Source organism: Streptomyces sp. NPDC054834, from assembly GCF_053611185.1.
The window spans coordinates 1-56066 of record NZ_JBSGZV010000032.1; the positions used below are offsets into that span (position 1 = coordinate 1).

A 56066-nucleotide genomic window follows, 5' to 3' on the forward strand; every position below is an offset into this window, starting at 1 on the left:
CCCCCACGGGTGGCGGCCCTCAGCGTTACCGATCTCAGCCGACCACGATCACCACGACGCCGCCGGTGTTGAAGCCGTTGCGGAAGCCGAAGCCGTTGTTGAAGCCGTTGTTGAAGCCGTTGTTGAAGCCGCAGTTGTTGAAGAAGCGGTTGCTGCGGTCGAAACAGCCGAAGTTGGTGGGTGCCTTGGTCGCCTTCGACGGGGCGGCCGCCGAGGCCGTACCCGCCGTCCCGATCGTGGCGCCGCCGGCCATCAGAACGCTGATCGCGGAGACCGCGAAGAGACGCCTCGCGCGTTGTGCTTTCATGAGTGAACCTCCTTCCATCCCCTCGTGCGGTCTTCTGGGCACGAGACGGATGGCCGCGGCCGCCGGGCTATGAGTCGGCGCGGTCGTAGGTGGTGCCGCCAGGTACAGAAGCAGGGCTGAATGCAGCCCCCGAAGCGGCTCTCACCTGAAAATCCTAGCCGTGCATCGGCCACCCGGCATCCCGTGCAACCATCCGCGCCTCCCAGGCTTCCTACTGTCGGGGAGCATCCCTCCCGGCGCCGATGGCCGCGAGACGGACGCGGATCGGACGAGAGACGGACGAGAGAGGTTGCACGGGGATGACCGAACAGGACGACTGGGAGCGGGAGTTCGACCACAGATGGGCGAGCTCGGCCGAGCACAAGGAGCCGTCCGCCCGGGCCCGGATGCTGGCCGCCCGGTGGAAGGAGAATCCGCCGGACCCGGCACCGTTCCGCGCGGACCCGGACCGCGTGGCGCCGCGCCGGTCGTCGTGGATATCGACGGCCGTGGTGCTGGGCTGCGTGGCCGGGGTGATCGTTCTGCTCGGTTACGCGCAGATGCGGGCCTACCGGTGACGCACTGACCGTCGGTGACGCTCAGGGACGCCCGCTCACAGGGACCTTTTGCTGCTCCTAGGACCGTTCGGAACCTCTTCATGGGAATCCGCGGGTGCACACTGGACAGCGGGACGAGTGCCTGACTGCGGGGTGATGCAAGATGCAGAGCCGCTTCCGGAGCGACCGGCGGTTGACCGCGCGCATGGGGCTCACACTGTTCCTGCTGGGGCTGCTTTACGTGGGGTTCGTCGCCGCGCTGATCGTGTTGCTGAAGTCCTGGGTGCTGGTCGCGGTGGTCGCGGCGGCGCTGCTCGGGGCCCAGTACTGGTTCTCCGACCGGATCGCGTTGTTCGCGATGCACGGGCGGGTCGTGGAGCGGGACGAGTATCCCGAGCTGCACGCGGTGATCGACCGGCTGTGCGCCATCGCGGACATGCCGAAGCCGGTCGTCGCCGTCTCCCGCATGGACATGCCGAACGCGTTCGCGACCGGGCGGAACGCCGACAACGCCGTGGTCTGCGTGACCACCGGGCTGCTCAGACGGCTGGAGCCGGCGGAGCTGGAGGGCGTGCTCGCACACGAGCTGTCGCACGTGGCGCACAAGGACGTCGCGGTGATCACGATCGCCTCGTTCCTCGGTGTGATCGCGGGCCTGATCGTGCGGTTCGCGTTCTACTCCGGCCTGTTCGGCGGAGGCCGCAGGGACCAGAACACCGCCGCGGTGCTCGCCCTCGTGATGGCGGTCTCGGCGGCCGTGTACGCCATCAGCTTCCTGCTCATCCGGGCGCTGTCCCGCTACCGGGAGCTGGCCGCGGACCGCGCGGCGGCGCTGCTGACCGGCCGTCCGTCGGCGCTGGCCTCCGCGCTCACCAAGGTCACCGGCGACATCGCCCGGATCCCGACGGACGACCTGCGCACGGCCCAGGCCTTCAACGCCTTCTACTTCACCCCCGCGCTGGGCTCCGAGCCCGGGCTGTCCCGGCTCTTCTCCACCCACCCGAGCCTGGAGCAGCGGCTGGAGCAGCTGGCCCGGATCTCCGGCGAGCTGGGTGAGGCGGCGCGGCCGGGCAGGGCGGGATGAGCATGGGGCTCCTGGACATCCTCCTCGGCCGCACGAAGCCGGTCGCCCCCGACCTCGACCAGCTGTTCGCGCTGCCCTCGGCGGCCGTGACCCTGGAGGCCGCGGCCGGGTTCACACCGACCGGGGGCGGCGCGGTGTGCTTCGCGACGGTCGAGGGCGCGGCCTTCGAGCAGACGCACCGGGAGGTCCAGGCGCTCCTCGACGCGGACACGGACCGCACCGGCCCACCGGTGCAACTGCGCCAGGACGACTACGGCTACTCCTGGCTGGTCTCCGAGCGCACCCCCGACCAGCTGCCCCAGCTGGTCAACGACCTGCACGCGGTGAACAGCTCCATGGAGGTCAACGGCTTCGGCCCCCAGCTGCTGTGCTCCCTGGCGGGCTTCCAGGACGACGCCGGGCGCCGGCTGGCGCTGGTGTACCTCTACAAGCGGGGCACCTTCTACCCCTTCGCCCCGCTGGCCGGCACGACCCAGCGGCGCGACAACGCCCTCGAGCTGCGGATCAAGGCGGCCCTCGCGAACGACCTGCGCATCGAGCAGGACCTGAGCCGCTGGTTCCCGGTCTGGGGAGCCCCCGCCCTGTGACCGGGGGCTCCCGCCGGGCCTGTCAGCTCTTCTTCGCGCGCTCCTGGCGCCGGGCCTCGAAGGGGCGCTCGCGGCGGTAGCGGCGCTCCCACTTGGCCTGGCGGTCACGGCGCTCGCGGTACGCCCGGTACGTCGCGGGCGCACCCGCTCCCCCGGCCGACGGGGCGGCACCGCCCGAGGACGACGCCGACGACGCGCTCACGCCGTACCGCACGTACAGGAAGAGCAGGGCGGCCGCGGCGAGCCACCAGGTGTGGTTTCCGAATCCCAGGACGACCAGGACGACCGCCCCGGACATGACGATGGTGCCCATCTCGGGCCTCCGTTTCCGTGGGTTCGCATTCAGCGTAGGGAGGCGATCACTGGGCGTGCATCCCGTTTTTCCGTGAGTGAATGGGCGCCATGACCGATCCCACCTCCTTCACGCCTTTCACGTACGCGTACGACGCTGAACGACTCGCCGGTGTCCACGGCGGCGGGCCCGGCCGGGCCGCCGTCGTCCTGCTGCACGGCGCCGGCAAGGCAAGCGAGGAGCGGTTGCGGCCGCTGCTCGGGGAGTTCGTCGCCCGGGGCTGCCGCGGGCTCGCCTTCGACTTCTCGGGCCACGGCAACAGCACCGGCTCGTTACGGGAGTTGAGTCTGCGGCGGCGCTTCGAGCAGGCGGTCGCGGTGATCGACGCGCAGGTGCCGGCGGCCGAGCCGCTGGTGCTGGTCGGGTTCAGCATGAGCGGCCAGACGGTGGCGGACCTCGCCCGGCAATACGGGGACCGGGTGGCCGCCCTGGGGCTGTGCGCGCCTGCGGTGTACGCCCCGGAGGCGTGGGACGTGCCCTTCGGCGACGGGGACGGGCGGTTCAGCGGGATCATCCGCACGCCCGGCGGCTGGCGCCGGTCGGCCGCCCTGGAGACGCTGCGGGCCTATGAGGGCCGGGCGGTGCTCGCGGTGCCCGGCACGGACGCGGTCATCCCGCCGGAGGTGACGGAGGCCGTCCAGGACGCGCTGTCCGCGCACGCCCAGTTCACCACGTTCGACCTCCCGGACGCCGAGCACCGGTTGGGCCTGTGGTTCCGCGACCACGCGGACGACCGGCGGGACTTCGTGGACGCCCTGCTGACCGGTCTCGGCGACCGGGGCTGGACGGCCACCCTGGGCTGGACGGCCAAGCAACTGCCCGAGGGCCGTACGGTCACCGGCTCCCGCTTCCTGCGGGGCGGCTGGAGCGCCCAGATGCGCGGCCTCACCCTCGACGACGGCACCGGGCTGGTCCTGCGCACGTTCGTGAAGCCCTTCTTCCGCCGCCACGCGCCCGGTCTGCTGGCGCGGGAGGCCGACGTGCTGACGCTGCTCGCCGGGGAGGACGGGATCCCGGCGCCCGCCCTGGTGGCGGTGGACGCCACCGCCGAACTCTGCGACCACCCTTCCCTGTTGATGACCAGGCTGCCCGGCGGGGTCAGGGCCGACGAGCCGGGCGCGGCGGAGCTGGAGCGCCGCCTGGACCTGCTCGCCGCACAACTGGTCCGGATCCACCGGGTGGTTCCCGCTGAGCGGCCGCGCCCGTACCAGGCGTGGACCTCTCCGGAATGGGTGCGCACACCAGGGGGCGCCCTGTGGGACCGGGCCGTGGACGTCATCCGGCGCGACCCGCCACCGTACGACGGCTGCTTCCTGCACCGGGACTTCCACCCCGGGAACGTGCTGTTCACCGGCGCGGGCGAGGAGCTGCGGGTGTCGGGCGTGGTGGACTGGGTGGAGACCTCCTGGGGTCCCGCCGACCTCGACGTCGCCCACTGCTCGACCGCCCTGGCGCTGCTGCACGGCCCGGAGCACGGGCTGGGCTTCCGGGACCGCTACGAGGCGCACGGCGGCCGCCGGCAGGCAGCGGGGCGGGACCATCTGTACTGGCGTCTGCTCGACGCCCTGGCCTACTCCCCCGACGCGGCGAAACTGGCCGGTCCGTGGCGCGAGCTGGGCCGGACCGATCTGACGCCCGCGGTGCTCGCCGGACGCCTGGAGGCGTACGTCCGCGGCCTGCTGGAGCGCTACGGCTGAGCGTGAGCGCCGCCGTTCACCTTCCCGGCGCGGCCCTGACCAGGCCCGCCGCGACGGCCGCGGTCAGGACCGCGTGGTCGGCGACGGTCCGGTCGGCATAGCCCAGGAAGGCGAACGGCGAGTCGGCCATGCGCCCGTACCGGACCGGCAGCGGGCTTGGGCGGAGCGGGAGACGTGCTTGCGGGCGGCCCTGCCGCGCTGGGCGCGGTCGGCGGGGGTGGTCATGGGGTGATCCGCCTCCCTCCGCTCGCGTCTCGCGTCACCTTCTGATCGAAGTGAAGGCGGGCGGCCTGGTGACCGCATGCCCCGGTACGGCGAACGGCTGACGGGCGGGACCCGGCCCCGGTTGTCGGTGGGCTCGGCGAAGATGAACGCGGGCACTGATGGCTGACGGGTGGAGGTCGGAGATGAGCGGCGGGCGGCGACGCCATGTTGAGGCGGCGGAACGGCGGGCCCGGCTGGCCCTGCGCCACCGGCTGGCGGGTACGGAGCGGGCGGGGGGTCCGGAGGAGGTCACCGCCTCGCTGGTGGCGCTGCACGGCACGGACCCGGCGACGGTGTTCGTGGCGGTGGGCGCGCGGCTGGCCGAGCCGGCGAAGACCGTGCCCGAGACCGAGCGGGCGCTGTACGAGGACCGCACGCTGGTACGGATGCACGGCATGCGGCACACGGTGTTCGTGTTCCCGACGGACCTGACGGCCGTGGTGCACGCGTCGACGGCCCTGGACGTGGCCGCACGCGCCCGGGCCACGCTGGTCAAGGACATGGCGAAGGGCGGCGGGCCGGACGCCGCGTGGCTGGCGGAGGTGGAGGGGTCGACCCTGGCCGCGCTGTCCCGGCGCGGCCAGGCCACGGCGACGGAACTGGCCCAGGAGGAACCCAGGTTGCGGGAGCAGTTCGTCTACGCGGCCGGCAGGAGCTACGAGGCGATGCACACGGTCTCCGGCCGCCTCCTGCGTCTCCTGGGCGTGGAGGGCAAGGTGGTCCGCGGCCGGCCGCTCGGCTCCTGGACCTCGAGCCAGTTCCGCTGGGCGGTGGCACCCGAACACCCCGAACTGGACCCCGCCGAGGCCCGCACCGCCCTGCTCCGCCGCTGGCTCACCGCGTGCGGTCCGGCGACCGAGGCCGACCTGAAGTGGTGGACGGGCTGGCGGGTGACGGACGTGCGGGCGGCGCTGCGGGCGATCGGGGCGGAGGAGGTCTCCCTGGACGAGGGGGTCGGGTACGTCGTCCCCGGCGACTCCGATCCCGTCACCGGGCCGGATTCTCCCTGGGCGGCCCTCCTCCCCGGGCTGGACCCGACGGCGATGGGCTGGCAGCAGCGTGACTGGTACCTCGCGCCGGAGTTTCGGCCACCGCTGTTCGACGGCAGCGGGAACGTGGGGCCGACGGTGTGGTGGGACGGGCGGGTCGTGGGGGGCTGGGCTCAGCGGGCGTCCGGTGAGATCGTCTGGCGGTTCCTGGACGAGGGGGTGCGCCGTGCGGCGGAGCCCGCGGTGGCGGCGGAGGCGGAACGGCTGCGGGGGTGGTTGGGCGATGCCAGGGTGACCCCGCGTTTCCGGACGCCGTTGGAACGGGAGCTGTCGGCTTGACGGTTGCCCGGGGCGGTGGCTCGGCGCGACTGCCCGCAGCCAAGGCGGCTACGGGCGGTCGCGCCGACCGGTCAGCGCGAGTACCGCATCAGCGCCCGCACCATGTGGCACGTGGTGTCCGACGGCGGGTGGATTCCGATGCGCTCCGCCGTGCTCCGGATCGTCTCGTTGCGGGCCTGGTTCGGCACGTAGACGCCGGAGTCGAGCAGGGCGATGGCGAGGCGCATGGCCTTGAGGCGGCGGTTGTGGGTGACGTACCACTCGCGGGGACGTCCGGGCGGCAGCGGGCGCTTCATGACGGACGGGGCGGCAGCGGGCACAGGCATCCTCCTGTCGCGGTAAGGGCGTTGCGCGGGGACCCGGCAACACCCTCGAACACTGCTTCTATTCTACGACCCGCCACTGACAAAAGCCCCTGGCCACAAGGGCCTTCGCCGGGTCTCTGGCGTACCGTTGACCCCATGGAAATCTGGATCAACCCGGCCTGCTCCAAGTGCCGCAGCGCCATCAGCCTGCTCGACGCCGAGGGTGCCGAGTACACCGTCCGCCGCTACCTGGAGGACGTGCCGAGCGAGGACGAGATCAGGGGCGTACTGGAGCGGCTCGGGCTGGAACCGTGGGACATCACCCGGACCCAGGAGGCCGACGCCAAGGAGCTCGGGCTCAAGGAGTGGCCGCGGGACGACTCCGCGCGCGACCGCTGGATCACCGCCCTCGCCGAGCACCCCAAGCTCATCCAGCGTCCGATCATCACGGCGGACGACGGCACGGCGGTGGTGGCCCGCACGGACGAGGCCGTACAGGACGCCCTGACCAGGAAGTGAACTTCACTGTGACACACGCCACTTGAGAAGACTCGTGTAACCGCTGAGTAACTCCGTTCGGTATCTCGTACATAGCGGCGTACGCTCCCCTACCTCTTCAGGAGGCGCGAATGTCCCGCAGGAGAAGGCTCGGCAAGAAGAAGACGATCGCGCTGCTGGTCAGTGCCGCGGCGGTGGCGGGAGGCGGCGCCTTCGCCCTGGCATCCACCTCGAACGCCGCGCAGAGTCCGCAGAAGGCGAACACCCTGTCGTCGGCCGCGGATTCGACCGTCTGCCAGGGGCTGGCCACGGCCCTCGGCAACAACCAGAAGTTCATCGACGGTCAGAACGCCAATCCGGACGCGCAGTCGCAGGCCAGGATCGCCAACCGCCAGGCGGTCATCGAACAGATCAAGGTGCAGCAGAAGGCGTCCGGGTGCGTCGTTGGGGAGTCGGCTCAGGGCTCCCAGGCGACGCAGTCGGCGCAGGCCGGCCAGCAGGCCGGTCAGGCGGCCGGTCAGGCGGCCGGTCAGCAGACCGCGCAGCCCTCGCAGAGCGCCACCGCGGGAAACACCGGCGACGGCGCTGCCGCGGCCTCCGGCCAGCAGGTCTGCAAGGGCTCCACCGTGACGCTCTCCGGCGAGGGCGGTGCCCCGGCGGCCTCCAGTAACCAGTTCCCGGCGGGGACCACGCTGAAGGTCACCAACCTGGACAACAACAAGTCCACGACGGTGAAGGTCACCTCGGTCTCCGGCAGCTGTGTGCTGCTGAACAACGCGGCCTTCGAACAGGTCCGCGAGTCCGGCAAGTTCCTCATCCGCCGTGCGGTGATCGAGAAGGTGGGGTGACGCTCAGGCCGACAGGAACCGGGTGAGGTGACCGGCCAGACCGGCGGGTGCCGCCTGCGGCAACGCGTGGTGCGAGACCTCCGGGAGCACGACCGTCTCGACGCGCGGCAGCAGCGCGCCGGCCCGGTCCGCCACCTCGTATGTGATGGGGGTCCCCCCGCTCGAGCGAAGCCGAGAGTGGGGGAGGGTCCTGCTGCTCCCGCCCAGGAGCAGCAGGACCGGCATGTCCAGGCCCCGCAGCGCGTGCGGCATCGGACGCGGCCCGGTCACCGGCTTCACGGCGGGGAAACCGGCGGCCGCCTCCTGGAGGCGCAGCCAGTCGGCGTCCAGGGCCGCTCCCCCGGTCTCCCAGTCCAGGAAGGCGCGGACCCGGCGGGGCGAGGGCCGCAGCAGCATCGGCAGCGCGTGGATCAGGTACGCCGCCTTGAACCCGGCGAAGCACTGGGTCGGGTCCAGGAGGAACAGGCGGCGCACCCGGCCGGGCGCGCGCAGCGCGTAGTGCAGCGCGATCCAGGCGCCGTGGGAGTGCCCGCCGAGGTCCGTCTCCGCCACCCCGAGTCCGTCGAGCAGGGCGTCCAGCCACCCCGCCAGGTCGGCGACCGTACGGGGGTGACGGCCGGCGGCCGGTGCGCTGCGGCCGGGGGCTCCGATCAGGTCGACGGCGAGGACGCGCCGGGTGCGGGCCAGTTCGGCGGCCTGGCCGTACCAGGAGGCGGAGGTCGCCCCGCCGCCGCCCGGCAGAAGCAGCAGCGGAGGCGCGTCGCGCGGGCCGCAGGCGTTGACGTGGGTATCGCCGAAGGGTGTTCCGACGGTCAGCGTCTCCCGCTCCGCCGGCCACTTCGCCAGGACCTCGTCGTACGCGACCCGGAAGGCGTCACTGTCGTATCCGGCCATGCAGACCCCCTATCATCTCGCTCAGCGAGATACTCGCTGAGCGAGGCGAGATGATAGCCGGACCCCGGAGGGACACCGCATGCCGGCCGTGGAACCAGGCCCCGAGATGGAGATCGTCCACCTGCTGCACGCGGTGGCGGTCGAACTCGGGCTGCACAGCGCGCGGTTCGCGAACCGCAACGGCATGCACCCCACCGACGTACGCGCGCTGATCGCCCTGATGGACGCCCGCCGGGCCGGGGAGGAGATGACCGCCGGGCGACTGGGCGCCGCGCTGGGACTCAACTCGGCGGGAACCACGGCGCTGCTGGACCGGCTGGAGCGGGCGGGGCACGTGCGGCGGGTGCGCGGCGAGCGGGACCGGCGGAAGGTCACCGTCGAGGTGGACGAGCGCGCGGTCGAGCTGGGGTGGGCTTTCTTCGGGCCGCTGATCGAGCGGTCGGTGGAACTGCTGCGCGGCTACGACGAGCACCGGCTGGCCGCGATCCGGGACTTCCTCGGCGGGGTGCGGGAGGCGGCCACCGAGGGTGAATGACCGGGGGCGAATGACACCCCTTACCCCGCCGGGCCCCTCCTCACAACGTGAGCCTGGGCACAGAACCACCAGGTAACACGGGGTTCACACTCGAGCAATGATCGGGAAATCGCCTGTTGACAGTCTGCCGGGCGACAACGGCGGCGCCCCAGTGCCGCAGCGCCGCAGCACCCGCAAGTGCGCCTAGACACACCCCGAAGGATGTGGCCCCGTGAGCTTCAAGGCTGAGTACATCTGGATCGACGGCACCGAGCCGACGGCCAAGCTGCGTTCCAAGACGAAGATCCTCGGGGACTCCGAAAAGTCGGCCAAGACCGAGGAACTGCCGATCTGGGGCTTCGACGGGTCCTCCACCAACCAGGCCGAGGGACACGCCTCCGACTGTGTGCTCAAGCCGGTCTTCTCCTGCCCGGACCCGATCCGCGGCGGTGACGACATCCTCGTCCTGTGCGAGGTCCAGAACATCGACTTCACCCCGCACGCGTCCAACACGCGCGCCGCGCTGGCAGAGGTCGCCGAGCGGTTCGCCGCGCAGGAGCCGATCTTCGGCATCGAGCAGGAGTACACCTTCTTCGACGGCTCCCGCCCGCTGGGCTTCCCCGAGGGTGGCTTCCCCGCCCCGCAGGGCGGCTACTACTGCGGTGTCGGTTCCGACGAGATCTTCGGCCGCGAGATCGTCGAGGCCCACCTGGACAACTGCCTCACGGCGGGCCTGGGCATCTCCGGCATCAACGCCGAGGTCATGCCGGGCCAGTGGGAGTTCCAGGTCGGCCCGCTGTCCCCGCTCGAGGTCGCCGACCAGCTGTGGGTGGCCCGCTGGCTGCTCTACCGCACCGCCGAGGACTTCGGCATCTCCGCCACCCTCGACCCCAAGCCGGTCAAGGGCGACTGGAACGGCGCCGGCGCGCACACCAACTTCTCCACCAAGGCGATGCGCGAGGGTTACGACGCGATCATCACCGCGTGCGAGTCGCTCGGCGAGGGCTCCAAGCCGCTGGACCACGTCAAGAACTACGGCGCCGGCATCGACGACCGCCTCACCGGTCTGCACGAGACCGCCCCGTGGGACAAGTACTCCTACGGCGTCTCCGACCGCGGCGCCTCGGTCCGCATCCCGTGGCAGGTCGAGAAGGACGGCAAGGGCTACATCGAGGACCGTCGTCCCAACGCCAACGTCGACCCGTACGTGGTGACCCGCCTCATCGTCGACACCTGCTGCGCCGCGCTGGAGAAGGCCGGCCAGGCCTGATCCGCCCTGCGTTCCCCCCAGGGGCGCCCGCCGTGACGGCGGGCGCCCCTGCTGCTTGCCGTCCGGGCATGTCGTCGGAGCTTGCCGTCGGAGCTAGTCGTCCGAGGAGTGAGAGAAGGCTCCTGTGACGAGCCCGTGTCTGCTTCAATAAGGACATGGCCAGCTTCCAGAAGTACACCGCGACAGGTCGCCATGACCTCGAGCCCTTCTGGCCTTCCCGTCAGCACCACGACTTCGACCGGGTGTGTTGCCGCGCGATGAACGCGCGGGCCCTCTAAAGCCGTCACCCGGCCTTCGGCCAGCGCGACACGACGTACGTCCTCCCCGACGACCTCCTCGCGCGAAAGAGCTGATCTCTCATGGCGACCACTCGTTCTCTCTCCACCACCGCCGCCGCCCCCTCCGCCCACGGTTCCCGGCACCGGCTGCGTGCCGTCGACCGGGACGAGGTGGTCGACGTCGCGGACTTCCTGCCGCCGGGCGCCACCTGGCTGCCCGCCCCGCAGCACACCCTGCCCACCCTGCCGGGCAGGCCGCCGATGATCGGCTACCTGGTGCTGGTCCCGGCCGACCAGCAGCCGCCGTTCCTGCCCGTCGCGGTGCCCGACCAGCCCGACAGCACCTCCGGCAGCGCCGCCGGCACCGGTGGCGACCAGCTCGTGCGGATCGACACCGTACGGCGCACCGCCAGCGTGGACGGACGCGAACTCGACCTCACCTACCTGGAGTTCGAGTTGCTCGCGCACCTCGTGGCGCACCCGCACCGGGTGCACACCCGCGACCAGCTGGTCACCACGGTCTGGGGCTACGGCCACGTGGGCGACGGCCGCACGGTCGACGTGCACGTCGCCCGGCTGCGCCGCAAGCTCGGCGCCGCACACCGCGGGACCATCCAGACGGTGCGCCGGGTCGGCTACAAGTACGCCCCGCCGACCGGCCGTTGAGCCGTTCCGTCCTCTGCTGAGGGCAGATTCCCGTTCCGTCCCGCGCCCTGAGCGGGCACGATCACCGGCATGAGACTTCTGGTGCTGGGTGGTACGGAATTCGCGGGACGGGCCGTGGCGGAGGCGGCGCTCGGACGCGGCTGGGAGGTGACCGTCTTCAACCGGGGGCGGCACGCGCCTCCCACGGGGGTGCGGTCGCTGCACGGCGACCGCACCCACCCGGAGGGGCTCGCCGCCCTGGCCGGGGACGAGGAATGGGACGCGGTGGTCGACACCTGGTCGGCCGCTCCCCGGGCCGTGCGGGACACGGCGCGGCTGCTGCGGGGCCGCGCCGGGCGGTATGTGTACGTGTCGAGCATCTCGGCCTACGCCTGGCCCCGGGCCGCCGGCTTCACCGAGGACGCGCCCCTCGTCGAGGGCGCCTCGGCCGACGCGGAACAGACCGAGTACCCGCAGGACAAGCGGGGTGGCGAGCTGGCCGCCGTGGCGGCGTTCGGCGCCGACCGGTCGCTGCTGGTGCGGGTGGGGCTGATCCTCGGCCCGTACGAGAACGTCGGCCGGCTGCCCTGGTGGCTGACCCGCGTCGCCCGTGGCGGCCCGGTCCTGGCCCCGGGGCCGCGTGACCTGGCGCTCCAGTACGTCGACGTGCGCGATCTCGCCGAGTGGATCCTGGGCTCGGTGGAGCGCGGGTCGAGCGGGCCGTACAACGTGGTGAGCCCGCAGGGGCACGCCACCATGGGCACCCTGCTCGAGTCCTGCGTGCGAGCCACCGGAGCCTCGGCCGAGCTGCGCTGGACCGCCCCGGAGATCATCCTCGACGCCGGGATCGAACCCTGGACCCAGCTGCCGGTGTGGGTGCCGCCGGACGGCGAGCTGTACGCGGGGGTGCACCGCAGCGACGTCTCGCGGGCGCTGGCCACGGGGCTGGTGTGCCGGCCCGTGGGCGAGACCGTGGCGGACACCTGGGCATGGCTGCGGGAGATCGGCGGCACGGCGCCCATGCGGCCCGACCGGACATTCAAGGGGCTGGATCCGGAGGTGGAGGCCAAGGTGCTCGCCGCGACCGGGGACACGGCGGCCGGGGGTGTACCTGACACCACCCCCTGACACGGGGCTTCGGCCCAGTGCCCGCCGCGCACCCGGTCGGACAGACTGACGCCATGACGAAGAACACGCACAGCGGCGGCGACTTCCGTACCAGGGCACGGGAGGTCGTGCTCGCCGCCGTACGGGGGCTGGTGCTTGCCGTGGTGATGCTGCCGATCTCGGTTCTCTGCTTCACCCTGACCCTGGTCTCCGTCGCGCTGATCCCGATCGGCGTCGGCGTCTTCACCACCCCGTGGATCCTGGGCGGTGTCCGGGACGTGGCGGACACCCGGCGGCGGCTGGCGGCCGAGTGGTGCGGGGTGCGGATACCGTCGGCGTACCGGCCGATACCCGAGGGTGCCAATCCGTGGACGCGTACCTACGCGCTGCTGCGCGACCCGGCCGTCTGGCGCGATGTGCGGTGGCTCCAGGTGGACATGACGGCGGGGTTCCTCACGGCGCTGTTGCCGGCGGTCCTGCTCTTCTACCCCGTCGAGGGGTTCGCGGTGGCGGCCGGGCTGTGGCGGGTGCTCGCGGACGGCCAGACCTACTGGTACGGCTTCGTGCCGGTCACCGACCAGCCGTCCGCGCTCGGCGCGGGTGCCACGGCCGCGGTCCTCCTGGTCGGCGCCTACCACCTCGCCCCGCGCCTGCTGACCGCCCACTTCAAGCTCACCCGCGCAGTGCTGGGGGCCGGACAGGGCGAACTGGCCGAACGGGTCAAGGTGTTGACCGAGACCCGGAAGGACGCCGTGGACACCTCGGCCGCCGAACTGCGCCGCATCGAGCGGGATCTGCATGACGGGGCGCAGGCCCGGCTGGTCGCCGTGGGCATGGACCTCGGCACCATCGAGATGCTCATGGACAAGGACCCGGCGAAGGCCAAGCAGCTCGTCGCGCAGGCCCGGCAGGCGTCCGCGGAGGCCCTGGGTGAGCTCCGCGACCTGGTCCGCGGCATCCACCCGCCGGTGCTGGCCGAACGCGGACTCGGCGACGCGGTACGGGCGTTGGCGCTGCGGCTGCCCATCTCCACCGAGGTGGAGGTGGAGATGGCCGGCCGTGTGGACGCGCCGGTCGAGTCGGCCGCGTACTTCGCGGTGAGCGAGGCGCTCACCAACGCGGTCAAGCACTCCGGCGCCGACCGGATCTGGGTCGACGTCCACCACGCCGAGGGCATGCTGCGGATCACGGTGACCGACAACGGCAAGGGCGGCGCGGTGGTCGGGGCCGGTTCCGGGCTCTCCGGGATCGAGCGGCGGCTGGGTACATTCGACGGCGTCCTGGCCGTCAGCTCTCCCGCGGGCGGTCCCACCATGGTCACCATGGAGATTCCGTGCGTGTTGTCCTAGCCGAAGACCTGTTCCTGCTGCGTGACGGGCTGGTCCGGCTGCTGGAGGCCTACGACTTCGAGATCGCGGCCGCCGTGGAGTCCGGGCCCGAACTGACCCGGGCTTTCGCCGAGTTGCAGCCGGACGTCGCCGTGGTCGACGTCCGGCTGCCGCCCACCCACACCGACGAGGGCCTCCAGTGCGCCCTGCGGGCCCGGCAGGACAGGCCGGGACTGCCGGTGCTGGTCCTCTCCCAGCACGTGGAGCAGCTGTACGCGCGCGAGCTGCTGGCCGACGGCAGCGGCGGGGTCGGCTATCTGCTCAAGGACCGCGTGTTCGACGCGGAGCAGTTCGTGGACGCCGTACGACGGGTGGCCGCGGGCGGTACGGCGATGGACCCGCAGGTGATCCAGCAACTGCTGTCCCGGCGGTCGGCCACCGAGGGGCAGCCGCTGGGCCGGCTGACGCCGCGCGAGCGGGAGGTGCTGGAGCTGATGGCGCAGGGCCGGTCGAACACGGCGATCGCCGCCCAGCTGGTGGTGACGGAACGGGCCATCGCCAAGCACACCGCCAACATCTTCAGCAAACTGGGACTTGAGGTGTCGGACGACGACAATCGGCGCGTCCTGGCGGTGCTCGCGTATCTGGACCGGGATCGTTGACCCGAATTCAGTTTTCTGCAACTTCTGCTGCTCAGGGGCAGGTTGGGGGCAGATCGCGCAGAGAACCTCTGATGAATTTGTGAGACGGCTGAACACGCCTGAGGCGGGGTCCGTATGGAAAGGCGCCGCTTCACTCCTGTCGGGCGCCTCGATGCTGCCCCGCAAGGAAGTCAGAGGAGTTCCATGGGACGCAACACACGCAAACGCCGTACGCCATTGGCCACGAAGGCCATAGCCGCATCGGCGGCCCTAGCGCTCGGTGGGGGCGGGCTGATCTGGGCGAATTTCTACGCTTCGGCGCATGAGTCCAACAACTCGGCGCAGAACCAGACCAAGTCCGCCGCCGCGCAGGTGGCGACGATCGCCTGCCCGGACGTGGGGCAGAAGCTGACGAACGTACCGGCAAACGCCCAGAAGGGCGTGGCAGCGGAGCTGGCGAACCTCGACAAGCAGGTCACCGAGGCCTACGCCAGGCTCGCCTCCACCCGCCAGGCGCAGACCAACGACGCGAGCTTCGTCCAGAACGCGATCGTCGGCCCTCTCAAGGAGAAGCGGGCCGCGACGATCGACCGGATCCGGATCGATGTCCAGCGCGTCGGTGGCAAGTTCGACAGCTCACTGGCCCAGCTCGCCGCCTGCACGACGATGACCGCCAACCAGACCACCGCCGGTGGCCAGCAGAACAACGGCGGCCAGCAGCAGAACGGCGGCCAGCAGCAGAACAACGGTGGCCAGCAGCAGAACGGCGGCCAGCAGAACAATGGCGGCCAGCAGCAGAACGGCGGTCAGCAGCAGGGCAACAACGGCCAGGCCGGCAACGGCCCGACGGCTGCCGACTTCGTGGACATCACGAAGGTCGCGGCGAACGTCCAGGGCAAGCCGCAGAACGGCGGCAACGCCTCCAAGGGCACCTTCACCACCAAGTGCGGTGTGAACGCCAACAAGAACCACAACACCGACAACGTGATCGTGGCGCCCGGCGTGGCCAACGGCGCGCACCACCTGCACGACTACGTCGGCAACCAGAAGGTCAACGCCTTCTCCAGCAACCAGACGTTCCTTCAGGGCGGCACCAGCTGCCAGAACAAGAACGACCTGTCGTCGTACTACTGGCCGGTCGTGCGTCTCCAGAACGGTACGCAGGACTTCGACCAGAACGCGGACGGCGGTGGCAAGGAAGGCAACGTCGGCAAGATCCTGACCCCCGTCCAGGCGGAGATCAAGTACGTCGGCAACCCGCAGAGCAAGGTCGTCGCGATGCCGCAGTTCCTGCGCATCATCACCGGTGACGCCAAGACCACCACCAACGGTCTGGCGAACGCCAACGCGCACTGGAGCTGCACCGGCTTCGAGAACAAGGTCCAGCTGACGGAGCAGTACCCGATCTGCCCGCAGGGCAGCAACGTGGTCCGCACGTTCGCCTTCCAGAGCTGCTGGGACGGCAAGAACATCGACAGCGCCAACCACCGCACGCACGTGGCGTTCGCCGATCCCGCGAGCGGTGTCTGCGGCAACGGCTTCAAGGCCATCCCGCAGCTGACGATGCGCCTGGTCTACAAGATCAACCCGCCGACCGTGCAGAACGGCGTGGTGAAGAACGCCTACGCGGTGGACGGCTTCCCGGACCAGCTGCACAAGGCGGCCACCGACCACGACGACTTCATCAGCGTCACGAACGGCAACCTGGCGAACAAGATCGCCAACTGCATCAACAGCGGTCAGAAGTGCCAGTGACCCACTGAGGTGGGACAGTGAAGAAGGCCGGTGGCGGGTCCCTCCCGCCACCGGCCTTCGCCGTGTGTGCACCGTCAGCCGCTGTGAGCGGCGTGAGAGCTGTGGTTCGTCCCTATCTCCACGTCGCCGCCGAGCTTCTTGCGCAGCGTCTTGACCACCCCGTTGTCACCGACGGCGACCCACTTGCGGCCCACGAGGTAGTAACCGCCGTAGTCCTTGGCGTCGTTGATCCACTCGCGCTGGCCGCGGTCGGTGGCGAAGGTGGCCAGGATGAACTTGCCGTCGCCGTTCTTGCAGATGGCCTGGCGGAGTTCGTCGGCGTCCGTCTGGATGTTCGGCGAGCACTTCACCTCGGCGGCCAGGCTCTCCAGGCTGCCGGTGGCCGTGGGCGGCACCGACTCGGTGGTGTCGCCGGAGCCGCAGCCCGCGAGCGCCAGTACGGCGACGGCACCCGTCAGGGCGAGCATCGGTCGCGTCAAGCTCATCTGTTCCTCCGGTCGCGGTCGGGCAATAGCATGCCGCAGAGAGCCCCGTGCGGAGCCCTGCCCTTCGATACGGCGTTCGCCGGTGATGTGCTCAAATCGGATGTCACCCCAGGCACAGCTGTGCGAAGGTGAGCCGGTGAACCAAGATTGGGAAGACCGCGTGGCCGCCGCCTGGGCCACCTTCGACGACTACCCCGAGGCACGCGCGGCCGACTTCAGGGCCGTGATCGACGCCCTCGTCGCCGAACTGCCCGAGGGCAGCCCGCTGGGTCCCTTCGAGCAGGCCTGCGCCTGGGACTCCACCGGCCACTCGGACAAGGCGGCACCGCTGTACCGGGAGGCGCTCGCCCTCGGCCTCAGCGAGGTCAGCGGTTACAAGGGTCGCCGGGCCAAGATCCAGCTGTCCAGCTCCCTGCGGAACATCGGCCAGGCGGAGGAGGGCGTCAAGCTGCTCACACCCGAACTGGACGCGCCCTCGGACGAGTTGGACGACGCGGTACGGGCCTGCCTCGCCCTGTGCCTGTCCAGCCTCGGCCGGGACCGCGAGGGCCTGTCCCTCGTCCTCGGCGCCCTCGCCCCCCATCTGCCCCGCTACCAGCGGTCGATGGCGAACTACGCGCGGGCCCTGGTGGAGCCGGAGGACTGAGTCAGCCGATCCGGAGGATTCTGTCACCCGGATCGGAGGACCGAATCACCCGGTTCGGAGGGCCGAATCACCCGGTTCGGAGGGCCGAATCACCCGATCCGGAGACCCGGTTCACCCGGACAGCGGGTGACCCTCGAACGACTCGCTCGTTTTCCCGAACGTGCAGTCACAGGATGTAGCCAACCGTCAAGCACCCGTCCCCCTCTCGGCCGTAGGTGTCGAGCAGGCCGAGGCCGCCCTCGTCGAGCACTATCCACGGCTCGTCCGGCTCGCGTATCTGGTGCTGCCGCCGCGCCTCGGCCGGGGCAGGCGCGTCCTGACCGCGCACGCGCTCACCCAGCGCGCCCTGCCCCGGGGCCGCAAGGCGTCGTCCGTGATCCCGGCCCAGTCGACCGGCCGCGACGGCGACCCGGGATACGCCTTCGTCCGCCTCCAGGTGATGCGTACGGCCCTGGAGGCGGGCCTGCCGCTCAAGCGCAGGGCATGGCCCACCCGCTCCCAGCTCCCGCCGCTGCTGCCCCAGGTGTGGGGGCTGCGCCTCTTCCCGCGCTCGGGCGGCGCCGACGAGCTCGCCCTGGACCAGCGGCTGGCCGCCCTGTCCGGCCCGGGCCGTGCCGCGTACGTACTGCGCGGACTGGAGAAGCTCCCCGACGCCGACGTGCGGGTCCTGCTGACGGCGGCCGGCGTCCCGGACCCGGGCACCGCCCTCCAGGAGGCCGACGGCATCCCCGCCCAGTACACGCTGCTCGACTCCGCCGAGTTCGACCCCTGCTCGCTCCAGGCCCGGCCCACCGATCTGATGCGGCGCAGGCAGCACACCAAGGCGGCGCTCGCCGCGGCGGCCGCGCTCGCGGTGTGCGGCGCGCTGATCGCCCTCCCGGACGGCGGCTGGGGCGCCGACGGTCCCGCCGCCCCGCTGTACGCGCGGAACCCGGCGGCCGAGGCCGCCCTCGACCCGGGACGGCTGGTCCGGATCTCCCCCACCGCCTGGAAGACCGCCGCCCGCACCGACTTCTCCGTCTGGCCCACGCGCGGCACCCTCGCCCGCGACACCGCCCTGCTGCGCCGCGCCCTCTCCGTCTGGGCCCGCCCCGGCGACACGGTCCAGGTCTCGGCGACCCCCGGCACCCAGACCGGCGGCCCGGCCGGCCCGCCCCAACTGCTGTACGCGGGGCTGGTCGACAACGCGCGCGTGGTGATCCTCTACGACGGTCTGCGCATCGCCCGCTACGCCGAGCCGAAGGACGGCACGCAGGGCGCCGCACTAGACTTCGCCCGCGTCGACGGGGCCAGGAAGGCCGATGCGGGCGCGCTCGTGCTGGGCCGGTCAGACGGGAACGTCCGGTTCCTGACCGCCCCCTGGGTGGAGAAGGCGGCCGAGCGTGACCTGATGAAGCCCGGCGCCGGAGCCATGGACCTGGACCTGACCGACGGGGTCACCTCGCCACTGGCCAGCCCCGTCCTGCGGCCGGGCAAGTGCACCTCCTGGAACGTGCTCCAGCTGACCGACGCCTCCGGCACCCACCTGGCCACCGACCTCGGCGAGCTGGTCCCGGCCCGGCTCACCTCCGGGCGGCCCGGCAAGGCGGGTGACGCGCCCGGGGCCGAGGCCCTGCGCACCTGGGCGCCGTTCGCCTGCTCGCTGGCCCAGGAGCGCGCAGCGGGCGTGCGCAGCGTCAACGCCTGGTCCTTCGCCGACCAGCCGCTGCCCGACGGGAACGGGGAGGGCACCTGGGTGTGCACCCGGTCCGAGACCTGGCGGGGCGACGGGACGGCGGCCCTGGCCCAGTTCCAGACGGCGGGCTCAGTGCACGGGGTGATCGTGGCCAAGGGCAAGGACGGGACGGCGTGCGGTCCGCGCGATCCGCATGTGCTGGCCGGGGTGCTGTGGAAGGCCGGCGCGGGGAACTGGTACCTGCTGGCCGCGGGCAGCAGTGGCACCGCGTCGATCCACACGACCGGCGAGGTCACCGCGTCGGTCGAGGGCAACCTGCTCTCCGTGAAGGCCAAGGAGGGTGCCCGCGCGGACCTGAAGGGCGCCCTGGACGACGGCACGCCGATCAGCGGCCTGCACTAGACCCGGAGTGATCGCCTGACGCTCTGCATGTGAACATGAACGGCCGAATCCGATCGGTAAGGTGTTCGCATGACTACCGGGGTTCGCCGCAGAATGGGCGTCGAGGAGCGGCGGCAGCAGCTGATCGGCGTCGCCCTCGAGCTGTTCAGCCGCCGCTCGCCGGACGATGTGTCCATCGACGAGATAGCCTCGGCGGCGGGCATCTCGCGCCCGCTGGTCTACCACTACTTCCCCGGCAAACTCAGCCTGTACGAGGCCGCGTTGAAGCGGGCATCGGAAGATCTGGCGGGCCGGTTCGCGGAGCCGCACGAGGGTCCGCTGGGCGCCCGGCTGCTGCGGGTGATGCGCCGCTTCTTCGACTTCGTCGACGAGCACGGGCCCGGTTTCTCGGCGTTGATGCGCGGCGGACCGGCCGTTGGCTCCTCCGCCACCAACGCGCTCATCGACTCCGTACGGCAGGCCGCGTATGACCAGATCCTTTCGCATCTGGGCGTCATCGATCCGCCCGCGCGACTGGAACTGGTCATCCGCTCCTGGATCTCGCTCGCCGAGTCGACGGCCCTGATCTGGCTGGACGGCCGGCGCATCCCGCGCGCCGAACTGGAGGTCCAGCTCGTGCACGACTTCGCCGCCCTGGTGGCCGTGAGCGCCGCCTACGACGAGGAGATGTCCGACCTCCTGCGCGGCATGCTGAAGGAGGAGCCGGCCGACGGTCCCTTCAGTGACCTGCTCAACCGGCTGATCGCGCCGGCCTCCTGAACCGTCAGCGTTCGAACTTCCGGTACGACGCGTCGAGGTCGCGCACCTCGGCGGAGGCGTGCAGGACGAAGCCCTCGTCCGCCACATGCTCACGCAGCAGTTCGATCACGGTCTCGGTCAGCCTCGCCTTGGTCTCCTCGGTGCGGCCGGCGAGCAGGCCGATCGTGACGTGCACGATGGCGTGGTGCTGGTCCTCGGGGTCCTCGTAGCCGAACGCCGTGTACGCGCTGGGCCGGAACTGCGTCTTGCAGGCCTCCGGCTTCGCGGTCGCGATCTCGACCGTCGCGGTGTGCACAGCGTGGGCGAAACCGGCCCGGTCGAAGGCCGGGGCCATCACGGCGGAGTAGTCGACGGTGATCTGCGGCATGGGCACGCACTCCTGTTCTAGGGCAACGGTGTCACCCTAGTCGGCGTGATCCGCGAGCCGCAGGGCGAGCATCGCGATGTCGTCCTCCCGGTCGTGGGCGAAGCAGTCGAGCAGTGTGTCGCACAGCGGGGCCACGCCGGGCGGGGCGCCGGCGGCGGCCGTGCGGAGGTGGGCCAGGGAGACCGCGAGGTCCGTGCCGCGGGTCTCGATCAGGCCGTCGGTGACCATCAGCAGCCGGTCGGCGGGCCGCAGCACCAGTTCGGTGGGCGGCGGCCGGTCCAGGCCGAGGCCGAGCAGCGGCCCGCCCGCCGTCACGTACCCGGCGCCGCCCCCGGCCCGGACGACGAGCGGCGGGATGTGGCCCGCGTTGGCGATCCGGACGCGCCCGCTGCCCGGGTCGGCCAGGACCAGGCACACGGTGGCCGTGACGTCCGGGTGGTGGTGCTGGAGCATCCGGTCGAGCCGCGCGGCCAGCACCCGCGGATCGCTGTCCTCGACGCAGTAGGCGCGCAGCGCGTGCCGGATCTCCACCATGACGGTGGCCGCCTCCAGCGAGTGCCCGGCGACGTCCCCGACCGCCGTGAGCATCCCGTCGTCGGTACGCAGGGCCGCGTAGAAGTCCCCGCCGATTTCGGTCTGCCGGGACGCGGGCACATAGCGGACGGCGATCTCCAGGCCCGGCAGATGCAGCTTCTCCGGCCGGGGCAGGAAGCTGTGCTGGAGGGTGAGGGCGACATGGCGCTCCACCTGGTACATCAGCAGCGGTTCGGCGGCCAGGGCGGCGTTCTGCGCGAGCCGGGCGAGCAGCGCCTCGTCCACCGGGTCGGCGCCGGGCACGCGGGACACCGGTGTGGCGAGGCAGACCGGCGTCCGGTCCGACCGGGTCTGGGCCAGCACGAGCCGGGCGTCGTCCTCGTCGCCGGGCCGGAAGAACCCGGCCGGCCACAGCGGTGCGGGCACGGTGGTGAAGTGCGTCCCGGTCCGCCCCTCGGCGAGCCTGGTGATCAGCCGGCCCACGGCCGCGTGCGCGGTGGCGTCGGGCAGGGCGAGGACACTGCGGTCACGGGACGTCCCCCGGTACAGCTCGCCGTCGGCGCCGATCACGAAGGCCACGGCCGGGGCTCCGGTCAGCCGGGCGGCTCCCTCGGCCGCCGCGTCGGCCAGTTCCCGCGCGCAGCGCGCCGCCTGCACGGCGACGGTGGCCTCGGACAGCAGCGTCATCCGGCGCACCAGCGACTCGGCGCCGGTGTGCCGGCGCGCCCCGCGCACCGCGGCCCGGACGACGGCCCGGATCTCCTCCGGTTCGGCGGGCATCGTCAGATACGCGTCCCCGCCCGCGTTCAGCCCGCGGCACCGGTCGCCCGGCGCCAGCGCGGCGGCGGAGAAGTGCACCACGGGCAGCGCGGCCATCGGCGGCTGCGCCTTGACCCGGCGGCACAGCTCGAAGCCGGTCATGTCGGGCAGCCCGACATCCACCAGGGCCACGTCGGGCAGGGCGCCCGTGCGCAGCCGTACATCGAGTTCCACCAAGGCCTCGCCCGCGCTGGCCACCGGCACCACCCGGTGCCCGGCCCGGCGCAGCACCGCGCCCATGGCGTACCGGCTGGCCGCCGCGTCGTCGACGACCAGGACCGTGGTCTCGGGATGCCGGCCGCTGTCGTCCATCTCTCCAGGCCCTCGGTACGGAAAGAAAGGTGGGGCGGCCCCGAACGGGGTCCGCCCCACCCACGCTAGTGCCCGCGCGTCAACCCCGGGTGAACACCGCCACGGTTCGACCCGGAACGGCGAACGTGCCCGATTCCGCCGCGAACGCGGAGGACTTGACGATAGGGTCCGCACCCGACGCCTGCACCGGGTGCAGCCTGTAGTGCTGCCCGGCGAGCGCGGCGATCCGCTGCTCCTGCTTCTCGGGCGTCGCGTTGAACACCACGACCAGGTCACCGAGGCGCATGGTGATCACACCGGGTGTCTCGTCCTTCCCGGACAGCGGGAAGGACAGCCGCGACTGCACCCGGTCGGCCGTGCCGAGGGAGAAGGCCTGCTCCGTCGTACGGATCCGCAGCAGGTCCCGGTACGCGGCCGAGGCGCCCTCGATCTGCGGGCACCCGACGCTCACCGAGCCCAACAGGGGCTTGGCGTAGGGCCACTTGGACTGGTTGTCGGACGCCATCGGCAGGCCCCGGCCGAAGCCGTTGCCGTCTGCGCAGTTCCAGTGGATGGCGTTGAACCAGTCGCCGCTGTCGAAGGAGTTGCGGTCCAGCGACTTCGAGCGCAACAGGTCGGTGCCGGCCTGAGAGAGCGTCGGCCCCTGCGAGAGGCTCGCGGTGGCCATCGCCAGGACCTGCATGCGGGCCCGGTCGGACGCGGAGGTGTCCTTGGGCAGCTTGTAGGCGAGGGCGTCGAAGAGCGACTCGTTGTCGTGCGCGTCGACGTAGGCGAGGGCGTCGCCCGGCGCCTGCGCGTACCCGGCGGGTGAGCCGTTGTAGTCGATCTCCGCTCCGGTGACGTCCTTGCCGTCCGAGTCGGTGAAGCGGTACTTGGCGAGGTTGCCGGTGAGGCCCACCTTGATCAGGTCCTGGTAGTGCAGGAGCCGGGCCTTCTGCTCCTCCTCCGTCCCGTTCGCCGTCGAGGAGTTGGGGTCGGTGTACAGCCCGGACGCGAAGCCCTGGACGCCGGGGTCGGAGTCGAAGGGGCTGCCGCCGCGCACCGCGTCCCGGGCGCGGTCGGAGAAGGTCGCGATGCCGGTGCCGGCCATGTTCTTCTGGGTGGCCTGCACGAACCGGGCGTCGTCGGCGACCTCGCCGAAGTTCCAGCCCTCGCCGTACAGGATGATCTTCTTGCCGTCGACGCCGTCCTTCTCGACGGTCAGCGCGTCCAGGGCCTTGCGGACGGCGAGGATGTTGGCCTTCGGATGGTGACCCATCAGGTCGAAGCGGAACCCGTCGACCTTGTACTCCTTGGCCCAGGTGACGATCGAGTCGACGACCAGCTTGCCCATCATCGCGTTCTCCGGCGCGGTGCCCGCGCAGCAGGTGCTGTTGGCCACGCTTCCGTCGGCGAGCAGCCGCTGGTAGTAGCCGGGCACGATCTTGTCGAGGACGGAGGTGTCCGCCTGGCCGGCGGCCGCCGTGTGGTTGTAGACGACGTCCATGACGACCCGGAGGCCGTCGTCGTTGAGCGCCTTGACCATCTTGCGGAACTGGACGGTACGCGCGGTGCCGTTCGGGTCGGTGGCGTACGAACCCTCGGGGACCGTGTAGTGGTACGGGTCGTAACCCCAGTTGTAGGCGTCCTTGGCGGCGGTCTTCGCGACGCACTCCTGCTGCTTGTCGGAGTCGGCCGCGAAGGAGGCCAGGTCGCAGTCGGGGGTTGCCTGGTCGGCCCTCTTCTCAGGGATGGTGGCGATGTCGAAGGCGGGCAGCAGGTGCACGTACGAGGTGCCGGACTTCGCCAGCTCACGCAGGTGCTTCGAACCGTCGCTGCCCTTGTCCGTGAAGGCGAGGTAGGTGCCCTGGTCCTTCGCCGGGACGGTCTTGTCGGCGATCGAGAAGTCGCGGATGTGCAGTTCCTGGATCTGCGCGTCCTTCAGCGGTACCGCCTTGGGCTTGCGCAGGCCCGACCAGCCGCTCGGGGCGAGGGACTTGTCGTTCAGGTCGACGACCAGGCTGCGTTCGGAGTTCGGGCTCAGGGCGACCGAGTAGGGGTCGGTGACCTTGTTCGTCACGACCTTGCGGACGCTCGGGGCCCACACCTTCACCACGTACCGGTACGGCTTGTTCTTCCAGGACGCCGGACCCGTGACGGACCAGACGCCGGTGGTGGCGCTGCGGTGCATGGCCACCGTGGAACCGTCCAGCTCCAGGGAGACGCTCTGTGCCGTCGGCGCCCAGACGGAGAGCGTCGGCTTCCCGTCGTGGAAGACGGGCCCGAGCCCGGCCTTGGCCGCGCCGTGGTACAGGTCGTCGAGCACGCCCGCGATCTGCACACCGGTCGCGGTGAGCACCGCGCCGTTGGCCGCGCGCTGCGAGGCGACGAGCTGGCCGCCCAGCGCCTGCCGCACCCGGTCCCGGTCGCGCGGGTCGACGGACCAGGCGGTGTAGTTCTTCAGGTGTGGGAACTTCGCCTTCTGGGCATCGGTGAGCGTGGTCTTCGACAGCCGCAGCCAGCGTTCGTCGTCGCTGGTCAGCGTCCCGTCCTTGACGGCGATCGAGCCGTCCCGGGAGTACAGCAGCTGGGTGGAGACGGCGCCGTCGACGCCGTTCCAGGCGAGCGTGTTCCGGTCGATCCAGATCGCCTTGGAGGTGGTCAGGTCGAGGGCGGCGGCACTGCCCGCGGGCTGCGGCAGCAGGTACTTCTCCTGGCCGTTCAACAGCCACACCTCGTAGCCGTTGTTCTTGAGGTCCAGGGACTGGTCGGCGGGGAGATCCTTGTCGTCACCCTTGTGGATGATGTAGCTGAGGCTGGTGGCACCATCGGTGAGCGGTACCTCGAAGACCGCGCCATAGGCATCAGTCTTCACCGGCTTCAGGGGGTTGGACCAGTCGGTGGGGCCGGCGGCACCCGTCCAGACGTGCAGGCCCCAGCCGTCGTAGTTCCCGTCGGCGCGGTGGTAGTGGATGACGGCCTTGGTCTTGTCCTGGGCGGGATGGTCGGGCCGCTGCGTCAGGACGTCCTGCTTCCCCTGCTCGACCCACACCTCACCCGTCTTGGTGACGTCGATGGACCGGTCGGCGGAGACGTCCTTGTCGCCGTCCTTGTCGACGACCAGGAAGCCGACGTCGGAGGCGCCGGGCTTGAGCTTGACGTAGGCGAAGGCTCCGTAGGCGTCCCGGCCGGTGAAGGGGTGGCCGGCGGGCCAGGTGGTGGACTCGCCGTCGGCGATGTCGCCCCAGGCGTACAGACCCCAGTCGCCGTAGTCGCCGTCGGTGCGCTTGTAGTGGACGATCGCGTAGTCCCGGGAGGAGGCCGTGGGGACCTCGGCCGCGGGCGGGGTGCCGGTGGTGCTGCCGGCGGTGGCGCTCGCGGTGCGCCCGGCGGAGTCGACGACGACCGCCTTGTAGCGCAGGGCGGTCCCGGCGGGAACGTCGTTGCCGATGGTCTGGGTGACCTTGTACGGGGCGTGGTCGGCGGAGCCAAGGGTGCGCCACTTGCCGTCTCCGACCTGGGCGGCGAAGACGACGCGGTCGAGCTGTCCCCCGGCGACGTCGGCGGAGAGCTCGACGGTCCCGGTGGCACCGGTGTCCGGGGCCTTGAGGGTGATCGTGGGCTTGGTGGCGGGCTTGGCGAGGGTACCGGTCGCCTTGTAGACGACGGCCGTGCCGGCCGGGACGGTGACGGTGAGCTCGCGGTCGCCGTCGGTCTTCAGGGTGCCGTCCGCGCCGAAGACGCCCCGGTACGTCATCCCCGCCGAGCCGGTCGCGAAGGTGGCCGTCTTCGCCTCGCCCGCGTTGTTGAGGGCGACGACGTACTCCTGGCCCGTCCTGGCGTTCGTACGGGTGAAGGCGTAGATCCCGGCGCCGTCGGCCGCGTACCGCTCGGTCTGCACTCCGTCCGTCAGGGCCGGATTTGCCTTGCGGAGCCTGGAGAGGGCGGCGATCTCCTGGTACAGCGGCGCGCTCGTGTCGTAGGAGCCGCTCGCGTGGGTGCGGTCGGTGCCGATCTCGTCGTCGTCGAGGTAGTCGGCGACCTTGGAGGCGAACATGGTCTGGCGGGCGTCCTTGTCGCCGCCGGAGCCGGTGAAGCCCTGCTCGTCGCCGTAGTAGACGACCGGGTTGCCGCGGCTGAGGAACATGACCTCGTTGGCGAGCCTGTCCTTGGCGAGCAGTTCGGCGTCGGACGCCTTGGGGTTGTCCTGCTCCAGGAAGTAGCCGATCCGCCCCATGTCGTGGTTGCCGAGGAAGGTGACCTGCTCGTAGGCGTTGGCCTTGTCGGTCGTGTACTTGTAGTCGTCGCCGAAGACCGACGCCAGCTTCCGCGCGCTGCCGCCCTGGGAGGCGTAGGAGCGGGCCGCGTCCTGGAAGGGGAAGTCGAGCGTGGCGTCGAGGCGGCCCTGGGTGACGTACGGGGACGTGATCGAGGTGTCGGCGGAGTAGACCTCACCGAACATGAAGAAGTTCTTCCGGCCGTGCGCGGCGGCGTACTTGTCGAGCGCCGTCGCCCACTGGGTCCAGAACTCCATGTCGACGTGCTTGACGGTGTCGATCCGGAACCCGTCGACACCGAAGTCCTTCACCCACCGCTGGTAGATCTCCTCCATGCCGTGGACGACCTCGGGACGCTCGGTCCACAGGTCGTCGAGGCCGGAGAAGTCTCCGTAGGTGGTGGACTCGCCGGCGTAGGTGGAGTCGCCCCGGTTGTGGTACATCGTCGGGTCGTTGAGCCAGGCCGGAACCTTGGTCTGGCTGGTGACCTGCGGGGTGTACGGGAAGGCGGCGCCGGAGACGGCCGGGAACTTCCTGGTCCCGTCGGCGTGGTCGGCGTCGTCGAAGGGCCTGCCGTCCTTGGTCAGGTAGGGGAAGGCGCCCTTGGAGAGGTAGTCGGAGGACTGCTCCTTGTAGTTCACGACGTCGGCGGTGTGGTTGGTGATGACGTCGAAGAAGACCTTCAAGCCCTTGGCGTGCGCCTTGGAGATGAGTGTCCGGAGGTCCTTGTTGGTGCCGAAGTGCGGGTCGACCTGGGTGAAGTCGGTGATCCAGTAGCCGTGGTACCCGGCGGAGGCGTTGCTGCCCGTGCCCTGCACCGGGCGGTTCTTGAAGATCGGCGCCATCCAGATGGCGGTGGTGCCGAGTCCCTTGATGTAGTCGAGCTTCTTGGTCAGGCCCTTGAGGTCGCCGCCCTGGTAGAAGCCCTTGTCGGCGGGGTCGTAGCCGGTGCTGAGGCGTGAGCCGGTCAGGCCGCCCTTGTCGTTGGACGTGTCCCCGTTGGCGAAACGGTCCGGCATGACGAAGTAGAACTGCTCGCGCGTGTCGTCGTGCCGTGCGGGCTGGGCGGCGAGGACCGCGTCCGACGGGGGTGCGGGAGGAGTGGCGGCCACGGCGGCCAGTGGCTGGGCCAGCGCGGTGACGAGGGCGACGGCGGTGACGGCCGCCGCCCGTCTGATGTAGGCGGTACGGCGCCTCCGGGGCGCCGGCCATCTCGGTATCACAGGCGAGAACTCCTTGCGATTACGGCTCATTCGGGTCCGACCCCGGCGCGACCGTACCGCCGACGAAAGGTTTACAGCAAGACTTGTGAAACCCGAAGAAAGAGGTTTCACGCACTGTCAGCAGTCCTGCTCAGCAGGTGGACTTGCCCGCGTAGAGCGCCAGAGCCGTGTTCGAGCCGAGAGTGGCGGTGAACTGACCGCTGGAGTTCACGGTCACCGCCGTGTTGTTCTGCACGTCGCAGTAGGTCCCGGCGGGCAGTGAGGTCTGGTACGTGCGGGTCAGCGAGCCGGACTCGTGGTTGATGGCCACGAAGCCCTTGCTCCCCCGCCCGAAGGCGATCGCGTTGTTGCCGTTGTCCCACCAGTCCGTCATCGACTGACCGCGGGTGGTGTTGCGGAAGGCGACCATGGACTTGATCTCCGGCCAGGCGTGCTGGCACTTCCAGCCGTCCTGCCAGCAGGCGTTCACCGTGCCGCCGTTGGGCGGACCCGCGTCGGCGTCCGTCCACTCGTAGCCGGAGTTGATGTCCGGGGCGCCGTAGGGGTAGGCGAGCATGAAGACGTTGGCGAGGGTGTAGTCGGCGCCGTCCTTGTAGTTCAGCGTGCTGCCGTTGCGCTCGGTGTCGTGGTTGTCGACGAAGACTCCCGCGACCGAGCTGCTCAGGTAGCCCCAGCCCTCGCCGTAGTTCTTCAGGTAGGCGAGCTTCTCGTTGTTGAAGACGCGCTTGAGGTCGTAGGCGTAGCGGAACTCCTGGACGTCGCCGTTCCGGGTGTACTCGGTGGGCTGGACGGCCTCGTTCGCGCCGTAGATGACCTCCTGCTTCCAGTAGGCGGAAGGATTCGTCAGACGGGACTTGATGTTGGCCAGGTCTTCCGCCGGGATGTGCTTGGCCGCGTCGATGCGGAAGCCGTCGACGCCCAGCGTGAGCAGGTCGTTCATGTAGCCGGCGATCGTCTTGCGGACGTACTCCTCGCCCGTGTCCAGGTCGGCCAGGCCGACGAGTTCGCAGTGCTGGACGTTCCAGCGGTCGGAGTAGTTGGTGACCTGGGAGGTGCAGTCGTCGAAGTCGTAGACCGAATACAGACCCGGGTAGTCGTACTTCGTGTACGACGAGCCGCCCGTGCCGGTGCCCGAGCCCGCCGACATGTGGTTGATCACCGTGTCGACCACGACCTTCACACCGGCCGCGTGGCAGGTGCCGACCATGTTCTGGAACGCCGTACGGTCACCGAGACGGCCCGCGATCGTGTACGACACCGGCTGGTACGACGTCCACCACTGCGAGCCCTGTATGTGCTCGGCGGGCGGGGAGACCTGGACGTAGCCGTAGCCGGCGGGGCCGAGGGTGCTGGTGCACTCCTTGGCGACCGAGGCGTACTTCCACTCGAAGAGGACGGCGGTGACGTCCTTGGTGCCGGGCGGGGAGGCCTGCGCAGTAGTCGGGTACATGCCAACCGTAACGGCGGCGGCGAGGGCGAGTGCCGCGGGGAGGGTTCTGCGTGCCATGTGGGGGTCCTTCGTCCTTGAAGGCGCTTGCTGCAATGTTTCAGCAAACTTGCGGTGACGCAGATGTTAAAGGCCCGCTGCCGGAAAAGGCAGCGGGCCGTTGTGAAGTTGATGCAAGAACTTTCAGACGGGTCCTCAGTCCGCCGTCGTCCACCAGACAGTGGTGTCGGCCGGCACCTTCGCCTCGCCGCCGGCCTCGGTCACCTCACCGCTGGTGAGCAGGACCCTGCCGTACGCCGGGGTCGTCACCGCCTCCCCCGTGGTGTTCGCGACGCACACGAACTCCCCGCGCCGGAAGGCGAGGACACCCTCGGGGGCGCGCAGCCACTCCACCGCGTCGCCCGCGCCGAGCGCGGGGTGGTCCCGGCGGGCGGCGAGCGCGGCGCGGTACAGCTCCAGCGTCGAGCCCGGCACACCGGTCTGCGCCTCGACGCTCAGCTCCCCCCAGCTCGACGGCTGCGGAAGCCAGCTGCCACCGCTGCCGAAGCCGTACGACGATCCCGTGCGGGTCCACGGGATCGGCACCCGGCAGCCGTCGCGGAAGCCGTCCTGGCCGGCGCCCCGGAAGTACGCCGGGTCCTGGCGCACCTCGTCGGGCAGGTCGACGACATCGGGCAGGCCGAGCTCCTCGCCCTGGTAGATGTACGCCGAGCCGGGCAGGGCGAGCATCAGCAGGGTGGCCGCGCGCGCCCGGCGCAGGCCCAGCGCGCTGTCGCCCGCCGTGCGGATCTGGGTGCCGAGTCCGGGCGGGTTGGCGAAGCGGGTGGCGTGCCGGGTGACGTCGTGGTTGGACAGGACCCAGGTGGCGGGGGCGCCGACCGGGCGCATCGCCTCCAGGGTGCGGTCGATCACCGTGCGCAGCTCTTCCGCGTCCCACTCCGTGCTCAGGTACTGGAAGTTGAAGGCCTGGTGGAGTTCGTCGGGGCGGACGTAGTTCGCGGTGCGCTCGACGGTCGGGGTCCAGGCCTCGGCGACAAAAATGCGCCCACCCGTCTCCCACCACCGCCCTTCCGACGAAGGCCCTTCGGGCCCCTTCTTATTCGAGTACTCGTCGAGGATCCGCCGCCACTGGCGGTAGATCTCGTGCACGCCGTCCTGGTCGAAGAACGGCATGACATCGTTGCCCAGCAGCTTCACCTGGTCGTGGGCGCCGAGGTCGGGCAGGCCGTCGGCCTTGACCAGGCCGTGCGCCACGTCGATGCGGAAGCCGTCGACGCCCATGTCCAGCCAGAAGCGCAGGATCGAGCGGAACTCGTCCCCCACCGCCGGGTGTTCCCAGTTGAAGTCGGGCTGCTCGGGGGCGAAGAGGTGCAGGTACCACTCCCCGGGCGAGCCGTCCGGTTCGGTCACCCGCGTCCAGGCGGGGCCGCCGAAGATCGACTCCCAGTCGTTGGGCGGCAGCTCGCCGTTCTTTCCCTTGCCGGGGCGGAAGTGGTAACGCTCCCGCAGCGGCGAGCCGGGGCCCTCGGCGAGCGCCCGCTTGAACCACTCGTGCTGGTCGGAGGAGTGGTTGGGCACGAGGTCGACGATGACCCTGAGGCCGTGCCCGTGGGCGTCGCGGATCAGGGCGTCGGCGTCCAGCAGGTTGCCGAACATCGGGTCGACGGCGCGGTAGTCCGCCACGTCGTAGCCGGCGTCGGCCTGCGGCGAGGCGTAGAACGGGCTGAGCCAGACGGCGTCCACGCCCAGGTCGCGCAGATGGGCGAGTCTGGAGCGCACTCCCTCCAGGTCGCCCATGCCGTCGCCGTTGCTGTCGGCGAAACTGCGCGGATAGACCTGGTAGATCACCGCGTCCCGCCACCAGTCGCGGCGCTGGGCGACGGTGGCGACAGCTGACTCGGAAACGGGGCTCGGTGCCGGGTCGGCGGAGTGCTGGCTCATGGCGTCCTTGTGCGGTGGGGGTTCCCCGCTCGAGCGAAGCCGAGAGTGGGGAAGGGGTCATGGGTTCTTGGGGTGCGCTGATGAGGCGGCCGCGGTGCCGGCGGGGTCGGATGGGCACCGCGGCCGCCACCCGCGCGGACAGGCGCGCGGGAGCCCTTGTGCGGTGGGGCGGGGGTTCAGCCCTTGGTGCCGCCGGCGGTGAGACCGGTCACCAGGTTTTTCTGGACAAGGTAGAAGAACACGGACACGGGTATCGCGATCAACACCGCGGTGGCGGCCATGTAGTTCCATTGTGCGTCGTGCTCGCTGACGAAGCTCTGGAGGCCGACGGCGAAGGTGTACTTGGAGTCGTCCAGCATGAAGGTGGTCGCGAACGCCACCTCGCCGACGGCCGTGATGAAGTTGTAGAAGGCCGCGACGGCCAGCCCCGGGCGGGCCAGCGGCAGGATCAGCCGGGCGAACGTGCCGAAGGGGGAGAGGCCGTCCACGCGGCCCGCCTCGTCGATCTCGAAGGGGATGGTGTCGAAGTATCCCTTGAGCAGCCAGGCGCTGTACGGCACGGCGGTGGTGCAGTTGATGACGATCAGGGCCCAGTAGGTGTCGATGAGGCCGAGCTCGCTGAAGATCTCGTACATCGGCACGATCAGGATGGCGATCGGGAAGGCCTGGGTGAGCAGCAGCACCCACATCAGCGACTTGTAGCCGGGGAAGCGCATGCGCGAGACGGCGTAACCGGTGGTCGCGGCGACGAAGACGCCGATCAGGGTGGTGCCGAGCGCCACGATCATCGTCGACTTGAACCAGTCGAAGAAGGCGGTGTGCTGGAGCACGAAGCTGTAGTTGGAGAAGGTCAGCCTGCCCAGGATCTTGCTCGGGTGCAGGTAGTCGTCCTTGTCCGGGCCGAGCGAGAGGAAGATCAGCCAGGCCACCGGCGCGAGCGCGATGAGGCTCGCGAGGGCGAGGCCGGCGTGCAGGAGGGCGGCGCCGAGCGGGCCGCGTTCGCCCCGCCGGCGGGTGCGGCGCGGGGACCGCGCGGCCGGGGTGGGTCCCGCCTCGGTCTTTTCGAGGGTCGTGGTGCTCATGGCGGCGGCTCCTGCGGCGTCAGACGGCGAGCTGGTCATTGCGCTTCAGCCAGCGGAAGTAGAAGGAGGTGAAGACGGTGAGGACCGACAGCAGCAGCACGCCGTACGCGGCGGACTGGGCGAAGTCGCGCGGCTGCTGTCCGAAGCCCAGGTAGTAGGCCCAGGTGACGAGGATCTGGGCGTCGGGCGCGCCGGTGGGGCCGAACAGCAGGAAGATGATGGCGAACTGGTTGAAGGTCCAGATGATGCCGAGGAGTACGACGGTGGAGCTGACGGACCTCAGACCCGGCAGCGTGACGTACCGGAAGCGCTGCCAGGGGCTCGCCCCGTCCATCTCGGCGGCCTCGTAGAGCGAGGAGTCGATGGACTGGAGACCGCCGAGCAGCGAGAGCATCATGAACGGCACACCGCACCAGGTGTTGACCATGATCGCGGCGAACCGCTGCCAGAAGGTGTCCTCCAGCCACTGCGGCTGGGGCAGGTGGAGCGTGTGGAGGACCTGGTTGAGCACTCCGGAGTCGGAGAGCATGATCCGCCAGGAGAAGACGGTGACGAAGGTCGGCACGGCCCAGGGCAGGACCAGCAGCACCCGGTAGAAGGTGCGGCCGCGCAGCTTCTCGTTGAGCATCAGCGCGAGGCCCAGGCCGATGGTGTAGTGCAGGGCCACGCAGGCGACCGTCCAGAAGACGGTCCACAGGAAGTGCGACCAGAACCGGTCGTACGACAACGGGCCGAACAGGATGTCCTTGTAGTTGTCGATCCCGATGAACTTGTACGTGGCGTCGATGTGGTTGACGCCGATGGTGCGCGCCGAGTTGAGGCTGTTGGCGTCGGTCAGGGTGAGGTAGAGGCCGCGCAGCAGCGGGTAGCCCACGATGACGCCCAGCACGACGACGACCGGCGTGATCATCGCATAGGCGTACCAGTGCTTCTGGAATCCGTATCTGATGCGCTGGCCCAGGCCGGGCCGCGGCGCGCGGTCACCGCGGCGGTTGCCGGTGGCGCGGTCGATGGCGACTGTCATGTTCGACACCTTCGGGAGATCAGGGGGCGGGCCTGGGCACAGGCCGGTGGCCGCCGGATCCTTCCCCCCTCAGGGAGTATCCGGCGGCCACGCGGGCTCACTTGCTGAAGTCGGGCACCAGCTTGGTGATGGCGACCTCGGCGTTGCTCAGGCCCTTGTCCAGCGACTCCTTGCCGCCGGCGACCTTGGGCAGCTCGATGTCCAGCGGACCCCACAGGGAGCTGTACTCGGGCAGCGCCGGGCGCGGCTGGGCGGCGGAGAGGACGCCCTGGTAGCCGGCGATGCCGGGGTCGGCCTTGACCTGGGCGGTGTAGGCGTCGTCGCGGGTGGGCAGCGTGGAGTTCTTCAGGGCGATGGTCTCCTGGGACTTCGCCGAGGTCATGAAGTTGACGAACTTCAGCGCCGCTTCCTGGTGGGCCTTGTCCGAGCCGGCGTAGACCGAGAGGTTGTGGCCGCCGGTCGGGGCGCCCGCCTTGCCGGTGGAGCCGGCCGGGACGGTGGCGATGCCGAGGTTGGACTTGTCCTTGAAGGCCGAGCCCTTGTAGAAGTTCGTGATCTCCCAGGGGCCCTGGATGATCGAGGCGACCTTGCCGCTGACGAACGCGTCCTGGATGTGGGCGTAGGCGTCGGCGGTGGTGTCGGCCTTGTGCAGGCCCTGCCCCTTGAAGGTGCTCAGCCAGGTGCCGTAGGCCTTCTTCGCGGCGGCGGAGTCGACGGTGATCTTCTTGGCGGAGGCGTCGACGGTGTCGGTGCCCTCGCCGTAGAGGAAGGTCTGGGCGTAGTAGGCCGCGGTGGAGCCCCAGTAGCCGTAGACGTTCTCCTTGGCGTCGATCTTGGAGGCGTCGGCCTTCAGCTCGTCCCAGGTCTTGGGGGCCTCGGTGATGCCGGCCTTCTTGAACAGGGCCTTGTTGTAGACGAGCGCCAGGGTGTCGGTGACCAGCGGTACGCCGTAGGTCTTGCCGCCGTACTGCGCCTGGGTGATCAGGTTGGACTGGAACTTGTCCTTGTCCGCGAGCGCCTCGGTGCCGTCCAGCGGCAGGAAGTAGCCCTTCTTGGCGAAGGCGGGGGTCCAGCCGACCTCGGAGCGCAGCACGTCCGGGGCACCCTTGGAGCCGGCGGCGGTGTCGAACTTGTTCTGCGCCTGGTCGAACTGGACGTTGACGTACTTGACCTTGACGTTCTTGTTGGCGGCCTCGAACTGCTTGATCAGGGCCTGGTACGTCGGTGCCTCATTGGTGGCGTTGGAGGTGTCCCACCAGGTGATGGTCACCGGGCCGTCCGACTTTCCGCTGTCGCTGTCGCTCCCGCCGCACGCCGTCGCCGTGAGGGCGAGGGACGCCACCAGCGCGGAGGCCGCTATGCCACGCCGCATGAGTTCTCCTTGAGGGTTAAGCCCGTGGGATGCAGGAGCCGGTCCCGTCCGCCGGCCCTGCCGTCCGCCGACTGCGCCGTTGCGTCCGCCGGGCGACTGGGAACGTAACAGCGATGTAAGCGTTGCGAAAGACCTTGCAGAAAAAAAGTGCAAGGGAACACGTGGGTTACCGTGTCGTGACCTGTCCTCGACCTGCCCGCAACCGGGTTGCGCGGCCGCTCAGCGGGCAGAGGGAGACTTGTGCAAGACTCTGCAAGCTCTTGCCATTCGAGGCCGACCAGAAGGACGAGGGAGCGCGATGACGCAGCAACCGGCAGCGGGCCGTTCGACCGCCCGCGCACGGCGTCCGATCGGTGGGCAAGGCGATTCCCGGCCGGTACAGTCCACCCCTGTGACCACACGGCTTGCGGACATCGCTGCGCAGGCGGGGGTGAGCGAAGCGACCGTCAGCCGCGTCCTCAACGGCAAGCCGGGCGTAGCCGCCACCACCCGCCAGTCCGTGCTCGCCGCGCTGGACGTGCTCGGCTACGAGCGCCCGGTACGGCTGCGGCAGCGCAGCGAGGGCCTGGTTGGCCTGATCACCCCGGAGCTGGAGAACCCGATATTCCCCGCCCTCGCGCAGGTCATCGGCCAAGCGCTGACCCGGCAGGGCTACACGCCGGTACTGGCCACGCAGACCCCGGGCGGGTCCACGGAGGACGAGCTGACCGAGATGCTCGTCGACCGGGGGGTCGCCGGGATCATCTACGTCTCCGGGCTGCACGCGGACACCACCGCCGACATGGAGCGCTACGAGCGGCTGCGGGCGCAGGGCGTGCCGTACGTGCTGGTGGACGGTTTCTCGCCGAAGGTGCAGGCGCCGTTCATCTCCCCCGACGACCGGGCGGCGATGGCACTGGCGGTGACCCACCTGGCCTCGCTGGGGCACACCCGGATCGGATTGGCGCTCGGCCCGAAACGGTTCGTCCCGGTGCAGCGCAAGATCGAGGGCTTCGTGCGCAGCATGCAGGACCAGCTGGGCCTGAGCGCGGCGGCCGTCGAGTCGGAGCTCGTGCAGCACTCCCTCTACACCCTGGAGGGCGGCCAGGCCGCCACCACCGCGCTGATCGAGCGGAACTGCACGGCCGTGGTCTGCGCCAGCGACATGATGGCCCTGGGCGCGATACGGGCCGCCCGGCAGCTCGGTCTGGAGGTCCCCCGGGACGTCTCGGTGGTGGGTTTCGACGACTCCCCGCTGATCGCGTTCACCGACCCGCCGCTGACCACCATCCGCAAGCCGGTCCCGGCGATGGGCCAGGCGGCGGTACGGACGCTGCTGGAGGAGATCGGCGGGACACCCGCACCGCACAGCGAGTTCGTGTTCATGCCGGAACTGGTGGTGCGCGGTTCGACCGCTTCGGCCCCTGGGGACCGGAATCGTACCTAGGGAGTAGAAGGTGCGGCCCGAACCCGACCAAGGGATGATCGGGGCTTGAAGGCTTTTCTGGCAGACTTTGTTGCTATGGGTGACTCGACCGTGACAGAGCCGGAAGGTCGCGAGCAGACGGCCGTTCCGCACCCTGTCACGGATGAAGGGGGCTCCGGTACGCTGCGCCGGCTGCGCGCGCCGCGCCGCCCCCGTCTGTGGTTCGAGATCCTGCTGATCGCGGTGAGTTACTGGACGTACTCGCTCATCCGCAACGCGGTCCCCGAGCAGCGCGGCAAGGCGATGCGCAACGCCGACTGGGTCTGGCGGGCCGAGCACCACCTCGGGGTCGCCGTCGAGGAGTCGGTCAACCACGCCGTGAACGCGGTGACATGGCTGATCGTGGGGATGAACTATTACTACGCGACACTGCACTTCGTGGTGACGCTGGGCGTGCTGGTGTGGCTGTACCGCAGCCATCCGGGCCGGTACGCGGCGACCCGGACGGCGCTGTTCGCGACGACCGGTGTGGCCCTGCTCGGCTACTACCTGTTCCCGCTCGCCCCGCCCCGGCTGATGCGCGGCGGTCACTTCGTGGACACGGTGATGGTGCACCAGACCTGGGGGTCGATGGCCTCCGGCGACCTGAAGCACATGTCGAACCAGTACGCGGCGATGCCGTCGATGCACATCGGCTGGTCCCTGTGGTGCGGGCTGACGGTCTTCGCGCTGTCGAGCGTGCCGTGGGTGCGGGTGGTGGGGCTGCTGTACCCGGCGACGACGCTCGTGGTGATCGTGGCCACGGCCAACCACTTCTGGCTCGACGCGGTCGGTGGCATCCTGTGCCTGGCCTTCGGCTTCACGGTGGCACGGCTGTGGTACGGGGCCCTGCCGTACGCCCTGCCCCGCCTGGTCCCGGCGAAGGGCGCGGCACTGCTGCCTGGCGAGGCGTAGGCGCCGCGCGGCTCGGACGTGAGGTCCGGTCGGCCTGGCGCCCGTCCGACAACGCCCGTCGTCCGCCCGAAGGGCGGCCACCCGAGGCAGCGATGAAGGCCCCCGGCGAGCGTGTCCGAGCGCGGGGAGCACGCGATCGCGAGGCGCCGAGCCGGTGGGGGGACCGCCGGCCGCATCGCGCCCGCGCTCGCCCTTGTGGACGCCGGGCAGCGGACGGCGAGGATCGCGGGTGACGCCGCCGCTCGGGCTCGGCCCTGGGGGCGCTCAGTCCTGGTAGAACAGCTCCTCCACCACTCCCCGCGCCCTGCGGGTCGTACGGCGGTACGCGTCGAGCATGTCGCCGGCGTGCCCCGGGCCGTAGCCGAGGTAGCGGCCGACGGCGGCGAGCTCGCGGGCGTCGGAGGGGAAGGTGTCTCCGGCCCGGCCGCGGACCAGCATGACGGCGTTGCGGACGCGGGTCGCCAGCACCCACGCCTCGTCGAGGGTCGCGGCGTCCTCGGCGGAGATGAGGCCGGCGTCGCGGGCGGCGGCCAGGGCCTCACGGGTGCGGGTGGTGCGCAGGCCGGCCTCGCGCCGGCCGTGCCGCAGCTGGAGCAGTTGCACGGTCCACTCGACGTCGGACAGGCCGCCGGGGCCGAGCTTGGTGTGCAGCTTGGGGTCGGCGCCGCGCGGGAGGCGCTCGGACTCCATGCGGGCCTTCAGGCGGCGGATCTCGCGCACCGCCTCGTCGCCGAGGCCGCCCTCCGGGTAGCGCAGCGGGTCGATCAGCTCGATGAAGCGGCGGGCCAGGTCCTCGTCCCCGGCGACCGGCTCGGCCCGCAGCAGGGCGTGCGACTCCCAGGTCAGGGACCAGCGGCGGTAGTAGGCCTCGTACGACTTCAGGGTGCGCACCAGCGGGCCGGACTTGCCCTCCGGGCGCAGGTCGGCGTCGATGAGCAGGGGCGGGTCGGCGCTGGGCAGCTGGAGCAGGCGGCGCATCTCGGCGACGACCTTGTTGGCGGCGTCGGCGGCCACCCGTTCCTCCACGCCGTCCTGCGGCTCGTGCACGAAGAGCACGTCGGCGTCGGAGCCGTAGCCCAGTTCGTGGCCGCCGAAACGGCCCATGCCGATGATCGTGAAGCGGGTGGGCAGGGTGTCGCCCCAGCTCTCGCGGACCACCGCACGCAGGGTGCCGGCGAGGGTGGCCGCCGTGAGGTCGGAGACGGCGCCGCCGACCCGGTCCACCAGGGCGCCCTGGTCGGCTTCGGCCGGGTTCGCCTCGGTCCCGTAGGAGTCGACGATGTCCGCGGCGGCCGTACGGAACAGCTCTCGGCGGCGGACGCCACGGGCCGCGGTGACGCCCTGGGCGGCGTTCTCGGCGCGGCCCACGGCGGCCAGGATCTCCTGCTCCAGGTGGGCGCGTCCGCGCGGCTCCAGGCCGCCGCCGTCGCCGTCGCCGAGCAGGGCGACGGCCTCGGGGGCGCGCATCAGCAGGTCGGGGGCGAGGCGCCCGGCCGACAGCACCCGGGCGAGGTTCTCCGCCGCCGCGCCCTCGTCCCGGAGCAGCCGCAGGTACCAGGGGGTCTTGCCGAGCGCGTCGGAGACCTTGCGGAAGTTGAGCAGGCCCGCGTCGGGTTCGGCGGAGTCGGCGAACCAGCCGAGCAGTACGGGCAGCAGGGTGCGCTGGATGGCGGCCTTGCGGCTGACGCCGGAGGCGAGGGCCTCCAGGTGGCGCAGGGCGGCGGCCGGGTCGGCGTAGCCGAGGGCGACCAGGCGTTCGCGGGCCGCCTCCGGGCTGAGCCGGGCCTCGCCGGGGGCGAGCTGGGCGACGGCGTCGAGCAGGGGCCGGTAGAAGATCTTCTCGTGCAGGCGGCGCACGACGGCGGCGTGCCGCTTCCACTCCCGGGTCAGCTCGGCCACCGGGTCGGCGCGCAGCCCGAGGGAGCGGCCCAGGCGGCGCACGTCGGCCTCGTCCTCGGGGACGAGGTGGGTGCGGCGCAGCCGGTAGAGCTGGATGCGGTGCTCCATCGAGCGCAGGAAGCGGTAGGCCTCGTCGAGCTGCACGGCGTCCGCCCGGCCGACGTAGCCGCCGGCGGCGAGCGCCTGGAGGGCGTCGAGGGTGGTGCCGCTGCGCAGCGACGGGTCGGTGCGGCCGTGCACCAGCTGGAGCAGCTGTACGGCGAACTCGACGTCCCTCAGACCGCCCGGGCCCAGCTTCAGCTCGCGCTCGACCTCGGCGGCGGGGATGTTCTCCACCACGCGGCGGCGCATCTTCTGCACGTCGGCGACGAAGTTCTCGCGCTCGGCGGCCTTCCAGACCAGCGGTCCGACGGCGGCGACGTACTCCTCCCCCAGCCTCAGGTCCCCGGCCACCGGGCGGGCCTTGAGCAGGGCCTGGAACTCCCAGGTCTTGGCCCAGCGCTGGTAGTAGGCGAGGTGGCTGCTCAGCGTCCGTACCAGCGGGCCGTTCCGGCCCTCGGGGCGGAGATTGGCGTCCACCGGCCAGATCGACCCCTCGACGGTCGTCTCGGAGCAGATCCGCATCATGTGCGAGGCGAGCCGGGTGGCGGACTTGAGGGCCTTGCCCTCGTCGGCCCCGTCGGCGGCCTCACCCACGAAGATCACATCGACGTCGGAGACGTAGTTCAGCTCGTGCCCGCCGCACTTGCCCATCGCGATCACCGCGAGCCGGCACGCGGCGGCGTCGTCGGGCGCGTCGGCCTGCGCCAGGGCGAGGGCGGCGCGCAGGGTGGCGGTGGCGAGGTCGGCGAGTTCGGCGGCGGTCTCGGCGATGTCCGTGGTGCCGCACACGTCGCGGGCGGCGATGGACAGCAGGCAGCGGCGGTAGGCGACGCGCAGGGAGACGGGGTCGGTGGCCTCCGCCAGCCCGCGTTCGAACTCCTCCACCCCGGGGTGCAGGTCCCGGGGCTCGTAGGTGACCAGCGCCTCCCAGTCCCGCGGGTGCCGGGCCAGGTGGTCGGCCAGGGCGGCGGACGCGCCGAGCACGCCCAGCAGGCGGTCGCGCAGCGGCTTGGCGGCTATCACCGTGTCCAGCAGCTCCCGGCGGGCGGCCCCCGGCTGTGCCTCGAGCAGCCGTACGAGTCCCAGCAGCGCGAGGTCCGGGTCGGCGGTCGCGCCCAGCGCCTCCAGCAGCACCGGGTCGTCCCGCACGAGGGCCAGCTCGCCGCTGTCCAGCAGCCGCTCGGCGGCCGACGGATCGGTGAAACCGTGCCGCAGCAGCCGAGTGAAGGTACTGCTCCTGCGTCCCGGCCCCGTCATCCCCGGCCTCCCTCGGATCACACTCGGATCACGCTGGTACTGGCCAGAGCCTATCCGTAGACCCCGGCGGGGGCTCAGGGCCGGTGGGCCGAGTTCCGCTTCCCGGTTTCGGTGGCGCCGTGTGGCGTTTTCCGCTTCGGTGAGGGCGGGCGGTCCGGAGACGGGCCGCCGACGGTGGCAGATCCGTACGGCCGACCAGGGAGTCGTTCCATGGACATGACCCTCGAAGTGATCCTGCTGCCCGTGTCCGACGTGGACCGGGCCAAGGAGTTCTACCGGGACAAGGTGGGGTTCCACGTGGACCTCGACGGCGAGGTGATGGAGGGCGTGCGGATCGTGCAGCTGACCCCGCCCGGCTCCGGGTGTTCCATCGCGCTCGTCGACGGGCTCCAGGTGCCGACCGGAACCCCGCAGCCGGGCACGTACCACGGGCTCCAGCTGTGCGTCACGGACGCCAAGGCGGCGTACGAGGAGCTGACCGCGCGGGGCCTGGAGGTCACCGAGCCGCAGCAGTTCGCACCGCAGGACGGGGCCACCTTCATGTACTTCAAGGACCCCGACGGCAACGGCTGGTCGATCCAGGAGTACCGCAAGCGGGCCACCGAGCCGCTGCACCAGGTGCTGGCCGCACTGGCTCAGCGGCAGTAGTCGTTCGTCCGCCGGCGGATCTGGTGGGGGACCGTCGCGGCGAGCAGGTCGTGCATGGTCTCCGCCGCCCTGACCGCCGCGTCGGCGCAGCAGTTGTTGAACAGGACGTGGACACGCTCGGTGCGGTCGGCCAGGGTGCGGATGCGTGGCAGCCACTCCGCCAGTTCCCGTTCGGTGTAGGCGTGCCGGAAGCGGTCCTCCTTGGTGCCGGTGCCCCAGTGCGGGCTGCGCCCGTGGAAGCGGACGACGCAGAGGCGGGACGTGGTGGCGGGCGCGACCGGAGGCATGGAGGTGGGCAGTCCCGGGGCCGTGTCGACCGCCACGGCGGTGGCGTCCAGGTCGGTGAGGAGGTCGGCGGTGGAGCGCGCGCGGTCCCCCTGCCACCAGCCGGGGTGGCGGAACTCGACGGCGAACGGCCAGTCGCGGGCACGTTCACGGGCCGCCCGGACGATGCCCTCGGAGCGGGAACCGGGGGCGAGGGAGGGCGGGTACTGGAAGAGCAGCGTGCCGAGGCGGCCGGACTGCCGCAGGGGCTCCACCGCCTCCGCGAACCGGGCCCACACCTCGTCCAGCAGGCCCTGGTCGCGGGCGTGCCCGCGTAGGTCCGCGGGCAGCGCGGCCGGACGCGTCGGGTGTCCCGTCAGCAGGGAGAACGCCTTGACGTCGAAGACGAAGCCGGCCGGGGTGCGCTCCACCCACAGACGGCTGGTGCGGGCGCTCGGCAGGGCGTAGTACGCCGAGTCCGCCTCGACCACCGGGAACCGCTCGGCGTAGTACCGCAGCCGCCCCTCCGCGTCGCGCCGCCCCCGCGGGTACCACCCGCTCGTCACCAGTGCCCGGTCCGTCCAGGAGCACGTCCCCACCAGGATCTCCGCCATGGGCGCGTGGGTACCCAGGAGCGTGCGGGTCAGTGCGCGGGGCGGAGTCGCGGCAGCGGTCGCCGCAGCAGTTCACCCGGTTTTCATCCGCCGGGCCGGGCGGCGTGACGCGGCGGATTGTTGGCGTGCGCATGCTCTGTTCGCACCGCCAGCCCCGCTCTTCCCCCTCCGGAGGTTGATGTGTCCGGCAGTTCTGCCAAGTCCGCGTATCGCCGTGCCCGTACCGCCGTGGCGTCGGCAACCGCCTTCACCGCGGCCGCGATCGGGCTGTGGACCGGGCTCGGCGGCGGTTCCGCGCACGCCGCGAGCGCCGTTCCGACCCCCGACCACGTGGTCGTCGTGGTCTTCGAGAACCACGCCTACAGCCAGGTCATCGGCTCCTCCAGCGCCCCCTACATCAACTCGCTCAAGACCGGTGGCGCGGGCCTCACCCAGTCCTACGCCATCACCCACCCGAGCCAGCCGAACTACTTCGCCCTCTTCTCCGGCTCCACCCAGGGCATCACCGACGACAGCTGCTACACCCCCGGCTTCTCCTCGGCCGCCAACCTGGCCTCCGAGCAGCTCGCCGCGGGCCGCACCTGGGCCAGCTACAACGAGACCCTGCCCAGCCAGGGCTCGACCACGTGCAGCAGCGGCAACTACGCGCGCAAGCACAACCCGTGGTTCGGGTTCAGCAACGTACCCACCTCGTCGGCCAAGACCTTCGCGCAGTTCCCGACCGACTACTCCACCCTCCCCCAGATGTCCTTCGTGGTCCCGAACCTGTGCAGCGACATGCACGACTGCTCGGTGTCCACCGGCGACACCTGGCTGAAGAACAACCTGGGCGCCTACGCCACCTGGGCCAAGACCCACAACAGCCTCCTGGTCGTCACCTTCGACGAGGACAACCGGCTCAGCGGCAACCGCATCCCGACCGTCCTGTACGGCCAGCCGGTGACGGCCGGTTCGTCGTCCGCCACCACGTACAACCACTACGACCTGCTGCGCACCCTGGAGGACACCCAGGGCCTGACCACGCACGCGGGCAACGCGGCCTCCGCCAAGGACATCTCCGGAATCTGGGCGCCCTGAGGTGTACGTAGCGGACAGCCGCGCGAGTACCCCCGACGCGCCGGCGTCCGCGAACGGTGCCGTCCGGCTTCCGGCCGGGCGGCGCCGTGCCGCGGTCGCCCCCACGGTGCTCGCGCTGGGCACGGTCAGCCTGGTCACCGACGTGTCGTCCGAGATGGTCACGGCGGTGCTGCCGCTGTACCTGGTGACGGGCCTCGGTCTCTCCCCGCTGGGCTTCGGGCTCCTGGACGGCATCTACAACGGCTTCTCGGCGCTCGTCCGGCTGGCCGGGGGCCACCTCGCCGACCGGGGCGGGGGCCGCCACAAGTGGGTGGCGGGGCTCGGCTACGCCATCTCGGCGCTGTGCAAGCCGCTGCTGCTGCTCGCCCACACCCTCACCCCCATCGGCCTGATCCTCGCCGCCGACCGCACCGGCAAGGGCCTGCGCACCGCCCCCCGCGACGCGCTGATCTCCCTTTCGTCGACGCCGGAAACGCGCGGCCGGGCCTTCGGCGTGCACCGCGCGATGGACACGGCGGGCGCGCTGCTCGGCCCGCTGGCCGCCTTCCTGATCCTGCGGGCGACGGTGGACGGCTACGACGCGGTGTTCACGGTGAGCTTCTGCGTGGCGGTGCTGGGAGTCCTGGTGCTGGTGCTGTTCGTACCGGACGGCAGGAGTCGGTCGGCCCCGGCCGAGCGCCCGACCCTGCGGGCCGCGCTGGGATTGCTCCGCCACCGCGACCTGCGCCGCCTCACGGTGTGCGCCCTGCTGTTGGGCCTGGCCACGGTCAGCGACTCCTTCGTCTATCTGCTGCTCCAGCGCAGGCTCGGTGTGACCGACCGCTGGTTCGCGCTGCTCCCGCTGGGCACGGCGGCGGCGTTCCTGCTGCTGGCGGTGCCGCTGGGCCGGCTCGCGGACCGGGTGGGCCGCTGGTGGATCTTCCTGGCGGGCCACGGCGCGCTGCTCCTCGCGTACGCGCTGCTGCTCACGTCATGGCACGGCACGGTGCTGCCGTACGCGGTCCTCACGCTGCACGGCGCGTTCTACGCGGCCACCGACGGCGTACTCATGGCGGCGGCCTCGGACAGCGTGCCGGAGGCCCTGCGCTCCTCGGGCCTGGCCCTGGTCCAGACGGGCCAGGCACTGACCCGTTTCGCCTGCTCGCTGGGGTTCGGCGCGGCCTGGACGCTGTGGGGCGACCGTACGGCGCTGGCGGCGGCGACGGCGGCCCTCGCGGTCTGCGCGGCCTTCTCCGCGTTCTCCTTCACCCTCCGCCCGAAAGGCGCGACAACGGCATGACGGTACGGAACCGCGTCCTGGTGCTGCTCCTGGCCCTCGCCGTGCTGGCGGGGGTCGCCGCGGCCTCCATCCTCCACGCGTCGGCGCGCGCGGACCGCCGCGACCACACGCAGGCGGGCGGCCCGAAGGTCACGTCCGGGACGGTGACCCTCACGCGCCCGGGCCGCATGGTCTTCCGCAACATGGCCTGGGGCCCGCACCGCGACGAGCTGACCACGGTTCCCGCGTCCGACCCGTCCGGCCCCCGTACCGCCTCGGGCGTCAAGTGCCTGCGCTTCTACGCCGCTTCCGGCACCGGCGTATGCCTCCAGGCGGTGCACGGCCCGGTCTCGGACACGTACCGGGCGGTGATCCTGGACGCCCGCCTGAAGGTGACGGCCCATTACGACGTCCCCGGCATCCCGTCCCGGGCCAGGGTCTCGCCGTCCGGTCACTTCGCCGCCTGGACGGCCTTCGTCGGCGGTGACTCGTACGCGGGCACGAACTTCTCGACCCGCGCGGCGATCGTGGACACCCGCACGGGGAAGCTGATCCCGACCCTGGAGTCCTTCCGCATCCTCAAGGACGGCCGCGCCTACCGGGCGGCCGACGTGAACTTCTGGGGCGTGACGTTCGCGGCGGACGACCGCACCTTCTACGCGACGCTGGCGACGAAGGCAAAGACATACCTGGTCCGGGGCGACCTGAAGGCCCGCACGGTCACCACCCTCCACACCAACGTCGAATGCCCCTCCCTCTCCCCGGACGGCACCCGCATCGCCTACAAGAAGCGGGTCAAGGGCCTCCCCAAGGACGCCCCCTGGCGCCTGTACGTCCTCGACCTGCGCACGATGCGCGAAACCGCGCTCGCGGAGACCCGCAGCGTGGACGACCAGGCGGTCTGGCGGGACACCCACACAGTGGTGTACGCCCTGCCGGGCGACTACGGCGCCGACCTGTACGAGATGCCCGCGGACGGCACGGGCGAGCCGCGCCGCATCAACACGGCGGCGGTTTCGCCTGCCTACGTGGGGTGAGGCCAGGGCTGGTGTCACCCGATGGCGTGCCGAGAGGTTCGTTCACGTCACCGGGCGTCTCCTGAGTGCCTAGCGTGAGCCACGTCGCGATAGGACGCGTACGACGGAGGGGCGCGGATGTCGGTGGACGGCGAGGCGGTACGACTCAGGAGTGAGACGGACGAGCCCGGGTGGGAGGTGGACCCGGACGACGAGTGGGGCGTGGCCGTGGTCGCCACGGTGGGGCGGCAGTTGAAGCTGCGGCGGGAGGCCGTGGGGATGCGGGCGGCCGAGTTCGGGGAGGCGGTCGGGTACGGGGAGGACCTCGTCTACAAGATCGAGGGCGGAAAGCGGATCCCCCGGCCCGAGTACCTGGAGAAGGCGGACGAGGTGCTGGGGGCGGGTGGGCTGCTCGCCGCGATGAAGGAGGACGTGGCGAAGGTTCGGTATCCGAAGAAGGTCCGGGACTTGGCGAAGCTGGAGTCCCAGGCGGTGGAGCTCCTTTCCTACGGCAGTCACAACCTGCACGGGCTCGTGCAGACCGAGGAGTACGCACGCGCCCTGCTGGGCACGCGTCGGCCGGCACTGTCAGAGGACGAGCTGGAGAGGGCCGTTGCCGCCCGGATGGCCCGCAAGGTCATTTTCGAGCGGAATCCGGCCCCGGAACTGAGCTTCGTGCAGGAGGAAGTGACCCTGAGGCGGCCCGTCGGCGGCAAGATGGTGCTGCGCAGACAGCTCGAACACCTCCTGGACGTGGCGCAGTTGCGGCACGTCGAAGTCCAGGTGATGCCGACGTCACGCGGAGACCACCCCGGTACGGGAGGGCGGATCCAGGTGCTCAAGTTCGAAGACGGCACAGCGGTCGGCCGAGCCGACGACGAGTTCGGCAGCCGTCCGATCTCCGACCCCCGGCAGCTACGGATCCTCGAGCTGCGCTATGGCATCATCCGAGCCGAGGCGCTGACGGCACGAGAGTCGCTGGCCTTCGTCGAACAAGTGCTGGGGGAGACATGAACCGCGATCTGACCTGGTTCAAGAGCAGCTACAGCGACAGCAGCAATCCCAGCGACTGCGTGGAAGTCGCCGTGACCCCTGGCACGGTTCACGTCCGAGACTCCAAGCATCCCCGAGGCCCCCGACTCACCGTGACGCCCGCCGCCTGGGCCGACTTCCTGCCCCTCACGGAAGACCGTCCTACGCTGGTGTAGGGGTACCGCGGCGCAGCCGATCTCGCGGGGTGATCAAGATGCTCGACTTGTCCGCCAGGTTGAAGGACCTTCCGGTGGTACGGGGCCGGGCCCCCTGGCCGGGACACGAGTACGTCAAGGGCTGGGGCGTGTTCGGGCTGCCCTTCGACTCCGGTCACGTGCTCGCGCTGCGCGTCTTCCCGGAGAACGACTTCGGCCCGTACCGCACGCTGTGGCATCGCGACCCGGGCGGCGACTGGACGATCGACGTCGACGGGGCACGGCTGGACACGGCGTGCCCCAGGTACTACGGCGCCGCGTGCGTCCGCACGGGATACGCGCACATAGGGCTCACCTGGACCGGCCCGGCCTCGCTGCGGGTGACGATGGATTCTCCCCAGCTGGACTGGACCCTCACGGCCACCTCGACCCGGCTCCTGGACCTCCTGAACACCGTCAGCGCGGCCCTGCCGCTGTCCACCTGGCGCACTCCTGCCTTGCTCCGGGCACGGCAGCGGCTGGCCCGAGCGCTGGGGATGGGCGACATGCGCTTCAGCGGTGTCATGCCGAGCGGCCACACCGGAACGCTCATGCCCCAGCGGATCTACTTCGTCGAAAGCTCACGAGCCGTGTTCGACGGCGTCGACCTCGGCCACCCCACCCACCTGCCGGACTGCCCGCGTATCGGTGCCTCGCCCCTGCCGGCCCGCGGCGTCCTCGCCATCGGCCAGGCGGTCTGGGAGATCCGCGACCCCGCCGAGTACGAGCGCACCCGGTCCGAGACCACCCTTCAGCCCTAGTAGGCGATCACACCGTCTTGACCTGGCCACCGTCGATGGTGAACTCGGCTCCCGTGATGTTGCCGGCGAGTGGCGAGGCGAGGAAGAGAGCCAGATCGGCGACCTCGTGAGGTTCGGTGACCCGCCCGGTGGAAATGCCCATGCTCTGCGGCACGACCACATCGACGGCTTCCTGCGCGGTGGTGCCGGCCTGCGCCGCCGTCGCATCGGCGAAGCCACCCGGAGCGGTCCAGAAGGGAGTGCGGACCGGTCCTGGGGCGATCGCGTTGACCCGGACGCCTCGCGGGGCGAACTCCTCGGACAGCGACTTGGTCAGGCTGCTCAGTCCGGCCTTGGCCGCGGAGTAGTCCACGACCATGGGGAAGGGCAGGCGTGCGTTGATGGAGCTGATGTTGATGATGGAGCCCCCGTCCGCGTCCAGCAGATGAGGAAGCGCCGCGCGGCTGGTCCGGACCGCGCTGAACAGGGTCATGTTGAAGATCCGCTGCCACTCGGCGTCGTCGATGTCGAGGAAGCTCGGACGGGATGTCGCGGCCCCCAGGTTGTTGACCAGGACGGCGACCCCGCCGTACTGCTCCACCGCGAGCCGGACGAGCGTGCCCGGCCCTTCCCCGGTGGACAGATCGACCGGGACCGCGGTGACGCCGTGGTTCTCGTGGAGCGCCTGGAGCTCGGGAGTGACGCTCCGGCTGCCGGCGACGACGTGTGCGCCTTCCCTGGCGAACGCATCGGCGATGGCAAGGCCGATGCCCTTGCTCGCCCCGGTGACGACGGCGACCTTGTCCTTGAGCTGGAGATCCATGGCACTGCCTCTCCGAGTCGGTCACCGCATATGTCGAGCGTACGCGGAAGCGGCGCCCCCGGCTCGGGCGAGCAGTCGACCTCGACAACCCACCCCGCGGTCCCCCCGGCGTACACAGGACCCGTGGGCTAGCCGACGCGCAGGTCAACACACGGACAGCGGTTTCCGTCCTCGGGGTGGTTTGCCGCTCGGCCCGCCGTCGCCGGCACCGGTGCCGCCGGACACTCGGCCGGGGGCGGCGCGGGCCGCCGGAAGGGGGCGGCATGGCCGAGCACAGGATCCTGGTCGCGGTACGGGAGCACCAGCGGGACGAGGGCGCCGGGGCCGAGCAGTTGCGGAAGATCCGGGACGCGATCGAGGCGGGCGGCTTCGAGGTCCGCTGGGCGGTCACCGCCGCCGACGCGGAGGCGGTGCTGCGCACCGAGGCCGGCCTGGCCGCGGCGCTGGTGGCCTGGGACCTTCCCGGGGACGGCGGCCCTGAGGGCACTCCCGGCGGGGCCGCCGTCCTGCGCCGGATCGGCCGCCGGTTCCAGAACCTGCCGGTGTTCCTGGTCATGGCGGACGAGGGCGTGCGGGATCTGCCGCTGTGGGTGTCGGAGTCGGTGGTCGGCTACGTCTGGCCGCTGGAGGACACCCCGGGCTTCATCGCGGGCCGGGTCACGACCGCCGCCCGCGCCTACCGGGAGGCGGTCCTGCCGCCCTTCTTCCGGGCGCTGCGCCGCTTCGACGACGCGCACGAGTACTCCTGGCACACGCCGGCCCACTCCGGCGGTGTCGCGTTCCTGAAGTCGCCCGCGGGACGGGCGTTCCACGACTACTTCGGCGAGCGTCTGCTGCGCAGCGACCTGTCGATCTCGGTCGAGGAGCTCGGCTCGCTGTTCGAGCACACGGGCCCGATCGGCGAGGCGGAGCGGAACGCCGCGCGGGTCTTCGGCGCCGACCTCACCTACTTCGTGCTGCACGGCGACTCCACCTGCAACCGGCTGGTCGGTCACTTCAGCGTCACGCGCGACGAGATCGCGCTGGTGGACCGCAACTGCCACAAGTCGGTGCTGCACGGCCTGGTCGTCTCCGGCGCCCGCCCGGTCTACCTGGTCCCCACCCGCAACGGCTACGGCCTGGCCGGCCCGCTGCCCCCGGCGGAGCTCGAGGAGGAGGCGATCGCGGCCCGGATCGCCGCCAACCCGCTCGCCCGGGACGCCGTCTCGCCGCTCGCGCAGTACGCGGTGTTCACCAACTCCACCTATGACGGCCTGTGTTACGACGCGGTGGCAACCGCCCGGGCGTTCGCGCCCAGCACGCCCCGCCTCCACTTCGACGAGGCCTGGTTCGCGTACGCCCGCTTCCACCCCCTCTACGCGGGCCGCTACGGCATGTCGGTGGACGAGGGCACCTTCCCGGGCTCGGACCGGCCCACCGTCTTCGCGACCCAGTCCACCCACAAGCTGCTGGCCGCGCTCTCGCAGAGCGCCATGGTGCACGTCCGGCCCGCGCCCCGGGCACCGGTGGAGCACGACCGGTTCAACGAGGCGCTGATGATGCACGGCACCACGTCCCCGCTGTATCCGATGATCGCCTCGCTGGACGTGGCCACCGCCATGATGGACGGGCCGCAGGGCCGTTGGCTGGTCGACGAGGCGGTGACCGAGGCGGTCCGGTTCCGCCAGGAGATGGTGCGCGTCGGACGGCGCATCGAGGCGGCCGGGGACCGGCCTCCGTGGTTCTTCGGCGTGTGGCAGCCCGAGACGGTGACGGACCCGGCGAGCGGCAAGCGCCTCCCCTTCGACGAGGCACCGGCCGAGCTGCTGAGCACCGAACCCTCCTGCTGGACCCTGGAGCCGGGCGCCGACTGGCACGGCTTCCCCGGGCTGAGCGAGGGCCACTGCATGCTGGACCCGATCAAGGTCACCCTGACCTGCCCGGGCATCAGCGCCACCGGCGTGGTGGCGGACACCGGCATCCCGGCCCGCGTCCTGACCGCCTACCTGGCCACCCGCAACATCGTCGTGGAGAAGACGGACAGCTACACCACGCTGGTGCTGTTCTCGATGGGCATCACCAAGGGCAAGTGGGGCACGCTGCTGGACGCCCTGATGGACTTCAAGGCGCTGTACGACGGCGCGGCGCGGCTCGACCGCGTACTTCCCGCGCTCACCGCCGCGCACGGCCGGCGGTACGCCGACCTGACGCTGCCCGAGTTGTGCCAGGAGATGCACGACCATCTGCGCTCGGTCCGCCTGGTGGAGCTGCTGGACACCGCCTTCCAGCGGCTGCCGGAGCCGGTGGCCCCACCCCAGCTCTGCTACCAGCGGCTGGTGCGCGGCGGCACCGAGCGCGTCCGGCTGGCCGAGGCGGCGGACCGGGTCGCGGCCGCCATGGTCACCGTCACCCCACCGGGCATCCCGGTCCTGATGCCGGGCGAGAGCACCGGCGCCCCCGACGGCCCTCTGCTGCGCTACCTCGCCGCCCTGGAGTCCTTCGACCGCCGCTTCCCGGGCTTCGGCAGCGAGACCCACGGCGTGACCGTCGACGAGGACACCGGCGACTACCTGATCGAGTGCCTGCGCCCGGAGGAGGCCGGGGCTCCGGGAACACGCCGTGCCTCCACTCCGGCCCAGCGCCGCGGCCCCGAGCCGGCCCGCCCGCTCCGCTGAGCGCCAGGTCAGAGATCGTCCGGAAGGATCCGGAAGTGGGTGTGTCCGCCGGTCAGCGGACGGACGGCACGGAAGTCACGGAGATCCCGAGTGAGTAGGGCATCCGTGCCGTACTCAGCGGCGAGCGCCACGTTCACGGCGTCCACCAGGTCGAGGTCGAGCGATCCGTACCGTGCCCGTACGGCCAGCGCGGCGTCCAGGATCTCAGGCGTGGGCGGGGCCAGGACCAGCCGCATCTGCCGCACCCGCGCCGTGAGTGAGCGGAGGATCCCGTCGGCCGCGGCGCGCCCGGCGCGGATGGTAGCCACTTGGTGCACCTCGGTCAGCGCCAGGGGCGTGGCGACAAGAAAGCCGCACTGGTCCGCAGCCTTTCTGGCCGCCTGGTGGTCCGGGTCGGAGCGGTTGAACAGTGTGAGGATTCCGGATGTGTCGGCGACGGCGATCAAGCCGCGTGCCCCCCGTTCCGGCGTTCACGCGCCTCGTAGCCCTCGGTGACCGCCGTCCGGACGTCCTCTCCAGTGACGGGCCCGCCAAGATCGAAGGTCTCCTCATCGGCCACGAACGGCTCGTCCCAGACCCGGTGCGCCAACGCGATGCGGTGGATGCCCTCGCGGATTATCTCGGCCTCGGAGACGCCCATGCGGGCGGCGGCGTCCTTGATCAGCGTGAGGTCACTGTCATCGGCGTAGACATTGGTGCGCTTCAGAGCCATACCGTCAAGGTACAGGATGTGTACCACCCTGGCATTGCGTGGACGTGCGAATTGAGCCGTTGCGCTAGCTGTCCAGAGCAGCAAGCGCCCGCGTCACCAGCCCCCGTGCGCCGCCGTACACCGCGCAACCTGACAGCTGCTGAAAGGCCCGGAGATAGAGGTCGACCCTGCCCAGGCTCGGTGAGTGTCGCGGCGGCAGCAAGGGAATCGGCGTGGACTCGCTGATCGTCAAAGACGGTGAAGGTCGCCATCGGCCAGATGGTCCGTTCGGCGGCGAAGGGGATCACGCCGCGGAACACCGCGGGCAGCCCCATCACCGAGAGCAGGTGCCCGAGAACGCGGCGTGGCCATCCGAGCTGTGGCGACCTTCCTGGATGTCGCTCTGGGATTCATCTATGGCCACAAAACTATCGATCTCATCCATATCCCAAGCGTCGCCCCGGGCCCTGTCTTCACAGAGGCACAGCACGTTCTGTACTTGCGCGGGCGGACGGGACTACGACCTGATATCGCGACGCCCCAGAGGCGCCCGAGACCCTCCCAACTTGCCTCCGGTCCCACGGCGAGATGCCGTGGGACCGGAGAAATCGATACGCCGAGCGGGCTCTGACCCGCCCCTACAGCACCGGCAGGTTCTTCCGCAGTTCGAACGCGGTGACCTCGGACCGGTACTCCTCCCACTCCGACTTCTTGTTGCGGAGGAAGAAGTCGAAGACGTGTTCGCCGAGGGTCTCGGCGACCAGGTCGCTGTTCTCCATGAGGGTGAGGGCCTCGCCGAGGTTCTGCGGGAGGGGCTCGATGCCCATCGCGCGGCGCTCGGCGTTGGAGAGGGCCCAGACGTCGTCCTCGGCGCCGGGCGGGAGCTCGTAGCCCTCCTCGATGCCCTTGAGGCCGGCGGCCAGGAGGAGGGCGTAGGCGAGGTAGGGGTTGGTGCCGGAGTCCAGGGAGCGGACCTCCACGCGTGCGGAGCCGGTCTTGCCGGGCTTGTACATCGGGACGCGGACCAGGGCCGAGCGGTTGTTGTGGCCCCAGCAGATGTAGGAGGGGGCCTCACCGCCGGCGCCCGCGGTGCGCTCGGAGCCGCCCCAGATGCGCTTGTAGGAGTTGACCCACTGGTTGGTGACCGCGGAGATCTCCGCCGCGTGCTTGAGCAGGCCCGCGATGAAGGAGCGGCCGACCTTGGAGAGCTGGTACTCCGCGCCGGACTCGTAGAACGCGTTGCGGTCGCCCTCGAAGAGGGAGAGGTGCGTGTGCATGCCCGAGCCCGGGTGCTCCGAGAACGGCTTCGGCATGAAGGTGGCCTGGACGCCCTGCTCCAGCGCCACCTGCTTCATGACCAGGCGGAACGTCATGATGTTGTCCGCGGTGGAGAGCGCGTCGGCGTAGCGGAGGTCGATCTCCTGCTGGCCCGGGGCGCCCTCGTGGTGGGAGAACTCCACCGAGATGCCCATCGACTCCAGCATGGTGATCGCCTGGCGGCGGAAGTCCATGCCGATGTTCTGCGGGGTGTGGTCGAAGTAGCCCGAGTTGTCGGCGGGCGTCGGGCGGGAGCCGTCGAGCGGGCGGTCCTTCAGCAGGAAGAACTCGATCTCCGGGTGGGTGTAGAAGGTGAAGCCCAGGTCGGAGGTGCGGGCGAGGGCGCGCTTGAGGACGTAGCGCGGGTCCGCGAAGGAGGGGGAGCCGTCCGGCATGAGGATGTCGCAGAACATGCGGGCGGTGCCGGGGGCCTCGGCGCGCCAGGGCAGGACCTGGAAGGTGGAGGGGTCCGGCTTGGCGATCATGTCGGACTCGTAGACCCGGGCGAAGCCCTCGATGGCGGAGCCGTCGAAGCCGATGCCCTCGTCGAAGGCCTGTTCCAGCTCGGCCGGGGCCACGGCCACGGACTTGAGGAAGCCCAGCACGTCCGTGAACCACAGGCGTACGAACCGGATGTCGCGCTCCTCCAACGTCCGGAGTACGAACTCCTGCTGCTTGTCCATCTTCCGCTTCCCCATCCTTGCTGGTCAGGCCGCCTGTCCCCCGTCCCACGGGAGGCGGTCGGGCACCTGAGCATCCCACCACAACACCATTTCACGCGTGTTGCCGACCTTGATCGTCCGACCGTCCACGGCCTGAACGCCTCGCGTACGGCGGATGTACTGCTCTCCGCCCATCTTGCCTGCTCGCACCGACATCCGTAATGGGCCGTCCGCTTCCGTCGTGAGCGACGCCACTCCCCTTTAATTTGTATCTCAGATGCAAGTTTTATTAGCGTTCTGATCAGTGCCGGGCCCGCCTCGGGCCCGTCGAGCCACGAGGAGTCCGTCATGCTCTCCGAGCAGTCCGCAGCCACCGTCCGCGCCACGCTCCCCGTCGTCGGCGCCGCCATCGGCGAGATCACCGAGCGCTTCTACGCCGGGCTCTTCGCCGCCCACCCGGAACTGCTGCGCGACCTGTTCAACCGCGGCAACCAGGCCGCCGGCACCCAGCGCCAGGCCCTCGCCGGTTCGATCGCCGCCTTCGCCACGTACCTCGTGGACCACCCGGACCAGCGGCCGGACGCGATGCTGGGCCGCATCGCCCACAAGCACGCCTCCCTCGGCGTCGCGCCCGAGCAGTACGCGGTCGTCCACGAGCACCTCTTCGCCGCCATCGTCGAGGTCCTCGGCGAGGCGGTCACGCCCGAGGTCGCCGCCGCCTGGGACGAGGTGTACTGGCTGATGGCGAACGCCCTCATCGCCGTAGAGAAGCGGCTGTACGAGGAGAGCGGCAGCCGCGGATGGCGGGAGTGGGAGGTCGTCGAGCGCGCCGCCGAGACCGCCGACGTCGTCACCTTCCGGCTGCGCCCGGTGGACGGCGGGCCGGTGCGGGACTTCCGCGCGGGGCAGTACGTCTCCGTCGGCGTGGAGCTGCCCGACGGCGCCCGGCAGATCCGGCAGTACAGCCTCTCCGGTGCGCCGGGGACGACGGTGCGGCAGATCAGCGTGAAGGCGGTGCGCGGCGGCGCCACCCCTGACGGCGAGGTCTCCAACCACCTCCACGCGCGCGTGCGCGAGGGCGACGTCCTCCAGCTGTCCGAGCCGTACGGCGACCTCGTCCTGGACGACGCCACGGACACGCCGCTGCTGCTCGCCTCCGCCGGCATCGGCGTGACCCCGATGGTCGCGATGCTGGCGCGGCTGGCGGAGACCGGTCACCGCGCCCCGGTCACCGTCGTGCACGGCGACCGCTCCCCCGCCGACCACGCCCTGCGCGTCGACCACGAGGCGTTCGTGGCGAAGCTCCCGGACGCGGCGGCGCACTTCTGGTACGAGGAGCAGGCCCCGGCGAACGGGCGGTCCGGGCTGGTGGACCTGGGCGACATCGCCGTACCGGAGGGCACGCGCGCGTACCTGTGCGGCCCGCTCCCCTTCATGCGCGCGATCCGCACCCAGCTGCTCGAGAAGGGCGTGGCACCCGCCGACATCCACTACGAGGTCTTCGGCCCGGACCTGTGGCTGGCGTCGCAGGGCTGAGAGGGGCCCAGGGCCGAGAGGGGCCCATGCTCCGCAGCCGCCCCTAGGACGCCCGGGCGATCTCCAGCAGCAGCGGCCCGGTGGGGGCGGTGACCATGTCCGCCACCGTGAGCGGGTCCAGGGTGGCGAAGAACGCCTCCTGGGCCCGCCGCAGTGCGCCGCGCAGGCGGCACGCGGAGTTCAGGGGGCAGGGCGTGGCGCCGCCCTCGCAGTCGACCACGTCGCCTTCGCCCTCGAAGGCGCGCACCACGGCGCCGACGGAGGCCCCGCGTCCCTTCTCGGTGAGCGCGAGCCCGCCGCCCCGGCCGCGCCGGGCGTGGACCAGGCCCATGTGCTGGAGCTCGGCGACGACCTTCGCCGCGTGGGTGTAGGGCACGTCCATGTCCCCCGCGACCTCCCGGGTCGTGGGGGTGGCCCCGCCCGCGACGGCGAGTCGCATGAGCATCCGCAGGGCGAGGTCGGTGGAGCGCAGCAGCCGCATACCAGCCAGCCTAGATAATGCGCATCCGGCGTTCAAATTATCGTTTCCCTACCGTTTCCGCCGACCTCCCTACGGCGGGAAAGCCTCCCCCGACTACGATCAGCGAGCCCCACCCGTCCCTTTCCTTTCCCCAGAAGGACACCGTCATGGGTTCCGCGAAGAACACCGGCAACGCCGCGCGCAAGGCGCGAATAGAAGAGATGCGGCGTGCAGAGCAGGCCCGCGAGCGGCGCAACCGGCTGCTCACCGTCGCCGCGAGCGTGGTGGTGGTCGCCGGTCTCGTGGTCGGCGGTGTCGTGCTGGTGCGCTCGCAGTCGGACAGCGGCAAGGACACGGCGAGCGGCTCCAAGAGCTCCGGGGACTCGGGCCACTTCACGACCGGCAAGGACGGTGTGCGGACCTGGTCGGGCAAGCTGTCGCGGACGCATGTCACCACGTCCGTGAAGTACCCGATGCACCCGCCCGTGGGCGGCAACCACAACCCGGTCTGGCTGAACTGCAACGGCAACGTCTACACCTCGCCGGTGAAGGACGAGAACGCCGTGCACGCGCTGGAGCACGGCGCGGTCTGGGTGACGTACACCGCGAAGGCGAAGAAGGCGGACGTGGACGCGCTCGCCGCCAAGGTGAAGCAGACTCCGTACACGCTGATGAGCCCGTACGAGAACCAGGCGGCGCCGCTGATGCTGTCGGCCTGGGGCCACCAGCTGACCGCGAAGAGCGCCGACGACCCGGCGGTGAACAAGTTCTTCGCCACCTACGTCCAGGGCAAGCAGACGCCCGAGCCGGGTGCCTCGTGCACCGGCGGGACGATGAAGTGATGCGGCTCGTCGGCTGGGTCGCGGGCGCCGCGGCGGCGG

50 protein-coding genes (1 of these 50 running past the window's edge) are annotated in these 56066 nt (G+C 70.9%); 30 read left to right on the forward strand and 20 right to left on the reverse strand.

Annotated elements, in window-relative coordinates:
• Nucleotides 1–34: 34 nt before the first annotated feature.
• Entirely contained in the window at nt 35–307 is a 273-nt protein-coding gene (locus tag ACWGJM_RS32970; protein ID WP_453415411.1) for a hypothetical protein, read from the reverse strand.
• A 299-nt stretch (nt 308–606) separates the two neighbouring features.
• Here ACWGJM_RS32970 and ACWGJM_RS32975 point away from each other — a divergent pair, with 299 nt between their 5' ends.
• The 3 genes from ACWGJM_RS32975 to pspAB all read left to right on the forward strand — a co-directional run bounded on the left by ACWGJM_RS32975 (nt 607) and on the right by pspAB (nt 2514).
• On the forward strand, nt 607–864 hold the full coding sequence (locus ACWGJM_RS32975; protein WP_453415412.1) for an SCO2583/SCO2584 N-terminal domain-containing protein: 258 nt from the start codon (nt 607–609) through the stop codon (nt 862–864).
• Nucleotides 865–1006: 142 nt separating this feature from the next.
• Nucleotides 1007–1927 (forward strand): zinc metalloprotease HtpX, encoded by a 921-nt coding sequence (gene htpX, locus ACWGJM_RS32980; protein WP_453415413.1) that lies wholly within the window; start codon nt 1007–1009, stop codon nt 1925–1927.
• 2 nt (nt 1928–1929) lie between these two features.
• Complete coding sequence (pspAB, locus tag ACWGJM_RS32985) at nt 1930–2514, forward strand: PspA-associated protein PspAB (protein WP_453415503.1); 585 nt, start codon at nt 1930–1932, stop codon at nt 2512–2514.
• A 22-nt stretch (nt 2515–2536) separates the two neighbouring features.
• Here pspAB and ACWGJM_RS32990 read toward each other — a convergent pair whose 3' ends face one another.
• Complete coding sequence (locus ACWGJM_RS32990) at nt 2537–2827, reverse strand: hypothetical protein (RefSeq protein WP_453415414.1); 291 nt, start codon at nt 2825–2827, stop codon at nt 2537–2539.
• Nucleotides 2828–2907: 80 nt separating this feature from the next.
• Here ACWGJM_RS32990 and ACWGJM_RS32995 point away from each other — a divergent pair, with 80 nt between their 5' ends.
• Together ACWGJM_RS32995 and ACWGJM_RS33000 are read left to right on the forward strand one after the other, a co-directional pair.
• On the forward strand, nt 2908–4563 hold the full coding sequence (locus tag ACWGJM_RS32995; RefSeq protein ID WP_453415415.1) for an alpha/beta fold hydrolase: 1656 nt from the start codon (nt 2908–2910) through the stop codon (nt 4561–4563).
• Nucleotides 4564–4970: 407 nt separating this feature from the next.
• Nucleotides 4971–6155 (forward strand): winged helix DNA-binding domain-containing protein, encoded by a 1185-nt coding sequence (locus ACWGJM_RS33000; protein ID WP_453415416.1) that lies wholly within the window; start codon nt 4971–4973, stop codon nt 6153–6155.
• 71 nt (nt 6156–6226) lie between these two features.
• On the opposite strand, the gene ACWGJM_RS33005 is transcribed toward ACWGJM_RS33000, so the two are convergent.
• Nucleotides 6227–6481 (reverse strand): hypothetical protein, encoded by a 255-nt coding sequence (locus ACWGJM_RS33005; RefSeq protein ID WP_399401452.1) that lies wholly within the window; start codon nt 6479–6481, stop codon nt 6227–6229.
• A gap of 135 nt (nt 6482–6616) precedes the next feature.
• Here ACWGJM_RS33005 and ACWGJM_RS33010 point away from each other — a divergent pair, with 135 nt between their 5' ends.
• Together ACWGJM_RS33010 and ACWGJM_RS33015 are read left to right on the forward strand one after the other, a co-directional pair.
• Entirely contained in the window at nt 6617–6979 is a 363-nt protein-coding gene (locus ACWGJM_RS33010; protein WP_453415417.1) for an arsenate reductase family protein, read from the forward strand.
• A gap of 110 nt (nt 6980–7089) precedes the next feature.
• On the forward strand, nt 7090–7806 hold the full coding sequence (locus tag ACWGJM_RS33015; RefSeq protein WP_453415418.1) for a hypothetical protein: 717 nt from the start codon (nt 7090–7092) through the stop codon (nt 7804–7806).
• A gap of 3 nt (nt 7807–7809) precedes the next feature.
• On the opposite strand, the gene ACWGJM_RS33020 is transcribed toward ACWGJM_RS33015, so the two are convergent.
• Nucleotides 7810–8700: an alpha/beta fold hydrolase gene (locus tag ACWGJM_RS33020; RefSeq protein WP_453415419.1), complete on the reverse strand. Its 891-nt coding sequence runs from the start codon at nt 8698–8700 to the stop codon at nt 7810–7812.
• Between the two features lie 79 nt (nt 8701–8779).
• On the opposite strand from ACWGJM_RS33020, the gene ACWGJM_RS33025 reads away from it, so the two are divergent.
• The 7 genes from ACWGJM_RS33025 (at nt 8780) to ACWGJM_RS33055 (ending at nt 16238) form a co-directional block, all read left to right on the forward strand.
• Nucleotides 8780–9235: a MarR family winged helix-turn-helix transcriptional regulator gene (locus ACWGJM_RS33025; protein ID WP_453415420.1), complete on the forward strand. Its 456-nt coding sequence runs from the start codon at nt 8780–8782 to the stop codon at nt 9233–9235.
• A 211-nt stretch (nt 9236–9446) separates the two neighbouring features.
• Complete coding sequence (glnII, locus tag ACWGJM_RS33030) at nt 9447–10484, forward strand: glutamine synthetase (RefSeq protein WP_453415421.1); 1038 nt, start codon at nt 9447–9449, stop codon at nt 10482–10484.
• Between the two features lie 359 nt (nt 10485–10843).
• The gene (locus tag ACWGJM_RS33035; protein ID WP_453415422.1) at nt 10844–11428 is read left to right on the forward strand and encodes a winged helix-turn-helix domain-containing protein; all 585 of its coding nucleotides are present in this window, start codon (nt 10844–10846) and stop codon (nt 11426–11428) included.
• Nucleotides 11429–11497: 69 nt separating this feature from the next.
• On the forward strand, nt 11498–12535 hold the full coding sequence (locus tag ACWGJM_RS33040) for an NAD-dependent epimerase/dehydratase family protein (RefSeq protein ID WP_453415423.1): 1038 nt from the start codon (nt 11498–11500) through the stop codon (nt 12533–12535).
• A gap of 53 nt (nt 12536–12588) precedes the next feature.
• Nucleotides 12589–13863 (forward strand): sensor histidine kinase, encoded by a 1275-nt coding sequence (locus ACWGJM_RS33045; protein WP_453415424.1) that lies wholly within the window; start codon nt 12589–12591, stop codon nt 13861–13863.
• Nucleotides 13848–14504, forward strand: a complete 657-nt coding sequence (locus ACWGJM_RS33050) for a LuxR C-terminal-related transcriptional regulator (protein ID WP_453415425.1) — start codon at nt 13848–13850, stop codon at nt 14502–14504. The genes ACWGJM_RS33045 and ACWGJM_RS33050 overlap by 16 nt, the downstream gene beginning before the upstream one ends.
• A gap of 183 nt (nt 14505–14687) precedes the next feature.
• Nucleotides 14688–16238 (forward strand): DUF1996 domain-containing protein, encoded by a 1551-nt coding sequence (locus ACWGJM_RS33055; protein ID WP_453415426.1) that lies wholly within the window; start codon nt 14688–14690, stop codon nt 16236–16238.
• 74 nt (nt 16239–16312) lie between these two features.
• On the opposite strand, the gene ACWGJM_RS33060 is transcribed toward ACWGJM_RS33055, so the two are convergent.
• Nucleotides 16313–16723 carry a hypothetical protein gene (locus ACWGJM_RS33060; protein WP_453415427.1) on the reverse strand — a complete coding sequence of 137 codons (411 nt, stop codon included), beginning with the start codon at nt 16721–16723 and terminating at the stop codon, nt 16313–16315.
• A gap of 100 nt (nt 16724–16823) precedes the next feature.
• Between ACWGJM_RS33060 and ACWGJM_RS33065 the strand changes: the two genes are divergently transcribed.
• From ACWGJM_RS33065 to ACWGJM_RS33075, 3 genes are all read left to right on the forward strand, one after another.
• Entirely contained in the window at nt 16824–17369 is a 546-nt protein-coding gene (locus tag ACWGJM_RS33065; protein ID WP_453415428.1) for a tetratricopeptide repeat protein, read from the forward strand.
• Nucleotides 17370–17529: 160 nt separating this feature from the next.
• Nucleotides 17530–19446, forward strand: coding sequence for a hypothetical protein (locus ACWGJM_RS33070; protein ID WP_453415429.1), 1917 nt, complete (start codon nt 17530–17532; stop codon nt 19444–19446).
• Between the two features lie 69 nt (nt 19447–19515).
• The gene (locus ACWGJM_RS33075; RefSeq protein WP_453415430.1) at nt 19516–20205 is read left to right on the forward strand and encodes a TetR/AcrR family transcriptional regulator; all 690 of its coding nucleotides are present in this window, start codon (nt 19516–19518) and stop codon (nt 20203–20205) included.
• A 4-nt stretch (nt 20206–20209) separates the two neighbouring features.
• On the opposite strand, the gene ACWGJM_RS33080 is transcribed toward ACWGJM_RS33075, so the two are convergent.
• The 8 genes from ACWGJM_RS33080 to ACWGJM_RS33115 form a co-directional block, all read right to left on the reverse strand.
• Nucleotides 20210–20572 carry a 5-carboxymethyl-2-hydroxymuconate Delta-isomerase gene (locus ACWGJM_RS33080; RefSeq protein ID WP_453415431.1) on the reverse strand — a complete coding sequence of 121 codons (363 nt, stop codon included), beginning with the start codon at nt 20570–20572 and terminating at the stop codon, nt 20210–20212.
• Nucleotides 20573–20608: 36 nt separating this feature from the next.
• Nucleotides 20609–22237: a SpoIIE family protein phosphatase gene (locus tag ACWGJM_RS33085; RefSeq protein WP_453415432.1), complete on the reverse strand. Its 1629-nt coding sequence runs from the start codon at nt 22235–22237 to the stop codon at nt 20609–20611.
• A gap of 79 nt (nt 22238–22316) precedes the next feature.
• On the reverse strand, nt 22317–27716 hold the full coding sequence (gene pulA / locus ACWGJM_RS33090) for a pullulanase-type alpha-1,6-glucosidase (protein WP_453415433.1): 5400 nt from the start codon (nt 27714–27716) through the stop codon (nt 22317–22319).
• A gap of 130 nt (nt 27717–27846) precedes the next feature.
• On the reverse strand, nt 27847–29223 hold the full coding sequence (locus tag ACWGJM_RS33095; RefSeq protein WP_453415434.1) for an alpha-amylase: 1377 nt from the start codon (nt 29221–29223) through the stop codon (nt 27847–27849).
• Nucleotides 29224–29358: 135 nt separating this feature from the next.
• Nucleotides 29359–31104, reverse strand: a complete 1746-nt coding sequence (locus tag ACWGJM_RS33100; RefSeq protein ID WP_453415435.1) for a glycoside hydrolase family 13 protein — start codon at nt 31102–31104, stop codon at nt 29359–29361.
• 176 nt (nt 31105–31280) lie between these two features.
• Complete coding sequence (locus ACWGJM_RS33105; protein WP_453415436.1) at nt 31281–32186, reverse strand: sugar ABC transporter permease; 906 nt, start codon at nt 32184–32186, stop codon at nt 31281–31283.
• Between the two features lie 19 nt (nt 32187–32205).
• Complete coding sequence (locus tag ACWGJM_RS33110) at nt 32206–33210, reverse strand: carbohydrate ABC transporter permease (protein WP_453415437.1); 1005 nt, start codon at nt 33208–33210, stop codon at nt 32206–32208.
• Between the two features lie 97 nt (nt 33211–33307).
• Nucleotides 33308–34582: an extracellular solute-binding protein gene (locus tag ACWGJM_RS33115; RefSeq protein ID WP_453415438.1), complete on the reverse strand. Its 1275-nt coding sequence runs from the start codon at nt 34580–34582 to the stop codon at nt 33308–33310.
• A 391-nt stretch (nt 34583–34973) separates the two neighbouring features.
• Between ACWGJM_RS33115 and ACWGJM_RS33120 the strand changes: the two genes are divergently transcribed.
• The gene (locus tag ACWGJM_RS33120; RefSeq protein WP_453415439.1) at nt 34974–36008 is read left to right on the forward strand and encodes a LacI family DNA-binding transcriptional regulator; all 1035 of its coding nucleotides are present in this window, start codon (nt 34974–34976) and stop codon (nt 36006–36008) included.
• A 75-nt stretch (nt 36009–36083) separates the two neighbouring features.
• Nucleotides 36084–36941 (forward strand): phosphatase PAP2 family protein, encoded by an 858-nt coding sequence (locus ACWGJM_RS33125; protein WP_453415440.1) that lies wholly within the window; start codon nt 36084–36086, stop codon nt 36939–36941.
• Nucleotides 36942–37205: 264 nt separating this feature from the next.
• Here the strand turns inward: ACWGJM_RS33125 and ACWGJM_RS33130 are convergent, their stop codons facing one another.
• Nucleotides 37206–40199, reverse strand: coding sequence for a bifunctional [glutamine synthetase] adenylyltransferase/[glutamine synthetase]-adenylyl-L-tyrosine phosphorylase (locus ACWGJM_RS33130; RefSeq protein ID WP_453415441.1), 2994 nt, complete (start codon nt 40197–40199; stop codon nt 37206–37208).
• A 210-nt stretch (nt 40200–40409) separates the two neighbouring features.
• Between ACWGJM_RS33130 and ACWGJM_RS33135 the strand changes: the two genes are divergently transcribed.
• Nucleotides 40410–40847 carry a VOC family protein gene (locus tag ACWGJM_RS33135; RefSeq protein WP_453415442.1) on the forward strand — a complete coding sequence of 146 codons (438 nt, stop codon included), beginning with the start codon at nt 40410–40412 and terminating at the stop codon, nt 40845–40847.
• Here ACWGJM_RS33135 and ACWGJM_RS33140 read toward each other — a convergent pair.
• The gene (locus ACWGJM_RS33140; RefSeq protein WP_453415443.1) at nt 40835–41725 is read right to left on the reverse strand and encodes a DUF72 domain-containing protein; all 891 of its coding nucleotides are present in this window, start codon (nt 41723–41725) and stop codon (nt 40835–40837) included. The genes ACWGJM_RS33135 and ACWGJM_RS33140 overlap by 13 nt on opposite strands.
• Before the next feature lie 180 nt (nt 41726–41905).
• Between ACWGJM_RS33140 and ACWGJM_RS33145 the strand changes: the two genes are divergently transcribed.
• The 6 genes from ACWGJM_RS33145 to ACWGJM_RS33170 all read left to right on the forward strand — a co-directional run bounded on the left by ACWGJM_RS33145 (nt 41906) and on the right by ACWGJM_RS33170 (nt 47063).
• Nucleotides 41906–42802: an alkaline phosphatase family protein gene (locus ACWGJM_RS33145; RefSeq protein WP_453415444.1), complete on the forward strand. Its 897-nt coding sequence runs from the start codon at nt 41906–41908 to the stop codon at nt 42800–42802.
• 1 nt (nt 42803) lies between these two features.
• A complete protein-coding gene (locus ACWGJM_RS33150) occupies nt 42804–44081 on the forward strand; it encodes an MFS transporter (RefSeq protein ID WP_453415445.1) in 1278 nt (425 codons plus the stop codon).
• Complete coding sequence (locus tag ACWGJM_RS33155) at nt 44078–45097, forward strand: TolB family protein (protein WP_453415446.1); 1020 nt, start codon at nt 44078–44080, stop codon at nt 45095–45097. Before ACWGJM_RS33150 ends, ACWGJM_RS33155 begins: the two co-directional genes overlap by 4 nt.
• 117 nt (nt 45098–45214) lie before the next feature.
• Nucleotides 45215–46090, forward strand: a complete 876-nt coding sequence (locus ACWGJM_RS33160; RefSeq protein WP_453415447.1) for a helix-turn-helix domain-containing protein — start codon at nt 45215–45217, stop codon at nt 46088–46090.
• On the forward strand, nt 46087–46284 hold the full coding sequence (locus ACWGJM_RS33165; RefSeq protein ID WP_453415448.1) for a DUF397 domain-containing protein: 198 nt from the start codon (nt 46087–46089) through the stop codon (nt 46282–46284). The genes ACWGJM_RS33160 and ACWGJM_RS33165 overlap by 4 nt, the downstream gene beginning before the upstream one ends.
• A gap of 47 nt (nt 46285–46331) precedes the next feature.
• On the forward strand, nt 46332–47063 hold the full coding sequence (locus ACWGJM_RS33170; RefSeq protein WP_453415449.1) for a hypothetical protein: 732 nt from the start codon (nt 46332–46334) through the stop codon (nt 47061–47063).
• A gap of 7 nt (nt 47064–47070) precedes the next feature.
• Here ACWGJM_RS33170 and ACWGJM_RS33175 read toward each other — a convergent pair whose 3' ends face one another.
• On the reverse strand, nt 47071–47865 hold the full coding sequence (locus ACWGJM_RS33175) for an SDR family NAD(P)-dependent oxidoreductase (RefSeq protein WP_453415450.1): 795 nt from the start codon (nt 47863–47865) through the stop codon (nt 47071–47073).
• Between the two features lie 263 nt (nt 47866–48128).
• On the opposite strand from ACWGJM_RS33175, the gene ACWGJM_RS33180 reads away from it, so the two are divergent.
• The gene (locus ACWGJM_RS33180) at nt 48129–50519 is read left to right on the forward strand and encodes an Orn/Lys/Arg family decarboxylase (RefSeq protein WP_453415451.1); all 2391 of its coding nucleotides are present in this window, start codon (nt 48129–48131) and stop codon (nt 50517–50519) included.
• 8 nt (nt 50520–50527) lie between these two features.
• On the opposite strand, the gene ACWGJM_RS33185 is transcribed toward ACWGJM_RS33180, so the two are convergent.
• The 3 genes from ACWGJM_RS33185 to glnA all read right to left on the reverse strand — a co-directional run bounded on the left by ACWGJM_RS33185 (nt 50528) and on the right by glnA (nt 53210).
• Complete coding sequence (locus ACWGJM_RS33185; protein WP_453415452.1) at nt 50528–50965, reverse strand: type II toxin-antitoxin system VapC family toxin; 438 nt, start codon at nt 50963–50965, stop codon at nt 50528–50530.
• Nucleotides 50962–51231, reverse strand: a complete 270-nt coding sequence (locus ACWGJM_RS33190) for a ribbon-helix-helix domain-containing protein (RefSeq protein WP_453415453.1) — start codon at nt 51229–51231, stop codon at nt 50962–50964. The genes ACWGJM_RS33185 and ACWGJM_RS33190 overlap by 4 nt, the downstream gene beginning before the upstream one ends.
• A gap of 617 nt (nt 51232–51848) precedes the next feature.
• Nucleotides 51849–53210: a type I glutamate--ammonia ligase gene (gene glnA / locus ACWGJM_RS33195; protein ID WP_453415454.1), complete on the reverse strand. Its 1362-nt coding sequence runs from the start codon at nt 53208–53210 to the stop codon at nt 51849–51851.
• A 327-nt stretch (nt 53211–53537) separates the two neighbouring features.
• Between glnA and ACWGJM_RS33200 the strand changes: the two genes are divergently transcribed.
• Entirely contained in the window at nt 53538–54725 is a 1188-nt protein-coding gene (locus tag ACWGJM_RS33200) for a globin domain-containing protein (RefSeq protein WP_453415455.1), read from the forward strand.
• A gap of 43 nt (nt 54726–54768) precedes the next feature.
• Here the strand turns inward: ACWGJM_RS33200 and ACWGJM_RS33205 are convergent, their stop codons facing one another.
• A complete protein-coding gene (locus ACWGJM_RS33205) occupies nt 54769–55206 on the reverse strand; it encodes an RrF2 family transcriptional regulator (protein ID WP_453415456.1) in 438 nt (145 codons plus the stop codon).
• A gap of 146 nt (nt 55207–55352) precedes the next feature.
• Between ACWGJM_RS33205 and ACWGJM_RS33210 the strand changes: the two genes are divergently transcribed.
• Both ACWGJM_RS33210 and ACWGJM_RS33215 read left to right on the forward strand, forming a co-directional pair.
• Nucleotides 55353–56027, forward strand: coding sequence for a DUF3105 domain-containing protein (locus tag ACWGJM_RS33210; protein WP_453415457.1), 675 nt, complete (start codon nt 55353–55355; stop codon nt 56025–56027).
• Nucleotides 56027–56066, forward strand: partial view of a DUF305 domain-containing protein gene (locus ACWGJM_RS33215; RefSeq protein ID WP_453415458.1) — the 5' end (the start) only. Its footprint extends 584 nt past the window's final position; the window shows 40 of its 624 coding nt (coding positions 1–40); its start codon is at nt 56027–56029; its stop codon lies beyond the right edge, outside the window. Before ACWGJM_RS33210 ends, ACWGJM_RS33215 begins: the two co-directional genes overlap by 1 nt.

Bases quoted from the DNA above. Each gene is read 5' to 3' on its own strand.
- ACWGJM_RS32990 (WP_453415414.1), bottom strand. From the start codon at position 2,827: ATGGGCACCATCGTCATGTCCGGGGCGGTCGTCCTGGTCGTCCTGGGA.
- ACWGJM_RS33055 (WP_453415426.1), top strand. From the start codon at position 14,688: ATGGGACGCAACACACGCAAACGCCGTACGCCATTGGCCACGAAGGCC.
- ACWGJM_RS32970 (WP_453415411.1), bottom strand. From the start codon at position 307: ATGAAAGCACAACGCGCGAGGCGTCTCTTCGCGGTCTCCGCGATCAGC.
- ACWGJM_RS33025 (WP_453415420.1), top strand. From the start codon at position 8,780: ATGCCGGCCGTGGAACCAGGCCCCGAGATGGAGATCGTCCACCTGCTG.
- ACWGJM_RS33075 (WP_453415430.1), top strand. From the start codon at position 19,516: ATGACTACCGGGGTTCGCCGCAGAATGGGCGTCGAGGAGCGGCGGCAG.
- ACWGJM_RS33085 (WP_453415432.1), bottom strand. From the start codon at position 22,237: ATGGACGACAGCGGCCGGCATCCCGAGACCACGGTCCTGGTCGTCGAC.
- ACWGJM_RS33095 (WP_453415434.1), bottom strand. From the start codon at position 29,223: ATGGCACGCAGAACCCTCCCCGCGGCACTCGCCCTCGCCGCCGCCGTT.
- ACWGJM_RS33080 (WP_453415431.1), bottom strand. From the start codon at position 20,572: ATGCCGCAGATCACCGTCGACTACTCCGCCGTGATGGCCCCGGCCTTC.
- pspAB (WP_453415503.1), top strand. From the start codon at position 1,930: ATGGGGCTCCTGGACATCCTCCTCGGCCGCACGAAGCCGGTCGCCCCC.
- ACWGJM_RS33205 (WP_453415456.1), bottom strand. From the start codon at position 55,206: ATGCGGCTGCTGCGCTCCACCGACCTCGCCCTGCGGATGCTCATGCGA.
- ACWGJM_RS33210 (WP_453415457.1), top strand. From the start codon at position 55,353: ATGGGTTCCGCGAAGAACACCGGCAACGCCGCGCGCAAGGCGCGAATA.
- ACWGJM_RS33100 (WP_453415435.1), bottom strand. From the start codon at position 31,104: ATGAGCCAGCACTCCGCCGACCCGGCACCGAGCCCCGTTTCCGAGTCA.
- ACWGJM_RS33175 (WP_453415450.1), bottom strand. From the start codon at position 47,865: ATGGATCTCCAGCTCAAGGACAAGGTCGCCGTCGTCACCGGGGCGAGC.
- ACWGJM_RS33005 (WP_399401452.1), bottom strand. From the start codon at position 6,481: ATGCCTGTGCCCGCTGCCGCCCCGTCCGTCATGAAGCGCCCGCTGCCG.
- ACWGJM_RS33165 (WP_453415448.1), top strand. From the start codon at position 46,087: ATGAACCGCGATCTGACCTGGTTCAAGAGCAGCTACAGCGACAGCAGC.
- ACWGJM_RS33155 (WP_453415446.1), top strand. From the start codon at position 44,078: ATGACGGTACGGAACCGCGTCCTGGTGCTGCTCCTGGCCCTCGCCGTG.
- ACWGJM_RS33190 (WP_453415453.1), bottom strand. From the start codon at position 51,231: ATGGCTCTGAAGCGCACCAATGTCTACGCCGATGACAGTGACCTCACG.
- ACWGJM_RS33110 (WP_453415437.1), bottom strand. From the start codon at position 33,210: ATGACAGTCGCCATCGACCGCGCCACCGGCAACCGCCGCGGTGACCGC.
- glnA (WP_453415454.1), bottom strand. From the start codon at position 53,210: ATGGACAAGCAGCAGGAGTTCGTACTCCGGACGTTGGAGGAGCGCGAC.
- ACWGJM_RS33115 (WP_453415438.1), bottom strand. From the start codon at position 34,582: ATGCGGCGTGGCATAGCGGCCTCCGCGCTGGTGGCGTCCCTCGCCCTC.
- ACWGJM_RS33065 (WP_453415428.1), top strand. From the start codon at position 16,824: ATGTCACCCCAGGCACAGCTGTGCGAAGGTGAGCCGGTGAACCAAGAT.
- ACWGJM_RS33040 (WP_453415423.1), top strand. From the start codon at position 11,498: ATGAGACTTCTGGTGCTGGGTGGTACGGAATTCGCGGGACGGGCCGTG.
- ACWGJM_RS33160 (WP_453415447.1), top strand. From the start codon at position 45,215: ATGTCGGTGGACGGCGAGGCGGTACGACTCAGGAGTGAGACGGACGAG.
- ACWGJM_RS32975 (WP_453415412.1), top strand. From the start codon at position 607: ATGACCGAACAGGACGACTGGGAGCGGGAGTTCGACCACAGATGGGCG.
- ACWGJM_RS33180 (WP_453415451.1), top strand. From the start codon at position 48,129: ATGGCCGAGCACAGGATCCTGGTCGCGGTACGGGAGCACCAGCGGGAC.
- ACWGJM_RS33015 (WP_453415418.1), top strand. From the start codon at position 7,090: ATGTCCCGCAGGAGAAGGCTCGGCAAGAAGAAGACGATCGCGCTGCTG.
- ACWGJM_RS33035 (WP_453415422.1), top strand. From the start codon at position 10,844: ATGGCGACCACTCGTTCTCTCTCCACCACCGCCGCCGCCCCCTCCGCC.
- ACWGJM_RS33105 (WP_453415436.1), bottom strand. From the start codon at position 32,186: ATGAGCACCACGACCCTCGAAAAGACCGAGGCGGGACCCACCCCGGCC.
- ACWGJM_RS33010 (WP_453415417.1), top strand. From the start codon at position 6,617: ATGGAAATCTGGATCAACCCGGCCTGCTCCAAGTGCCGCAGCGCCATC.
- htpX (WP_453415413.1), top strand. From the start codon at position 1,007: ATGCAGAGCCGCTTCCGGAGCGACCGGCGGTTGACCGCGCGCATGGGG.
- ACWGJM_RS33125 (WP_453415440.1), top strand. From the start codon at position 36,084: ATGGGTGACTCGACCGTGACAGAGCCGGAAGGTCGCGAGCAGACGGCC.
- ACWGJM_RS33135 (WP_453415442.1), top strand. From the start codon at position 40,410: ATGGACATGACCCTCGAAGTGATCCTGCTGCCCGTGTCCGACGTGGAC.
- ACWGJM_RS33200 (WP_453415455.1), top strand. From the start codon at position 53,538: ATGCTCTCCGAGCAGTCCGCAGCCACCGTCCGCGCCACGCTCCCCGTC.
- ACWGJM_RS33130 (WP_453415441.1), bottom strand. From the start codon at position 40,199: ATGACGGGGCCGGGACGCAGGAGCAGTACCTTCACTCGGCTGCTGCGG.
- ACWGJM_RS33060 (WP_453415427.1), bottom strand. From the start codon at position 16,723: ATGAGCTTGACGCGACCGATGCTCGCCCTGACGGGTGCCGTCGCCGTA.
- ACWGJM_RS33140 (WP_453415443.1), bottom strand. From the start codon at position 41,725: ATGGCGGAGATCCTGGTGGGGACGTGCTCCTGGACGGACCGGGCACTG.
- ACWGJM_RS33000 (WP_453415416.1), top strand. From the start codon at position 4,971: ATGAGCGGCGGGCGGCGACGCCATGTTGAGGCGGCGGAACGGCGGGCC.
- ACWGJM_RS33020 (WP_453415419.1), bottom strand. From the start codon at position 8,700: ATGGCCGGATACGACAGTGACGCCTTCCGGGTCGCGTACGACGAGGTC.
- ACWGJM_RS33045 (WP_453415424.1), top strand. From the start codon at position 12,589: ATGACGAAGAACACGCACAGCGGCGGCGACTTCCGTACCAGGGCACGG.
- ACWGJM_RS32995 (WP_453415415.1), top strand. From the start codon at position 2,908: ATGGGCGCCATGACCGATCCCACCTCCTTCACGCCTTTCACGTACGCG.